The 57,671-nt window shown below is 40.3% G+C and carries 54 protein-coding genes and 1 other RNA gene (1 of these 55 running past the window's edge); 31 read left to right on the top strand and 24 right to left on the bottom strand.

Annotated elements, in window-relative coordinates:
• The 15 genes from KO525_RS12980 to lldD all read left to right on the top strand — a co-directional run.
• Positions 1–344, top strand: partial view of a sodium/sugar symporter gene (locus KO525_RS12980; RefSeq protein WP_215964253.1) — the final stretch only. Its footprint begins 1,219 nt before the window's first position; only the last 344 of its 1,563 coding nucleotides appear in the window; the start codon falls outside the window, past its left edge; its stop codon occupies positions 342–344.
• Positions 345–477: 133 nt separating this feature from the next.
• Complete coding sequence (locus KO525_RS12975; protein ID WP_215964252.1) at positions 478–1,503, top strand: family 43 glycosylhydrolase; 1,026 nt, start codon at positions 478–480, stop codon at positions 1,501–1,503.
• Between the two features lie 529 nt (positions 1,504–2,032).
• Positions 2,033–4,303 carry a dockerin type I domain-containing protein gene (locus tag KO525_RS12970; RefSeq protein ID WP_215964251.1) on the top strand — a complete coding sequence of 757 codons (2,271 nt, stop codon included), beginning with the start codon at positions 2,033–2,035 and terminating at the stop codon, positions 4,301–4,303.
• A gap of 70 nt (positions 4,304–4,373) precedes the next feature.
• Entirely contained in the window at positions 4,374–4,931 is a 558-nt protein-coding gene (locus tag KO525_RS12965) for a hypothetical protein (protein WP_215964250.1), read from the top strand.
• A gap of 157 nt (positions 4,932–5,088) precedes the next feature.
• On the top strand, positions 5,089–6,768 hold the full coding sequence (locus KO525_RS12960; protein WP_215964249.1) for a glycoside hydrolase family 172 protein: 1,680 nt from the start codon (positions 5,089–5,091) through the stop codon (positions 6,766–6,768).
• A 227-nt stretch (positions 6,769–6,995) separates the two neighbouring features.
• Positions 6,996–8,252, top strand: coding sequence for a leucine-rich repeat-containing protein kinase family protein (locus KO525_RS12955; RefSeq protein WP_215964248.1), 1,257 nt, complete (start codon positions 6,996–6,998; stop codon positions 8,250–8,252).
• Between the two features lie 662 nt (positions 8,253–8,914).
• Positions 8,915–9,220, top strand: a complete 306-nt coding sequence (locus KO525_RS12950) for a UxaA family hydrolase (RefSeq protein WP_215964247.1) — start codon at positions 8,915–8,917, stop codon at positions 9,218–9,220.
• On the top strand, positions 9,217–10,410 hold the full coding sequence (locus KO525_RS12945; RefSeq protein WP_215964246.1) for a UxaA family hydrolase: 1,194 nt from the start codon (positions 9,217–9,219) through the stop codon (positions 10,408–10,410). Before KO525_RS12950 ends, KO525_RS12945 begins: the two co-directional genes overlap by 4 nt.
• Before the next feature lie 15 nt (positions 10,411–10,425).
• Positions 10,426–11,463, top strand: coding sequence for an aldo/keto reductase (locus tag KO525_RS12940; RefSeq protein ID WP_215964245.1), 1,038 nt, complete (start codon positions 10,426–10,428; stop codon positions 11,461–11,463).
• Positions 11,463–12,320, top strand: a complete 858-nt coding sequence (locus KO525_RS12935; RefSeq protein ID WP_215964244.1) for an amidohydrolase — start codon at positions 11,463–11,465, stop codon at positions 12,318–12,320. Before KO525_RS12940 ends, KO525_RS12935 begins: the two co-directional genes overlap by 1 nt.
• Positions 12,321–12,354: 34 nt before the next feature.
• Positions 12,355–13,125, top strand: coding sequence for an SDR family NAD(P)-dependent oxidoreductase (locus tag KO525_RS12930; protein ID WP_215964243.1), 771 nt, complete (start codon positions 12,355–12,357; stop codon positions 13,123–13,125).
• A gap of 47 nt (positions 13,126–13,172) precedes the next feature.
• On the top strand, positions 13,173–14,543 hold the full coding sequence (gene fucP, locus KO525_RS12925; protein WP_215964242.1) for an L-fucose:H+ symporter permease: 1,371 nt from the start codon (positions 13,173–13,175) through the stop codon (positions 14,541–14,543).
• Positions 14,544–14,891 (top strand): L-rhamnose mutarotase, encoded by a 348-nt coding sequence (locus KO525_RS12920; protein WP_215964241.1) that lies wholly within the window; start codon positions 14,544–14,546, stop codon positions 14,889–14,891.
• Between the two features lie 26 nt (positions 14,892–14,917).
• Positions 14,918–15,766, top strand: coding sequence for a fumarylacetoacetate hydrolase family protein (locus KO525_RS12915; RefSeq protein ID WP_215964240.1), 849 nt, complete (start codon positions 14,918–14,920; stop codon positions 15,764–15,766).
• A gap of 21 nt (positions 15,767–15,787) precedes the next feature.
• Positions 15,788–16,930, top strand: coding sequence for an FMN-dependent L-lactate dehydrogenase LldD (lldD, locus tag KO525_RS12910; RefSeq protein WP_215964239.1), 1,143 nt, complete (start codon positions 15,788–15,790; stop codon positions 16,928–16,930).
• A 139-nt stretch (positions 16,931–17,069) separates the two neighbouring features.
• Here lldD and KO525_RS12905 read toward each other — a convergent pair whose 3' ends face one another.
• On the bottom strand, positions 17,070–18,020 hold the full coding sequence (locus KO525_RS12905; RefSeq protein WP_252736725.1) for a GntR family transcriptional regulator: 951 nt from the start codon (positions 18,018–18,020) through the stop codon (positions 17,070–17,072).
• A gap of 469 nt (positions 18,021–18,489) precedes the next feature.
• Positions 18,490–18,879, bottom strand: coding sequence for an MAPEG family protein (locus KO525_RS12900; RefSeq protein ID WP_215964238.1), 390 nt, complete (start codon positions 18,877–18,879; stop codon positions 18,490–18,492).
• Between the two features lie 359 nt (positions 18,880–19,238).
• Between KO525_RS12900 and KO525_RS12895 the strand changes: the two genes are divergently transcribed.
• Positions 19,239–21,038: a sodium:proton antiporter gene (locus KO525_RS12895; RefSeq protein ID WP_215964237.1), complete on the top strand. Its 1,800-nt coding sequence runs from the start codon at positions 19,239–19,241 to the stop codon at positions 21,036–21,038.
• Positions 21,039–21,129: 91 nt separating this feature from the next.
• On the top strand, positions 21,130–21,657 hold the full coding sequence (locus tag KO525_RS12890) for a DUF3750 domain-containing protein (protein WP_215964236.1): 528 nt from the start codon (positions 21,130–21,132) through the stop codon (positions 21,655–21,657).
• 127 nt (positions 21,658–21,784) lie between these two features.
• On the opposite strand, the gene soxR is transcribed toward KO525_RS12890, so the two are convergent.
• The gene (gene soxR / locus KO525_RS12885; RefSeq protein WP_215964235.1) at positions 21,785–22,228 is read right to left on the bottom strand and encodes a redox-sensitive transcriptional activator SoxR; all 444 of its coding nucleotides are present in this window, start codon (positions 22,226–22,228) and stop codon (positions 21,785–21,787) included.
• Positions 22,229–22,342: 114 nt separating this feature from the next.
• On the opposite strand from soxR, the gene KO525_RS12880 reads away from it, so the two are divergent.
• The 5 genes from KO525_RS12880 (at position 22,343) to KO525_RS12860 (ending at position 24,796) form a co-directional block, all read left to right on the top strand.
• Positions 22,343–22,498, top strand: a complete 156-nt coding sequence (locus tag KO525_RS12880; RefSeq protein ID WP_215964234.1) for a hypothetical protein — start codon at positions 22,343–22,345, stop codon at positions 22,496–22,498.
• Positions 22,499–22,509: 11 nt separating this feature from the next.
• Positions 22,510–22,926 carry a VOC family protein gene (locus KO525_RS12875; protein WP_215964233.1) on the top strand — a complete coding sequence of 139 codons (417 nt, stop codon included), beginning with the start codon at positions 22,510–22,512 and terminating at the stop codon, positions 22,924–22,926.
• Complete coding sequence (locus KO525_RS12870) at positions 22,919–23,428, top strand: flavodoxin family protein (RefSeq protein WP_215964232.1); 510 nt, start codon at positions 22,919–22,921, stop codon at positions 23,426–23,428. Before KO525_RS12875 ends, KO525_RS12870 begins: the two co-directional genes overlap by 8 nt.
• A gap of 97 nt (positions 23,429–23,525) precedes the next feature.
• A complete protein-coding gene (locus KO525_RS12865) occupies positions 23,526–23,699 on the top strand; it encodes an oxidoreductase-like domain-containing protein (RefSeq protein ID WP_215964231.1) in 174 nt (57 codons plus the stop codon).
• A 134-nt stretch (positions 23,700–23,833) separates the two neighbouring features.
• On the top strand, positions 23,834–24,796 hold the full coding sequence (locus KO525_RS12860) for a zinc transporter ZntB (protein ID WP_215964230.1): 963 nt from the start codon (positions 23,834–23,836) through the stop codon (positions 24,794–24,796).
• A gap of 54 nt (positions 24,797–24,850) precedes the next feature.
• Here KO525_RS12860 and KO525_RS12855 read toward each other — a convergent pair whose 3' ends face one another.
• Positions 24,851–25,699 (bottom strand): LysR family transcriptional regulator, encoded by an 849-nt coding sequence (locus tag KO525_RS12855; protein ID WP_215964229.1) that lies wholly within the window; start codon positions 25,697–25,699, stop codon positions 24,851–24,853.
• Between the two features lie 148 nt (positions 25,700–25,847).
• Between KO525_RS12855 and rimK the strand changes: the two genes are divergently transcribed.
• Genes rimK through KO525_RS12835 form a run of 4 tightly spaced genes read left to right on the top strand, consistent with a single transcriptional unit; the run spans position 25,848 to position 29,152 of the window.
• The gene (gene rimK, locus KO525_RS12850; RefSeq protein ID WP_215964228.1) at positions 25,848–26,753 is read left to right on the top strand and encodes a 30S ribosomal protein S6--L-glutamate ligase; all 906 of its coding nucleotides are present in this window, start codon (positions 25,848–25,850) and stop codon (positions 26,751–26,753) included.
• A gap of 26 nt (positions 26,754–26,779) precedes the next feature.
• Positions 26,780–27,805, top strand: a complete 1,026-nt coding sequence (locus KO525_RS12845; RefSeq protein WP_215964275.1) for a succinylglutamate desuccinylase/aspartoacylase family protein — start codon at positions 26,780–26,782, stop codon at positions 27,803–27,805.
• Between the two features lie 15 nt (positions 27,806–27,820).
• Positions 27,821–28,270 carry a RimK/LysX family protein gene (locus KO525_RS12840; protein ID WP_215964227.1) on the top strand — a complete coding sequence of 150 codons (450 nt, stop codon included), beginning with the start codon at positions 27,821–27,823 and terminating at the stop codon, positions 28,268–28,270.
• Positions 28,271–28,273: 3 nt separating this feature from the next.
• The gene (locus tag KO525_RS12835) at positions 28,274–29,152 is read left to right on the top strand and encodes a mechanosensitive ion channel family protein (RefSeq protein ID WP_215964226.1); all 879 of its coding nucleotides are present in this window, start codon (positions 28,274–28,276) and stop codon (positions 29,150–29,152) included.
• A 105-nt stretch (positions 29,153–29,257) separates the two neighbouring features.
• On the opposite strand, the gene KO525_RS12830 is transcribed toward KO525_RS12835, so the two are convergent.
• The 14 genes from KO525_RS12830 to KO525_RS12765 all read right to left on the bottom strand — a co-directional run bounded on the left by KO525_RS12830 (position 29,258) and on the right by KO525_RS12765 (position 43,570).
• The gene (locus KO525_RS12830; protein WP_215964225.1) at positions 29,258–30,451 is read right to left on the bottom strand and encodes an OprO/OprP family phosphate-selective porin; all 1,194 of its coding nucleotides are present in this window, start codon (positions 30,449–30,451) and stop codon (positions 29,258–29,260) included.
• Between the two features lie 11 nt (positions 30,452–30,462).
• Entirely contained in the window at positions 30,463–31,059 is a 597-nt protein-coding gene (locus tag KO525_RS12825) for a DUF4956 domain-containing protein (protein WP_215964224.1), read from the bottom strand.
• Positions 31,043–31,804: a polyphosphate polymerase domain-containing protein gene (locus KO525_RS12820; RefSeq protein WP_215964223.1), complete on the bottom strand. Its 762-nt coding sequence runs from the start codon at positions 31,802–31,804 to the stop codon at positions 31,043–31,045. The genes KO525_RS12825 and KO525_RS12820 overlap by 17 nt, the downstream gene beginning before the upstream one ends.
• Positions 31,805–31,835: 31 nt before the next feature.
• Positions 31,836–34,652, bottom strand: coding sequence for a CotH kinase family protein (locus KO525_RS12815; protein WP_215964222.1), 2,817 nt, complete (start codon positions 34,650–34,652; stop codon positions 31,836–31,838).
• A gap of 195 nt (positions 34,653–34,847) precedes the next feature.
• Positions 34,848–36,077, bottom strand: a complete 1,230-nt coding sequence (locus KO525_RS12810) for a cyclopropane-fatty-acyl-phospholipid synthase family protein (RefSeq protein WP_215964221.1) — start codon at positions 36,075–36,077, stop codon at positions 34,848–34,850.
• A gap of 7 nt (positions 36,078–36,084) precedes the next feature.
• A complete protein-coding gene (locus KO525_RS12805; RefSeq protein ID WP_215964220.1) occupies positions 36,085–36,825 on the bottom strand; it encodes a DUF1365 domain-containing protein in 741 nt (246 codons plus the stop codon).
• Positions 36,822–38,078 carry an NAD(P)/FAD-dependent oxidoreductase gene (locus KO525_RS12800; RefSeq protein WP_215964219.1) on the bottom strand — a complete coding sequence of 419 codons (1,257 nt, stop codon included), beginning with the start codon at positions 38,076–38,078 and terminating at the stop codon, positions 36,822–36,824. The genes KO525_RS12805 and KO525_RS12800 overlap by 4 nt, the downstream gene beginning before the upstream one ends.
• Positions 38,079–38,804 carry an SDR family NAD(P)-dependent oxidoreductase gene (locus KO525_RS12795; protein ID WP_215964218.1) on the bottom strand — a complete coding sequence of 242 codons (726 nt, stop codon included), beginning with the start codon at positions 38,802–38,804 and terminating at the stop codon, positions 38,079–38,081. It lies immediately after the preceding gene.
• Positions 38,801–39,244 carry a nuclear transport factor 2 family protein gene (locus tag KO525_RS12790; RefSeq protein WP_215964217.1) on the bottom strand — a complete coding sequence of 148 codons (444 nt, stop codon included), beginning with the start codon at positions 39,242–39,244 and terminating at the stop codon, positions 38,801–38,803. The genes KO525_RS12795 and KO525_RS12790 overlap by 4 nt, the downstream gene beginning before the upstream one ends.
• Positions 39,244–40,620: a deoxyribodipyrimidine photo-lyase gene (locus tag KO525_RS12785; RefSeq protein ID WP_215964216.1), complete on the bottom strand. Its 1,377-nt coding sequence runs from the start codon at positions 40,618–40,620 to the stop codon at positions 39,244–39,246. The genes KO525_RS12790 and KO525_RS12785 overlap by 1 nt, the downstream gene beginning before the upstream one ends.
• A gap of 6 nt (positions 40,621–40,626) precedes the next feature.
• Positions 40,627–41,574, bottom strand: a complete 948-nt coding sequence (locus KO525_RS12780) for a DUF523 and DUF1722 domain-containing protein (RefSeq protein ID WP_215964215.1) — start codon at positions 41,572–41,574, stop codon at positions 40,627–40,629.
• A gap of 20 nt (positions 41,575–41,594) precedes the next feature.
• Entirely contained in the window at positions 41,595–42,284 is a 690-nt protein-coding gene (locus KO525_RS12775; protein WP_215964214.1) for a ChrR family anti-sigma-E factor, read from the bottom strand.
• Positions 42,277–42,894: a sigma-70 family RNA polymerase sigma factor gene (locus tag KO525_RS12770; protein WP_215964213.1), complete on the bottom strand. Its 618-nt coding sequence runs from the start codon at positions 42,892–42,894 to the stop codon at positions 42,277–42,279. Before KO525_RS12770 ends, KO525_RS12775 begins: the two co-directional genes overlap by 8 nt.
• Before the next feature lie 76 nt (positions 42,895–42,970).
• On the bottom strand, positions 42,971–43,570 hold the full coding sequence (locus KO525_RS12765) for an LON peptidase substrate-binding domain-containing protein (RefSeq protein WP_272182572.1): 600 nt from the start codon (positions 43,568–43,570) through the stop codon (positions 42,971–42,973).
• Between the two features lie 217 nt (positions 43,571–43,787).
• Between KO525_RS12765 and prsT the strand changes: the two genes are divergently transcribed.
• The 3 genes from prsT (at position 43,788) to KO525_RS12750 (ending at position 48,357) form a co-directional block, all read left to right on the top strand.
• On the top strand, positions 43,788–46,565 hold the full coding sequence (prsT, locus tag KO525_RS12760) for an XrtA/PEP-CTERM system TPR-repeat protein PrsT (RefSeq protein ID WP_215964212.1): 2,778 nt from the start codon (positions 43,788–43,790) through the stop codon (positions 46,563–46,565).
• A 249-nt stretch (positions 46,566–46,814) separates the two neighbouring features.
• The gene (locus KO525_RS12755) at positions 46,815–47,090 is read left to right on the top strand and encodes an HU family DNA-binding protein (protein WP_215964211.1); all 276 of its coding nucleotides are present in this window, start codon (positions 46,815–46,817) and stop codon (positions 47,088–47,090) included.
• A 382-nt stretch (positions 47,091–47,472) separates the two neighbouring features.
• The gene (locus KO525_RS12750; RefSeq protein ID WP_215964210.1) at positions 47,473–48,357 is read left to right on the top strand and encodes a choice-of-anchor A family protein; all 885 of its coding nucleotides are present in this window, start codon (positions 47,473–47,475) and stop codon (positions 48,355–48,357) included.
• Positions 48,358–48,422: 65 nt separating this feature from the next.
• On the opposite strand, the gene KO525_RS12745 is transcribed toward KO525_RS12750, so the two are convergent.
• From KO525_RS12745 to KO525_RS12725, 5 genes are read right to left on the bottom strand one after another with little or no spacing between them, the layout of a single operon-like run.
• Complete coding sequence (locus tag KO525_RS12745; protein ID WP_215964209.1) at positions 48,423–49,586, bottom strand: retroviral-like aspartic protease family protein; 1,164 nt, start codon at positions 49,584–49,586, stop codon at positions 48,423–48,425.
• 54 nt (positions 49,587–49,640) lie between these two features.
• On the bottom strand, positions 49,641–50,198 hold the full coding sequence (dolP, locus tag KO525_RS12740; protein ID WP_215964208.1) for a division/outer membrane stress-associated lipid-binding lipoprotein: 558 nt from the start codon (positions 50,196–50,198) through the stop codon (positions 49,641–49,643).
• Between the two features lie 23 nt (positions 50,199–50,221).
• A complete protein-coding gene (locus tag KO525_RS12735; RefSeq protein ID WP_215964207.1) occupies positions 50,222–50,809 on the bottom strand; it encodes an SIS domain-containing protein in 588 nt (195 codons plus the stop codon).
• On the bottom strand, positions 50,806–51,168 hold the full coding sequence (locus KO525_RS12730) for a YraN family protein (protein WP_215964206.1): 363 nt from the start codon (positions 51,166–51,168) through the stop codon (positions 50,806–50,808). The genes KO525_RS12735 and KO525_RS12730 overlap by 4 nt, the downstream gene beginning before the upstream one ends.
• Entirely contained in the window at positions 51,143–53,026 is a 1,884-nt protein-coding gene (locus tag KO525_RS12725) for a penicillin-binding protein activator (protein ID WP_215964205.1), read from the bottom strand. The genes KO525_RS12730 and KO525_RS12725 overlap by 26 nt, the downstream gene beginning before the upstream one ends.
• A gap of 128 nt (positions 53,027–53,154) precedes the next feature.
• Between KO525_RS12725 and rsmI the strand changes: the two genes are divergently transcribed.
• Positions 53,155–53,997, top strand: a complete 843-nt coding sequence (rsmI, locus tag KO525_RS12720; RefSeq protein ID WP_215964204.1) for a 16S rRNA (cytidine(1402)-2'-O)-methyltransferase — start codon at positions 53,155–53,157, stop codon at positions 53,995–53,997.
• A 49-nt stretch (positions 53,998–54,046) separates the two neighbouring features.
• An RNA gene (rnpB, locus tag KO525_RS12715) (RNase P RNA component class A) lies at positions 54,047–54,447 on the top strand.
• 645 nt (positions 54,448–55,092) lie between these two features.
• Here rnpB and KO525_RS12710 read toward each other — a convergent pair.
• Positions 55,093–57,297 carry a S46 family peptidase gene (locus KO525_RS12710; protein WP_215964203.1) on the bottom strand — a complete coding sequence of 735 codons (2,205 nt, stop codon included), beginning with the start codon at positions 57,295–57,297 and terminating at the stop codon, positions 55,093–55,095.
• Positions 57,298–57,671: the final 374 nt, after the last annotated feature.

Genomic DNA, 57,671 nt, shown 5'->3' with positions numbered 1-57,671 from the left:
AATTCACGGGCTTCTTTACGCCGGGTATTGTTGTGATATTTGTTATGGGTATGTTCTGGTCTAAAGCGACATCTGCCGGTGCATTAGCTGCTGCATTAGGTTCAGCCGGGTTCTCATTACTACTTAAAGTTTACTGGCCTGAACTGCCGTTTATGGACCGTGTAGGCGTTGTCTTCTTATTATGTTTGGCATTATGCGTCATCGTTTCGCTTGCAGGTAAAGCTGAATCAAGTAATGAAAGTGTTGATTTAAGTGAAGTCAGTTTTGAAACGACCAAAGGATTTAATATTGCTACGGTTGTTGTTGTAATCATTCTAATCGCCCTTTACACCACATGGTGGTAGTCAAAGTCTAGTACCTTTATAGAGCAGTATTTTTATTGCAAGGTACTTTTAGAATAATACTGAAAAAGGCTGCTAATGAATATTAGCAGCCTTTTTTAATTTAGATTTTCCGAATTAACATGAGCGTACTTAGATGGATCAAAAACGAATTAAGGTTATGGCAACATTAACAATGGCTCTGGTAATGAGTTTACTCGTTGCGTGCAATACATCCCCTATTAAAACAGACAATACAGAAAAGGCTGAGGTGTTACCTTCTAACCCTATCTTAAAAAAAGGCGAAGCGGGTTTTTTGTATGTAGCTGACCCTGCCGCTGAAGTATTTGACGGCAAAGTCTATGTTTACGCATCTCATGACCAACCTGATGCAAAAAGTTTTAATAGCATGCAAGATTATTTAGTTTTGGAATCATCGGACTTAAAAACCTGGATAAATCACGGCGTAGTGCTCAAACCTAGGCAGTATAGCTGGGCATCGGGCCAAATGAATGCACCTGATGTTGCCTATAAAGATGGTTGGTATTATTTCTACTTTCCATATGAAAAAACACATGTTGGCGTCGCTAAAAGCCGAACGCCCATCGGACCTTGGGAAGAAGCTGTCACTGACAAGATAACCTCTATTTTTGACCCAACCGTATTTGTTGATGACGACGGCCAAGCCTATATTTATGGCAATGATCATAAAGTGGATATCGGTGCTCCCGGTTGGCATGTCATGGGCGCGAAACTCAAATCGAACATGACAGAGTTAGATGGACCATGGGTCAGACTATCGAAAGAGCAGGTAAACGAAGCTGTGACAGTGTTTAAACGAGAAGGTAAGTACTACTTTTTAGCGCGCCGCGGAGCTAGAACTGAATATTTTATGTCAGATTCGCCACTGCCTTCATCATATGCAACTCACATGGGGCCAATGACACCGGATCAAACAGATTCTCCAGCGCATACTTCTGCAATTGAATTCGAGAACCAATGGTACTTATTTTACCATCGGAGTGATGTTAATGACGGGACCTTTTTCCGACGCTCTGCAAGTTTTGAGCGTATGGATTTTAATGAAGATGGCAGCATTAAAATGGTTCAATTTTCTCCTGAAATTAGCGCATCCAAAGTTCCTGGCTCCCGCAAATTAAAACCACCAAAAGCAGTAAATTAGCATGACCTACTTTATTATCGAGTAATAATAGAGCGCAATTAATGACACTTTAATCGTAATTCGAGGGCGCTGAACACAAAATATGTGCGCTCTTATTTACAAACTATGAACGTATTAATGACCTTCGTGCTCTTTTTGTCATGTTTGCAATCAGCATATTTTCCTAAATTATTACCTTATCTACCTGAAATTTAGTTCCATTTCACCACGTCTCGACATTGTTTTATATCCGCCAACCTCACAACAATATTCGAAATATTAACGAATATTTACGGTTTTCGTATTTTCTATTGTTTAAATTTTAGGCCGGAGTAAGGGCATGCGGTTTTACCACCTATGGTTGAAATTGATTTCGTTAATTCGTTGGTATTTTGCGAGTGACGATCGTCGTTTATTTAGGAAGGTTGAATGTTCACGTATTAACCGAGGTGTATTAACAATAAAGATGAAAGAAACGGTAGTGGAATGAATTTACTGCCAAAAGTCGACAGGTAATTTGAAAAATATAATAAAAATAAAAGGTATTACTATGAGTAATCATCAACAAATTAAAAACGGAATAAATCAGTACCGAGGAAAGCGGAAGATTCGTGTTTCTAAAGCACAAGTCTCATACGCGTCGTATTTCAAATCATTACATCTCATGCTTGTTATGTGTCTAGGCCTATTTGCTGGCGCTTCCCAAGCAGCGGAAACCATTCCACCTGGTGCTAACTGGAGTTTATGTTCTAGCGCGTTAGAAACCTGCGAATTTGACGGAAGCAAAGAAGTTGCTTTTGGGGTCAATGGCGCTTTTGCTTATCAATATCATACTGATGGCGTGTATTGCGCGCCTTCGGTTTTTGGCGACCCTTTGCCAGGAAAAAGAAAGTACTGTTGGACACGTAAAGATACATCACATTTAACACCGCCAGAGGGGGCCGGCTGGATTTTTTGCATAGGTGAACGTAATACCTGTCCATTTGAAGGCACATATGAAGTCGCTTTTGGTCGTGATGGGTTATTTGCATTTCAAACCCATGAAGATGGCGCGAGCTGTACAAATGCGGTATTCGGTGACGCTGCACCGGGTAAATACAAGCACTGCTGGATTAGACAACCGGTTACTGAAGAACCAGTTGCGCCAGAGGGCGAAGAATGGACATATTGCGGTTCAGAAGGTGATACATGTTACTTAACTGACTATCATGAAGTCGCTTATGGCAGAGAAGGCGCTTTCTTTTATAAAACGGTATATGAAGATGTCTCTTGCTCAAATAGCGTATTTGGTGACCCAGCGTCAGGTAGAAGTAAATTTTGTTGGTCGCGCCCGGTTGAAGTTGAAAACAGTATTACGATTGACTTAACTGATCCTCAACAAGAAATTACCTTGATGGGCTCAGATATGGAGCGCTCGCAATTCTTCCTAAATAATGCCAGTAATTCGCAACAAATTTCAGATTGGGTATTCAAAGACATTAAATTCGACTATTCACGAGTGTCTTACGACCGTAAGCAAGAATTAGTTGAAGGTGCACCAAATTTGGCTTTTTACAATAGAGCCGTTTTATCAATGAAAATGGCGAGACAATCTAATCCAAACCTTAAGTTTTGGGCGACATTAAAATCTGATTATGACGGGTATGGCACAACCAATAATCTACCAGACTGGATTTATACCGGCGGTGGACACAATGGCGGTAGTTACGAACCAAGCAAACTTAACATTCAAAAGTACGCACGATTTTTAGCTGATTATCTCAAGTACATGAGTGATAACGACGTTGCAATTAGTGTAATGAGCGTGGTTAAAGAGTGGTCTCAGGTGGTTTCAGCAACAAACGAAGTTGCCGTGATACAAGAAATTAAACGTCTATTAACAACAAGTGACTACGCTGGCGTGCCTGAACCAGAGTTTTCAGGACCATCAACTTGGGGCACTAAGCAAGCGATCTCTATTTTAAACAGCTACAAAAATCAAAATGCGCTTGGTTTGTTTAAAGGAATTTCAACTCATAGTTATGACAACGCGACGGAAGCAACATGGACCACTCTTATTAATAACGCCAATGAATTGGGTTTGTCTGTTTGGCACACTGAGACGGGTCTAGGAACTGGCCCTACTTATGGTGTCGAGTTGGACATGGATTTTCCAATTGGTCGAATGTCTAGCCGAGCTATGTTTTATCGTTCAGGTATGGAAGGTGAATTGTTTTTTGAACCGTGGTCACGCGGTATCGGGCGTGAAACACGCGCTATTTATTTCGCGAACAAAGGTGAAGGTGAGCGTATGCGTGCTTACTACATCATGAAAATGTTTGGTAACCATGCCCCAGCTGGTGCGCATTATATTCCAACCCAAAAAACAGGTTTAGCCAATGTTGAAACCATGGCGTTTCGCGATGGCAATAAATTAATCCTTTGGGTTATGAATAGCAATGAAGCTGAGCACTTAGATACAACGCTTAATATTAATGGCGAAGAACTTGGTGATGCGACTATTGAACGTGTTGCTTGGTTTGAAGGGACATCGGCAGAAGGTGAGCAGATGTCACTTACTAAAATGACTGAAACAAGTGCAGAAACCGAGATAAATGCAAAATCGGTTGTTGCTTATGTCATCACGTTCCCAGAACCACAAATTGCTGGTGATATTAACAACGATGGCGAAATTAACCGCGGTGACATTACGGCATTTATGGCTGTCTATGGTTTAAGAAGTAGCGACGAGGGTTATTTGCCCGCTGCTGACTTCGATAACGATGGTGTCATTTCACGCTTAGATTATGGTCAGCTTTACGCTATTTACCGTCAACAATAATCAATCAACTTGCCGCCACTAACTCTTTATGTGGCGGCATTTTAAAACAATAATAAATAGGTAACTTTTAATGAAAACACTAATATCACTAAAAAACTCGATGAAGACATGTTTGGTCTCACTCTTTTTGATTTTATCTACAAGTGCACAAGCTGGCATTATCTATGAAATTTCATCTACAGATATCAAAGTAGGTGATGATTTTACTATCGACGTTGTATTTGATAATGCAACGCAGCAAACGTTAGAAGGTTTCGCTTTTGATATTAATGATGAAGCATTACAAACTGTCGATTATTTAGGTGACAGTCTATTTAATTTAGACTTTATGTCATTTCCTGGCGGCGCAGATATCGATCAGTTTGTCGTTTCTTTTGACCCAATTAACAGTGCTCAAGTGACATTAGCAACGCTTAATTTTACTGCTCATACAGCCGGTTCAGATACCCTAACGTTATTGGGTAACGATGGCATGTTTACAGGCATATTCTTGGCTAATTTTGGGTATGAAGCCGTTGATAGCAGCGTTACATTTAGTGTAACTGACGTACCTGAGCCTTCAGCATTTGCATTTCTAATCTGCTCGCTTGTGTTATTGGTCGGTAAACGTCGCGCTTCTAGTAAGTAATCTAAGTAGAAGCTTTGAATCACTGACGTTTATTCAGTTGGCCTAGCTTCTACAAATTTAAAAATAGTCATTTATCAGCTTCAAAATCAGATTGTTTCTACCCGTGCAATGTTCGGTTTTTAGTAGAAAATAAGCGGTAACTCATAAGGTAAATATAATGCCAAAGTTAAGATATTTCGTAATTGTCGTTTTATTAGGGGTTCTTGCCCTTAGTGTTATTAATTTAACCCACAATTCGGAGTCAGGAAAAACCAGCAGCGGTGAGGACAGGGGCGCAAGACTTATTTCGGTAAAGTCGCTTTTAACAGAAATGATTGACCGGGATTTGATTACGCATTATCCAGACGCAGAATTTAGGCTAAAGCAAGAGTCTAGTTACAACAGGGCGTCTGACGATCCACAAAATCCAGAAACATGGTTTTTAAATCATGATTTTAACAGTAATAAAAAAGATAAAAACTTTATTAGAATTGAAGAAACAGCAAATGGTAATGAATGGGTCTTAATGGATGCAAAAGGTCCGGGGGCTTTAGTGCGTACTTGGATGCCGTGGAAAAATGATAAAAAAGCAACGACCAATTCGATCATTCGCTTTTATATAGATGGCGCAAAAGAGCCTGTGCTAGAAGGCAACATGTTTGAGTTGTTAAATGGTAAAGGCGCCATACCCTTCCCACTTGCGCATGAATCGCTTCGTTCTGCGGTTTCATTCTATCCAATTCCATATGCCAAAGGTCTAAAAATTACCGTTTCGGAACGCCCGTTCTTTTACCAAATGACTTATCGTGAATATAACAAAACAGCTAAAGTTGAAAGTTATTCTGCGGCAGAGTTTACAGCAGCAATACCTTTGATGGAAAAAGTCGCAAAACAACTTAATGCACCATACAAAGCAGTAGAAGGTCAGGTTAATGCAATCGCTGGGACGTTAAACAACGGTGAGGAGAAATCGTTAGATATCGATACCGGTTCGTCGGCGATTAACGAATTGTCATTAAAACTGAATGATTATAGTGATAAAAACATCACACGTTCAGTTGTTTTAAAAATAGAATTTGATGGGCAACAAACGGTCTATACACCAATTAGTGAATTTTTTGGCACTGGCGTTGGCTTAAACCCGTTTGAAGGTTGGTATCGAACGGTCACCAAAGCCGGTAAGTTAACGACTCGTTGGGTTATGCCATTCCAAAAAACAGCTAAAGTGTCGATTTTAAATATGTCCAATAAGCCTGTCGATTTTACACTTCAGGTTAAAGTCACTGATCGTAAATGGGATGACAGCTCACTTTATTTTCATGCGAGCTGGCGTGGCGAATATCCTGTTGCCACTCGTCCGTTCTCAGACTGGAATTACGTTAAATTAAGTGGCCGCGGGGTTTATGTGGGTGATACGTTGACCATTTGGAATCCGATTGCCCGCTGGTGGGGTGAAGGCGATGAAAAAATCTATGTTGACGGCGAAACATTCCCATCAATTTTTGGAACGGGTACCGAAGACTATTATGGGTATTCGTGGGGCGGTATAAGTACCGACTTTTACCAACACCCATTCCATGCTCAACCGGCGAGTAACGTTTATAATCAGTTAAATCGCAAAGAGACAAATGAACGAAATACGCAGGGTTATAGTGTTGAAACACGTACTCGCTCACTTGATACTATGCCATTTTCTAAGTCACTTACTTTAGATATGGAAGTGTGGCACTGGAAAGACGTTGAAATGGGATATGCGGTTGGCGCTTATTGGTATGGTGATTTAGCCACTAAAAATAATGGCGAGACAAATGTTACCAATGCGCCCAAATTAACTGAGTTGGAATCAAAACTAGACTAAATTCAGATGCGGGTTTGTGTGGCGATGAAGCCTAATTGTTCATCGTTCCACCTACTCGATATTACCCTGAGCCATTGGTAAATGCTTATCACAGAGACTTAAAATGGCCAAGCGGCAACATCAATTTGAGATGGCGTTCCACAATTAGTCGGTAACGCCATCTGATTTTTTCGGCAAAACCTTGTAGACTACGCGCGATTTGTTTTTCAACATTTGGACGTTTTGTTTTGCATACTCTATCTCAACTTCAATCTGGTGAACTCGTTGGCGCACAGCACCTAAAAATCCAACAAGATTTAACTTCATTTCCAATGGAAATTTTGACCCTAGCGGATAGTTTAGAGATATTAGATTTGTCGGGAAACCGCCTAAGCAGTTTACCGCCAGAGTTTAGCCAATTGCACAAGCTAAAAATTGTATTTGCTTCTAATAACTTATTTACCAGTTTGCCGGTGGTGTTAGGTCAATGCAAAAACCTTGAAATGATCGGCTTTAAAGCGAACCAAATCAAACACGTTCCAGAACAGGCTTTACCAGAACAGTTGCGTTGGTTGATTTTGACCGATAACGAAATAGAGTTATTACCGGAGTCGTTAGGTTATCGCCCACGATTGCAAAAGTTGGCACTATCTGGGAACCAGCTTAAAGCTTTGCCACAAAGCATGCGCCATTTACACAACCTCGAACTTATCAGGATATCAGCTAATCAACTTACCGAATGCCCTGAGCAATTATTAGGTTTGCCTAAATTGGCATGGTTGGCATTTTCTGGTAATCCTTTTTGCCAAGTTAACATTAAAATACAAGATGTGCCTACGGTTCGTTTCGATAGTTTTGAACTGCAACAAGTGCTTGGGCAAGGAGCCTCGGGAGTGATCTCAAAAGCTAAATGGCGTAAACCACAAAATCAGTTTCCAGAAAATCAGTTTCCAGAAGACGTAGCAGTTAAAGTATTTAAAGGTGAAGTGACCAGCGATGGTTATCCTCAAGACGAACTGCAAGCGTGTTTAAAAGTAGGTAATCATCCTAATCTTATTCAGTCATTAGCCCAAGTTAATGAAGCTGGCTATTTAGCGCTAATCATGGAATTAATCCCAGATAATTTTTATAACCTAGGCTTGCCACCGTGTTTTGATTCGTGCACTCGTGACAATTTTGCCCCCGGTCTGAGTTTGCCAATTTCAAAGATAAATAAAATGGTAGAACAGATGACAGAGGTCTTTGAACACTTACATCAAAACCAAGTTTGCCATGGTGATCTCTATGCTCACAATTCGTTATTTGATGACGAGGCTAATATTATTGTTGGTGATTTTGGCGCTGCGACCATGTATCACATGTTGACGGGAACTCAGCAAGCTCTTGTTAAACAAATAGAATACCGCGCACTTATGCACTTTATCGATGACTTACTTAGCATCTGTGATGTTAAGGATAAATCGTCGGCATCCTTTCAAAAGCTCAGTGAAATGGTTAACGCTTAGTTTAGCTGTTACTTAGCGGCATAAGCCAAACCACAAAAGACGGAACCTGACCTTCGGTGGAAAAATTATTCACCGGAGGTAATAGCATAGGGTTAGGGAAGCACAACTTAATGCTAGTTTACATGGTCGCAAGTCCTACACTCTTTTATATTCACCTTTTCACAACGCGTCTTGGTATACCCCACCGGTGCGACTGTTTTTCCTATAACCTCACAATCACCATATAACAGCAATAAAATTTACCTTATTGATGGTTTATAAAGTGATGGGCTCGCTCACATCTTGACGTCCCAAACTTGGCTTTTAAATCGCCTGCCATTTAGTCATTTTTACGTTTTTTAAGGTGTTCTTTTGTTATCAAAGTATCAGCTATTTTGAAATTTCGAAATTGGCCATTTTGAAACGCTTTTAAGCCGGTAATAAAAGGCTATCTGAAACCTTATTTGGTCGTATTGATTATGATGTTTGACTATTTTTATACATAAAATGTGTAGAGTTAAATATAAAAATACACAAATTTATTGACGAAGAGCTTGAATGTTGTTTAAATTCACGATATCCGGAAATAGCTTTTCGATGCGCATAAAAATTAGGTTTAGCTGCGAGTGTCATAGTTGTTCCTCGGCGAATGCTTGGCTTAATGATCTCAATAGGATGTAAAAATGATAAACAAACATTTTGTATTGCTGCACCAAGCTGACAATGTTTTTGTATGTTGCAAGCAGTTGGCTGCTGGCAGTTTAACGACCTTAGAAACAGTCGAAGTTGCTATGACAACCGATATCACTGTCGGCCACAAAATCGCAAGAACAGAGATAAGCAAAGGCGACAAAATTATTAAATACGGCGTATCAATTGGATCCGCTACACAGGATATTGTATTTGGCGAACACATCCATATGCACAATATGAAAAGTGACTATATTGCTAGCCACACACGCCAGAGTCGAACAGGGGAAGAGTCATGAAAGGTTATCTAAGAGCGGATGGCCGCAAAGGTATTCGTAACGTCATATTAGTCACTTACCTAGTGGAATGCGCGCACCATGTTGCTCGTTCTGTCGTTGCTGACTCAACTGATGATGAGGTACAACTCATTGGCTTTCCTGGATGTTACCCAAATGAATATTCGTTAAAAATAATGGAAGGTTTGTGCAGTCATCCGAACGTAGGTGGTGTCCTTATTGTTTCTTTAGGTTGTGAAGGCTTTAACCGCGAGCAATTAGCCAAAACTGTCGAAGCAAGCGGCAGACCAGTAGAAACACTTGTTATCCAGCAATCAGGTGGCACAAGGAAAACCATTGAAGCTGGGTTATCAAGTGTTAGCCGACTTCGTGAAATCGCGGATCAAACTGAGTTAGTGCCTATGGCCATGAATGAACTTGTTGTCGGGACTATTTGTGGTGGCTCTGACGGAACAAGTGGTATAGGTGCAAATCCTGCGGTTGGTCGTTGCTTTGACAAGCTTATCGAAGATGATGCTATTTGTATGTTTGAAGAAACTGGTGAATTAATCGGTTGTGAACAGATCATGGCTGAACGAGCCATAACGCCAGAGCTTGGTGTTGAAATTATAAAATCCGTCGAGAAAGCAGAAGATTACTATACCCGCATGGGCTACGGCAGTTTTGCACCAGGCAATGCTGAAGGTGGCCTTTCTACTCAAGAAGAAAAATCGATGGGGGCGTACGCTAAATCGGGCAGCTCTAAAATACATGGTTTGATTAAGCCAGGTGATATTCCAACCCAAGGTGGTTTGTATTTAATGGACGTTGTACCTGACGGCGACCCGATGTTTGGTTTTCCAAACATTGTCGATAGTGCAGAAATTGTCGAAATGATCGCATCTGGATCCCATATCATTTTATTTACAACAGGCCGAGGCTCTGTTGTCGGTTCTGCAATTTCTCCTGTTATTAAAGTTTGTGCTAATCCAGAAACCTATGAAAATTTGTCCGAGGATATGGATATTAACGCTGGTAAAGTCATCAACGGTGAAGCAACCGTTGACCAAGTTGGTGAAGAAATTTACCAATTGGTGAAAGAAGTAGCGCAAGGCAAACAATCTAAATCTGAAGAGTTAGGGCACCAAGAATTTGTGTTAACGTACAAAAAGTTTGAAGGAATTGGTCCTTCTTGCTTGCCTACCATTAGATAGTGGAGTCGAAAATCGATGTTTAAAAACAGACAAATTGGTGACACAGGTCTTGAAGTTTCAGAACTTGGTTTTGGAGCGGCATCGCTTGGAAATTTATACAAGGCTATTTCTGATAATGAAGCTCAAGAAACCCTTGATGCAGCAAAAGCATCGGGGATTAACCTTTATGATACTGCACCGAGATATGGACTGGGTTTAAGCGAAAGAAGACTAGGTGATGCGCTTAGAACATTACCTAAATCTGACTATGTAATTTCCACCAAAGTTGGCCGAATTTTAACTCCTGATCACAAAGCAAATGTAAAAGAACTTAGGTACGGTTTTGACACCCCAATGCCTTTTGACTCGCACTACGACTATACCTACGACGGCATAATGCGTTCGTTTGAAGATAGTTTACAGCGTTTAGGCTTGGCTCAAATTGATATTTTATTAGTACATGATATTGGCGTAGATACTCACGGTGAGCAAGACCCTTATTATTACCAACAACTAGCTTCTAGCGGTTATAAAGCGCTGGATGAACTTCGTTCCCAAGGTGTAATTAAAGCCGTTGGCCTAGGTGTAAATGAAACCGAAATTTGCGAACGGGTTATGGGAATTGGTCAATTTGATTGTTTCTTATTAGCCGGTCGGTATTCATTACTTGAGCAAGACGCGTTAGACACTTTTTTACCTCAATGTGAGCAACACGGAGCATCCATTATATTAGGTGGTCCCTATAACTCGGGGATTTTAGCGACAGGTGTTAAAAATAGTAAGATTACACCTTACTACAACTATGAACCTGCGCCGGCTGAAGTGGTGGCGAAAGTTAATAAAATTGAAGACATCTGCGCGCAGTTTCAAGTACCACTTGCCGCCGCGGCGTTACAATTTCCACTAGGACATTCTGCGGTCTCGACAGTTATACCTGGTTTGGGCAGTGCCAAACGAGTCGATCAAGCCATAGAGTTGTTTAACTACGATATTCCAAAGGCGTTTTGGACTCAGCTTAAAGATGATGGGCTGTTGCGACAAGATGCGCCATTACCAACTAGAGACGCTTACTAATGACAGATGCCCGCGCTGAAATTATAGATAGCCATCAGCATTTTTGGCAGTTGAGTCGTGGCGACTATAGCTGGTTGACGCCTGAGTTATCGAATTTGTATAGCGATTTTTTACCGACGGATTATATTCAAGTTGCAGGAAAAAATTTACCTAGCAATACGGTTTTAGTGCAGGCGGCTGATAGTGATGAAGAGACGGACTTTCTTTTGCAATTGGCCTCTGAAAATGAGCTGGTGTCTGGTGTCGTTGGCTGGGTTCAATTTGATGGAATAAGTCAAATTGTTGTCGAACGTTTAAAGCAGCTTTCAGTTAATCCTTTTTTTAAAGGTGTACGGCCAATGTTGCAAGACATTGAAGATGTCGAATGGATTTTAAATCCAGCCTTTAATCCGACGTTTGAATGTTTAGTGAACCTAGATTTGAGCTTTGATGCATTAGTTAAAACAGAACATTTGAAAACAATTTATACCCTTGCGAATCGTCACCCAAAACTCAAAATTGTGATCGACCATTGTGCGAAACCCAATATCACTGAAAATGAGTTCCAATTATGGGCAGATGAATTAGCGGTGTTTAAACCGCTAACCAATGTTTATATCAAAGTATCAGGATTAACTACCGAAGCGAATGCTGATCAACAAAGCAGCGCTCATTTCCAACATTATTTTGATCATGTCTATCAGACATTTGGTGCAAGCCGAATGATGTGGGGCAGTGATTGGCCAGTGGTGAATTTAAAAAGCAATTACTCTGACTGGCTGACTCTTTCACAAACATTAGTGAGTGACTTATCAGAACAGGAAAAAGAACGGTTTTGGTACGGTACAGCAAACGAATTTTACCAACTGAATCGTTAACAAAAACGATTAAATAGAAATCATGGGATTTAAGATGAATACGCAAAAAGTTTCAATTGTAACGGGCGGTGGCAGCGGCATCGGTCACGCTATCTCTATCGCATTAGCATCTGCGGAGCAGTACATCATTGTGGTTGACCTATCGTTAGAATCCGCGCAGACAACCGTGGATGAGATCAAATCTCTAGGTGGTAATGCCGAGGCAGTTGCGCTGGACGTGTCTAATCATCAACTGACAAAAGAGACTTTTGATAATATTGCCGACAAACACGGCCGTATTGACGTTTTAGTTAATAATGCCGGAATTGGCTCTGTTGGTACATTAGAACAAACGCCAGAAGATGAGCTTGATAAAGTCTACCGTGTCAATGTTAAAGGGGTTTACAACTGTGCTCAAGCGGTTGTTGGCCATATGAAAAAGCAGCAATCAGGTGTTATCGTTAACATGGCATCAATCGCCTCTAGTGTTGGTATCCCTGACCGTTTTGCTTATTCAATGAGTAAAGGGGCGGTGTTGACCATGACTTATTCTATCGCTAAAGATTACGTTAATGACGGTATTCGCTGTAACAGCGTTGCACCAGCCCGAGTACATACACCGTTTGTCGACAGCTACTTAGAAAAAAATTACCCAGACCAAGTCGATGAAATGTTTGAAACATTATCAAAAACACAACCGATTGGTCGAATGGGCACACCAAAGGAAATCGGCGCATTAGTAAAATACTTATGTTCAGATGAAGCTTCCTTCATCACCGGCAGTAATTTCCCAATTGATGGTGGTTTTGTAACGATCAATAACTAAACGTTTTATAAATTTGTACTAATAAAAATAATAAAATAAGGCCAATTATGAATACGACAGATACCGCAAACAGCGCTGCTGACCTTCAACAGGGTGGTGAAAGATCTTCAAAAGAAGTCGTGCCAAAGGTATACCTTGTTAGTTTTATCCTTGTCACTTTGTGTTTTCCTTTGTGGGGATTTGCAAATGATATAACGAACCCTTTGGTAAAAGCTTTTTCAAAAGTATTGCAGATGAGTACAACTCAAAGTACCTGGGTGCAAGTGGCGTTTTACGGTGGTTATGGCGTAATGGCCATTCCCGCTGCTATCTTTATAAAAAAATTCTCCTATAAAGCAGGTTTGCTTATGGGATTAGGGTTTTATGCGTTGGGTGCGTTGTTGTTTATACCGGCAGCTGGTGCCCAGGCATTTGCGCCGTTTTTATTGGCCTTTTTTGTAATGACTTGTGGGCTTTCGTTTTTGGAAACGAGTGCAAATCCATATATTTTATCAATGGGACCAAAAGAAACGGCAACTCAACGACTCAATTTGGCCCAGGCGTTTAATCCTGTTGGTTCATTACTCGGTATGTTTGTCGCCACCCAGTTTATCATTCAAAAACTAAACCCAGCTTCAGATGCAGAACGTCAGGCCCTCGCGGCAGACGGTTCAGCTGCTGCGCTGGATAAGCTATCTGCGATTACGGCCAATGACTTAGAGGTAATTCGTAATCCGTATTTGGCGATTGGTGTAGTCGTATTGTTGGTCCTTTTTGTTATCGCCATTAAAAAAATGCCGCGTACTGAAACTGTGTCAGAAGGGCTTGATTTAAAAGGTACTTTTAAACGCCTGTTGGCAAACCGAAATTATCGTGAAGGTGTTATCGCACAAATGTTTTATGTGGGTGCGCAAATCATGTGTTGGACTTTCATTATTCACTACGGCACAGAAGTGTTTGTCCAGCTAGGAATGACAGAACAAGCTGCTGAAGCAAAATCGCAAATGATGAATATTTACGCGATGATCATATTTTGTCTCAGCCGCTTTATTTGTACTTTTTTATTAAAGTACATTAACCCAAGTAAGTTGTTGATGTTACTGGCTGCCGGCGGCATGTTCTTTACCGTATTAACTATATTCTTAGATGGCGTTGCAGGGGTTTATGCCCTTGTTGGAATATCCGCCTGTATGTCACTGATGTTTCCAACTATATACGGTATCGCGTTAACAGACACTGGCGATGATGCCAAATTGGGTGCCGCTGGACTAATTATGGCTATTGTCGGCGGGACTTTCTTGCCAATGGCACAGGCATCAATCATTGATATGAACACAATATTTGACAGTTTCTCGGCGACTAAAGCGTCATTTGTGCTGCCGTTATTGTGCTTTGTTGTTATTGCTATTTATGGCAAACGTTCGCAACAGGTGAACTAAATGGCTAGTAAGTATTGTTTTGCCCTAGATTTAAAAAATGACAATAAGCTAATCGAAGAATACAAAAAATACCACGAAAGTGGTGCCGTTTGGCCTGAAATTGTTGAAAGTATTAGGTCAGTAGGCATTACGGGAATGGAGATTTTTTTGGTTGGAAACCGCTTATTTATGATCATGAATGTCGACGAGACATTCAGTTTTGAGAACAAAACAAGAGTCGACCAACAAAGCGAAAAAGTACAAGAATGGGAAGCGTTAATGAGCACTTTTCAACAAAAGTTACCCTGGGCGAATGAAGGCCAAAGCTGGGAACTGATGGATAAAATTTTTGATTTAAATGAACAATAATGTAAAAAATTGAAGCAGAGGTAATTATGAAATTAGTAAGATTTGGCGACTTAGGTCAAGAGAAACCTGGAATTTTAGACAGCCAAGGTGAGCTTCGCGATGCGTCTAGTCATTTTGATGATTACGACAAAGCTTTTTTTAACGATAACGGTCTGGCTAAATTACAAAAATTAGATATTTCAAGCCTACCAGTGGTCGACCGCAATGTACGTATTGCAGAGCCTGTAGCTGAAGTAGGGAAAATGATCTGTGTTGGTTTGAACTATGCGGATCATGCGGCTGAGTCTGGTATGGATGTACCGCCAGAGCCGGTTTTATTCTTCAAAGCAACATCTTCTATTATCGGTCCAAACGACAACGTTGTATTGCCACCTAAATCAGAAAAAAGTGATTGGGAAGTCGAGCTAGGTGTCGTTATTGGCAAAGAAGCTAAATATGTATCAGAAGAAGATGCAATGGATTACGTTGCTGGTTTCTGTGTCGTTAACGACTTGTCAGAACGCGAATATCAAATAGAGCGCGCTGGTCAATGGTGTAAAGGTAAGGGATGTGACACTTTTGGTCCTGTTGGTCCTTATTTAGTGACACCGGACGAAGTTGAAGATTTTGATAACCTGAACATTTGGTTAGAACTTAACGGCAAAAAAGTGCAAAACGGTTCGACCAATACCATGGTTTATAAAGTGCCACACTTAGTACATTACATAAGCCAATTCATGAGCTTACAACCTGGCGATATTATCAGTACAGGTACACCTCCAGGCGTTGGTCTTGGAATGAAACCACCATTATATCTAAAAGAAGGTGATGTAATGCGTTTAGGCATCGATGGGTTAGGGGTTCAGCAACAAACTGTTGAACGTTACAAAGCCTAAATCAAACTAAAGGGATAGGTTATGATAATTTCAGCTCCTACGGATTTTCGTGCAGCGGCTAAAAAGCGCCTACCGCCATTTTTATTTCATTATATTGATGGAGGTTCATACCGAGAGGACACACTGCGTCGTAATGTTGATGACTTAGCGGACATCGGGCTAAAGCAACGCGTATTGAACAATATGTCTGAGCTTGATTTAAGCACCGAAATATTTGGTGAAAAATTAGATTTACCTATCGCTTTAGCGCCTGTTGGTCTTACTGGTATGTACGCAAACCGTGGTGAAGTTCAAGCGGCTAAGGCGGCTGAAAAGAAAGGCATTCCTTTTATCATGTCCACGGTTTCCGTTTGCCCAATTGAAGAGGTGACACCTGCGATTGAGAGACCAATGTGGTTTCAATTGTATGTTTTAAAAGACCGTGAATTCATGAAAAATGTGCTGCAACGAGCTAAGGCAGCAGGTGTAACAACTTTAGTATTTACTGTTGATATGCCAGTCCCCGGCGCACGTTATCGCGATATGCATTCGGGAATGAGTGGCCCATTTGCGGCATCTCGTCGAATTTTACAAGCGATGACTCACCCTCATTGGGCATTTGATGTTGGTCTGTTTGGTAAACCTCACGACTTGGGTAATATCTCAGCGTATCGTGGCGAACCAACAAAACTTGAAGACTATATTGGTTGGTTAGGGAATAACTTTGATCCATCGATTTGCTGGAAAGACCTTGAGTGGATAAGAGAATTCTGGGATGGCCCTATGGTCATTAAAGGCATTCTTGATGTTGAAGACGCAAAAGCTGCAGTAAAATTTGGGGCCGACGGCATTGTTGTTTCAAATCATGGTGGTCGTCAACTTGATGGTGTTTTGTCATCAGCCCGCGCGTTGCCTGCGATTGCTGATGCAGTTAAAGGTGAGACTAAAATATTTGTCGACTCAGGAATACGTTCTGGTTTAGATGTTGTTCGTATGTTGGCGTTGGGCGCCGATTGCACCTTATTAGGTCGATCATATATCTATGCCTTAGCGGCGCAAGGACAAAAGGGTGTAGAGCAATTGTTAGACTTGTACGATAAAGAAATGCGAGTAGCGATGACATTAACAGGCGCACATTCTATACATGATTTGTCCACCGAGTCGTTAGTCAACTTACCAAGTTAACAACCCCAATTGGCTACTTTTAACAAAAGTTAGCTGATAAATCTTTAATAGCAAAAAAGCTCAAATTTTTTATATTTGAGCTTTTTTATTTTCAATTGACGATTTTAGACTTTTATTAAAGTCGCTAGACTTAATTTTTTTACTGTTCTAAACCATGAACACAACGCAAGAGCGTACTTTCGGCACTTCGTAGATGCTTTTCCATACTCATAATTGAGCCTGCGTTATTGTGTGTTAATAGATTATTCATCAGGTCGATATGTTCATCAATTGCGACTGTAAAACGTTCTAATTCACCGGTTTTATCCCACTGATAGTGGTAGTGACAGACAAATGAAACAATGTCGAAGAACTGTTGAGTAAATCTGTTCTGAGAACTTTTCTGAATGATTAAATGCAATTCTCTATCAAGATCTGGGAACTCCAAGTACCGATTTTCTAAATCCGCTCTTACTTCTTGATGTTTTTCTAAAAGAACTTTTAACGATTGCCAAACTTCATGTGATTTTGGGAATTTAAGTAGTTCTGTCAGCGCGCGCATTTCTACCATTTCTCTAAATGCGATTAATTCTCGGGCAAAGCTATCGTCAAACTTAACCATTTTCCAACGTCCACGTGGAATTTTTTCTATTAAGCCATTATTCGAAAATTTAATTAGAAACTCACGTACGGTAACCGTAGTGCAACCGGAGTTTTTAGCTAAACTTAACTCTGAAAATCGATCACCAGGCAATAACTGACTCGTATTAATTAGATTCAAAAAGTACTTTTCAATTTGGACTTCTTTAGTCGAATTTTGCTCGTCGATTTCGTAATAATCTTCCTTGGTCGGTGGTCGCAAAACGATTTTATTAAAACCATCACGTTTGATAACGCCAGTCTTAATAAGTTCTTCAACACACGTTCTTACAGTAGTACGACTGATGCTTAGCAGTTTGGTTAATTCGATATCATTAGGCATTTTTGTTTGACCAGCTTCAAGATTCGAAATTAGGTCAAGCATTTGATTGATCGAATTTTTAAACAGGTAAGTCTTGTTGCTCAATTCAGTTCCCTCGTCATTATCATTACGTAATATGTTGTTGCGCATTAGGTGCGATTCAACCTGATACTATACGCTTATTGTAGTGTAAGTGTATTATTTTGGTAAAAAATACATTTAAGAGAAATTTAGTCGTCTACATTTTAATATATGGCGCTTAGGTTAAACCGCAAGTATATTCAAAATTAACACTATTTTTGCTATTAACATGCAATGATTAGGTTAATTACAAGACGTTCGATAAATTCTGTTTATGGTAATTACTGCCAGTGTTTACCTGTGGTATTTATTCAAATAATTACGAATGTGTATTTTGTCGGTTTTAAGTACATTTATGATTGCAACTATTTGTCATAATGAATAAATACACATTGAGGAAAGCGCGTCACCATAACGAAGTGCTTTTTGTCACTTTTAGGTAGTAACACTCACCTCCAATTGATTAAACAATATATTTACGCAGGCGTCAGGTAACGCGAGAAAAACCGAGTGACATATCACCCGGCTATTTACCTTTTTATTTGTACAATAGTTGGCCAACGATAAAACCTGCAGTAATTAACACGAGTGCCATATTGCTGAAAAAAGTTAGTGCGAAACCGATTGTGCGTTTTGATGGATCGTTAACATAAGCCATCGCATAAAGTTGGCGACCAATAATAAATATAACACCCGGAATAAACGCCCATTTCGCGCTAACATAATAGGTAAACGCTAATAACGATGGGATATAGATGATAAGTTGCTCTAACGTATTTTGTTGCACTCGAAAGAGCCTTTCCCATGTTTTTTCACCGCTAATATTAGGTGCAGTGACTTCGAATTTTGGTCTTGAAATACCCACTTTTAAAGTGAACCAACTGTATTGCAACAGCGCGACCATTATAATTAAAACTGATAATTCCATGATTTTACCTTTTTATAGTTGTTTGTAATTTTTAGCCCGCACTAAATTAATACAGGGGTAATGTTTAAAAGATTAACAGCCTTAAGTAAATTTGCTAATCGTTGTTTTCAATCAGTCCTTCTATCCATCTTAGTGATCACGCGGTATTTTTATTTAAGAGAATCCATTAAAGAAATAAAAGTTAACGGAATACTAAAAGTATTTTTATAAAGTTCGTTTTACAAGCTATAACATTAAGTGTGTTACACACTGGGTATTTGCAGTCCAGTAGAGGACCAAATTAGCATTAGAATTAGTTTGGTATCTACTCGTTTTTCAATTACTCTTTTTCTTCACTGGATAATTGAGAACTTTACTTCATGGATTTCGAACCTATTTCGTTACTTGTTTTGATAGGCATCCTGTCTATTTCTTGCCAATTGTTTGCTCATAAACTAAAAATTCCGGCGATTTTACCGCTATTGCTTATTGGCCTTATGGTTGGCCCCGTCTTTGGGCAACTTAATAGTGAGCAGTTATTTGGTGATTTATTGTTTCCAATGGTCTCGCTTTCAGTGGCAATCATTCTTTTTGAAGGTGCATTGTCGCTCAACTTTTCTGAGTTGGGATCACAGGGTAAAGTCGTGCGAAATCTTTGCACAATAGGCACCTTAGTTAACTGGCTGGTTGTCGCGCCCGTCGCCCATTTTGTATTAGGCATATCATGGCAAATTGCGTTTTTGTTTAGTGCGATTGTTACGGTTACCGGACCTACGGTCATCGTACCTATGTTAAGAACGGTTCGGCCCAGTAAAAATGTGGCACAAATTCTTAAATGGGAAGGGATCATCATCGATCCAATAGGTGCAATCCTCGCCGTACTAACCTTTGAATACATAATATCAACTCAAAATGCGATACAACATACACTCGTGGCATTTGGCAAAACAGTGTCTGTAGGCGTTATCTGTGGTGCCTTATTTGGGCATTTGTTAAGTGTTACCTTAAAGCGTGGGTTGATCCCTGAATACCTTATCAACACAGCGGTATTTACCTTTGTCCTTGGTGCCTTTCAACTGTCTAATGTTGCGGCGCATGAAAGTGGCCTGTTAACGGTCACGATAATGGGGATTTGGTTAGCAAATAAAAAAGACGTATCGATTAATAGCATTATCGAATTTAAAGAAACGTTAAGTGTATTGCTTATTTCAGGGTTATTTATCATCTTGGCGGCTCGGGTTGATTTGGCTCAATTAGCCGATATCAGCGTGAACTCAACGGTGCTTTTATTGTGTATGATTTTTGTTGCAAGGCCAATTGGTGTTTACTTATCGACGATGTCGTCATCACTGCGTTGGCAAGAAAAAGCACTTATTAGCTGGATCGCACCGCGAGGCATAGTTGCCGCTGCAGTCTCTGCATTATTCTCTATAAAACTCGAACAAAACGGCATGGATGAAGCAAGTATTTTGGCGTCCTTGGTATTTTTTGTGATTATATTTACCGTCGTATTGCAAAGTTTAACCGCCAAACCGATTGCCAAAATGTTAGGTGAGCGTGAACCAGCACCACTTGGATTCTTAATTTTTGGCGGGAATCATTTTGCCCGGTTGTTGGCTAAAGAGCTGATGCAAACTGGCCTGCAGGTAAAGATTGCTGATACTAACTGGGAAGCTATTTCTGCGGCTCGAATGGAAGGCATCCCAACTTACTTTGGTAACCCAAGTTCTGAACATGCACAACGTACAATGGATCTCACTGGTATTGGAAATCTATTAGTGTTGTCACCTCATAAACAAATGAATTCTCTAGTGACCCAGTACTATCAATTTTTGTTTGGTGAAGAACATGTGGCAGGTCTAGGTGCAACGGATAAAAAAGAATTTGAAGGGCATTTGCCAACTGAAAAATACATGAAGAGCTTAGGTTTGTTTAATAACGTGAGTTACTCGAAGTTAGCGAGTATGTCATCACAAGGCGCAAGCCTTAAAAAGACGTCGATCACAGCTGAGTTTTCATGGGAAGACTATAAAAAGAAATATGAAAATAGGTATACCCCTTTGTTTATGTTTGACGAAAAAAATCACGTTAAATTGGTAACCAAAGAAACAACCTATAGTGAAGATAAAATAAAAGGCATAGTCAGTTTAATAAAGCCAGAAACGCCTGTATCTGAATAAATATTGCTGAATGTTAAATTTCTGAATTGAAATCACCAAGCAAGGCTTTATGCTTTGTAGGAGTTAAGTAAATAAACAGTTTGGGTTTGTCATGAAAGCGCTATTAGTTTTGGTTTTAGTAATGTTTGTCACCAGTTGTGCAAATTCCAACTGGCGAACGGCCAGTCGAGAACCTGCTGGTATTTCACCTAAACCTTGGGTCGAAGAAGCGGCGGTTATTGAGTTTTACGCAGCAGATGCGTTTAGTTGGCGCGGATGGTTTGCCGTGCATACGTGGGTTGCTATAAAACCTGAAAAGGCCGTAGAGTACACTGTATATGAAGTGGTCGGGTGGCGTGTTCGCAGTGGACTGCCAGCACTTAAAGAATATAAAACCATAACACCTGATACATACTGGTATGGCGCTAAGCCAGAAAAAGTATTGTCAATTAAAGGTGCAAAAGCCGAAAAACTCATTCCTAAAATCGTTGCCGCAGTTGCAAGGTATCCGTGGGCTGATGAATACACATTATTCCCTGGCCCTAATAGCAATACATTTCCTGCTTGGTTAGGAGTGCAAATACCAGAACTGGAACTCGATATGCCGTTCAGAGCGATTGGCAGCGGTTACGCAGATTAAAAATAATTTTCTAATCATGATGTAAATTTTTTAGCAAAAGACATAAATTTGGCTAATTATCAGAGCTCTGAGGAGACTTTGAACGAACTTGTGCGTTATGTGGATTGTTATCATATCTTCACGGCTATTATTTTGAATCTAAAATAACGGGTCCTGGTCCTTGACTGGAAAGCTCATCGTCGGGATTGTAAATTGGACACGAATTCAGGGACAAACAACCACAACCAATACATCCGGTCAGTGAGTCACGGAGGTTCTCCAATTGGTGAATTTTACGATTAAGGGCGTCATGCCATAATTGACTTAAATGTTGCCAATCTTCTTTAGTTGGCGTTCTATTGTTTGGTAATGTCGAAAAGGCATGTTTTATTTCATCTAAACTCACCCCCATTTTTTGCGCCGCTTTAATGACAGATATACGACGTAATACTTCTGGTTTATAACGCCGTTGATTACCTTGATTGCGCCAACTTCTAATCAATCCTTTTTCTTCATAAAAGTGCAACGTTGATACTTTTACGCCGCACCGTTTTGCCACTCGTCCGACGGCCCATGTAGGTTCTTGTTCCATTTTTTTTCACTTTTTTCAAAATAACACTTTACCTCAGGTTAACTTGAGGTTTTAGGATGTGCAACAGCTTAATCGAGCTAATTATTAAAAAATGAAATGCATTAGGAGAATCAAATGAAAAATACAAAGCAACATGATCAGGCACCTAGAAAATTAACTTCAGCTTGCGCCGAGAACAACATTAGACAGTCCAAAACCGAACGAATGAACGACAAACAACTGGGTTACCGCTTTTGCAGTTTATTTAATGCCGTTATGAATTTGAAATAAGGAGAACAAAAATGAAACTGGAACATTTAAATTTAGTGGTTGTCAGTCTTGAAAAATCGTTAGCATTTTATCAAGCCGCATTTCCGCATTGGGTTATTCGTGGGGAAGGGCAGTCGACTTGGTATGGCACACCAAGAAACTGGCTACATTTTGGTGATGATTACAATTATTTAACATTTAATGACGGCGGTTCCGGTGAAAACCGTGACTTGAAGTCTAACTCTGTTGGTATGGCGCACTTTGCATTTGTAACCACTAACTTACAAGATGTCATCGACAGATTAAGGTTAGTTGGGTTTGAACTAGCCAAATATTCAGATGCCGATGAATACCGAAAGAATGCGTATTTTATTGACCCTGACGGATATGAAGTCGAATTTGTTGAATACCTATCGGACATTCCAGCGCAGAGGAATTTGTATGTCTGAGTCAACGGTAATTATTTTAGGTTCTAGCCGAAGTGACGGTAATACAAGCGCACTCGTTCATGATTACGCGACAATCATAAATGCGACCGTAGTGGATCTTAACGATTATGAGATAAGCCCCTTTGATTATAATGCAGACTATAACGATGACTTTATTTCCCTCATGGTAGGCTTACTTAAATACGACAGAATAATTCTAGCGACGCCAATGTATTGGTACAGTGCCAGTGCACAAATGAAGACATTTATTGACCGTTGGTCTGATCTATTAAAAACGGATAAAGCCAAAGGCAGGCAGTTACGGGGTAAACAAGTGGTTGTTTTAGCAACCGGCAGCGACAAGATCCCGCCGAACTGTTTTGAACAGATGTTTCAACTGACCTTCAGATACTTAGGCATGGATTATCGCGGCATGCTGTATTGCCAATGTGAGTCGCAATATCTTGTAGAACATCATCACGAAGTTATTGCCAAGTTTGTAATACAGATGGATCGTAACTAATTAACAGCCCTTAGTTTTCACTGTCAAAATCTTTTGTATACTCACTAAGTGACGAATAATTAGGTGGAATGGTATAAGTTTACCGCGCGGTATTTGTATGGAAAAACCAGAAAAACCCGGCTTGAGTGAATGTTGTGGCGGCGGTAGTTGTTGTCCATGTGTCTGGGATGTGTATTTTGCTGAGCTGGAGAAATGGCAAATTGAGCAAAAAAATAAACAACCAGATACAGAGGTTAACCACGACGTGGGAAAAACACCAAATGAGCCTTAGTCGCCCGAGTTAATTGCGAAACGCGGCATAAAATAAACGCTGTTTTAGGAATAAATTGATGTGCGACTTCGGTTTATTTGTGTATGTTTAGCGGTAATTCTACAGGTAACAAACTTATAAGGTTTGAACAATTTATGTCAAATTCAGATTTTATTTATGGCTTTTACTTTAATGCGGAAGGGCCAGCAGATCCCATTCCGTCATTAAATGAGTTAGATAATAACCGTCCAAGCTGGTTGCACTTTGACTACACAGAAGAGACAACCCAGACCTATTTAAGGGAAGTCAGTGGACTTAATCCCGTCGTTGCTGATGCATTATTGTGTGATGAAACGCGTCCCCGCGCGACGACGCTAGACGATGGTTTACTCATCTCATTGCGTGGTGTTAATTTAGCGCCCAATAGTGATCCAGAAGATATGGTGTCAATTCGCCTGTGGGTAACCAAAAACCGCGTGATCAGTACCAGACGTCGGAGATTATTATCGGCTAACGATATTGCTGTAAGTATGGAAAATGGTACGGGACCAAAGTCTGCCACTGATCTTGTGGTGCAACTGACCGATCTATTGATCTCTAGAATGACCAACACCATTGAAGATATTGAAGATAAGGTTTCAGTTATCGAAGAGAGTATTTTAACGAACAATAGCTATGCTCTGCGTAACGAAATATCAGATGTGCGACGCCAAATTATTTCACTTCGACGTTATTTGTCCCCACAAAAAGAAGCGATGAATCAGCTGATAAGTGAAAAGATTGCATTTTTTACCGCTTCAGAAAAAATTCAATTGCGTGAAACCACTGATCATCTCACCCGTTTAGTCGAAGACTTAGATTCTGTCCGCGACCGAGCTGCAGTGACACAAGAAGAGTTAAGTAATGGTCTTGCCGAGCAAATGAACAGCAGAATGTATGTGTTGTCGATTGTGGCCGCAATATTTTTACCGCTGGGTTTTTTAACAGGATTGTGGGGAGTCAACGTTGGGGGTATCCCAGGTGCCGAAAGCTCGACCGCGTTTAGTGTTTTTGTAGCAAGCTTAGTGGCTATAATTTCTGTACAAATTTGGTTATTTAAAAAGAATAAGTGGTTTTAACAGAACTTAACATTTGCAAATGCGCTTACAGTTACGAAGCGCATTTTTTATGCCCTAAAATTTTATGTGGGGAAATAAATTCAAAACCTGCTCGATAATTTCTACTTTTTGGCTTTTAGCTAAATATGCGGCGTACACGTCCCGGGAATAAACCGGTGCGCTTTCAATTAGATGTAACCGTTGTGACGCAATATGCTCAAACGTCATCTGACGGGGAAGATAAGCACTGCCTCCGGCATCTAATATAAAATTGAGTGCAATTCTAGGTTGGCTCATCATATGTTTTGGCGGTGGCGCTGCACTAAACTCCCTTAAATGCTGTGCATTAATGGCCTCGCCGTAATCAACCATGACATAATTATCCATATTTATTGCTGAATTTAGTGGCATTGGTTCTGATGAAACTAGCGTTAAAGGAACTGTAGCGACTTTTTCAGTCATTAGTTCTTCTACATAAGGGGGCTCAAACAAAAACGCGATATCAATTAGGCGACTAAGAAGATTTTTCCGCAATTCAAAAGGGCTATAGTTTGTTGTCATCAAACTTAAGTCATCTAAATTTCGATGAATTTTTTGTAACCAACTCTGCAAAATAATATCCCAAATAGACATCATTGACCCAATGACCAGTTGCGACGAAATATGTTCAGAGACGCCAACATCTTGTTTGGTCTTCTGCCACATTAATAACAGCTCGTTGGCGTGTTTTATTAATCGATTGCCTTCCGGTGTTAATTTGAGGTGTTTTTGACTGCGGTCAAATAACATGACCCCTAAATCGTCTTCGAGCAGTTTAATTCGTGCACTCACGGCGGATTGAGTTATATAGAGCGATTCTGCCGCAAGTCGAAAATGCAGCGTACGGCTTACTTCCAAGAATGTTTTAAGTAATTCAATTTTCATGGCTTTTTCTTTCTTACCAGTCTAATCAAAAAAATTGATTAAACCGACCAAAATATTGCGTTTTGTTGTTTGATAAATGCAGTCTACACTCTTTAAACATTAACCCGTTAGTGAAACGGAAACAAACTTAAAAGTTGGACAAAATATTATGAAAATCGCAATTTTATCTCGCAACGCAAACTTATACTCAACTCGTCGCTTAAAAGAAGCTGGCGAAGCAATGGGTCACGAAGTGGATATTATCGACACTCTTCATTGCTACATGGACATCACGAGTAGTCGTCCAACGGTTCGTTACCATGGTAAAGAACTGCCAATGTATGATGCGATTATTCCGCGAATTGGTGCGTCGGTAACGTTTTACGGTACTGCGGTTGCGCGTCAGTTTGAGATGATGGGAACGTTTAACGTTAACGAATCGGTTGCTATCAGTCGTTCTCGTGACAAATTACGCTCTTTACAATTGTTATCTCGTAGGGGCATTGGTCTACCGCGCACTGGTTTCGCGAGCAAGCCAGACAACATTAAAGACTTAATTAAAAATGTTGGTGGCGCACCCGTTGTTATCAAATTACTTGAAGGTACACAGGGAATTGGTGTTGTATTAGCCGATACGGCAAAAGCTGCTGAAGCGATTATTGAAGCGTTCATGGGCTTAAAAGCAAACATATTGGTTCAAGAATTTATTAAAGAAGCTGGTGGTGCCGATATTCGCTGTTTGGTGGTTGGCGGTAAAGTGGTTGCCGCGATGAAACGTCAAGGTGCTGAAGGTGAATTCCGTTCTAACTTACACCGTGGCGGATCTGCTGAAGTGATCAAGTTAACGAAACAAGAGCGTGAGACTGCGGTAAACGCAGCAAAAATAATGGGTTTGAATGTATGTGGGGTCGATTTACTGCGTTCACAAAACGGACCTATGGTTATGGAAGTTAACTCTTCTCCAGGTCTTGAAGGTATTGAAAATGCGACGGGTAAAGACGTAGCCGGAATGGTTATCGAATTTATTGAAAAAAATGCAAAACTACATGCGACAAAAACGCGCGGTAAAGGTTAGTAGGTAAAGATATGAAAGGAATGACGATGGCGCCATTAAAAATTGGCGAATTTACAATTATGCCAGGTGAGCAACGTAAAATTGAATTACCCGTTGCTAAATTGTATACCGATGCTGATGTATCTTTACCTGTGCATATTTTTCGCTCTAAAAAACCAGGGCCAACAATATTTATAAGTGCAGCTGTGCATGGTGATGAGTTGAATGGGATTGAAATTATCCGCCGTCTTATCACCCAGAAGAACTTTAAAATTATTCGTGGAACTGTAATTGCTGTGCCTATGGTTAACGTATATGGCGTTGTAAATCAAAGCCGTTATATGCCTGACCGACGTGACCTAAACCGTTGTTTTCCGGGGTCAAGTAAAGGTTCATTGGCTGGTCGTGTTGCGTTTAAATTTTTGAATGAAATAGTCAAGCAGTGTGACTACGGTATTGATTTGCACACAGGTGCGATTCATCGTTCTAATTTGCCACAAATTCGTGCCGATTTAACCGATGATGCTACTAAAGAGTTAGCCCAAGTATTTGGGGTTCCTGTTGTATTGCATTCAAACGTATTAGACGGTTCTTTGCGTCAAGCGGCAGTAGAAAATGATACTAAGGTATTGTTGTACGAAGCCGGTGAAGCTTTACGATTTGACGAGTTTTCAATCCGAGCTGGAATGAAAGGTATATTAAATGTTTTACAGTTTTTAGGCATGATGCGAAGAAGCTCGGGCAAAAAACGGAAACCATTAGAACCTTTTATTGCTAATAGCAGTGGCTGGATGCGGGCAAATGCGAGTGGCATTGTTCACAATAAAGTTGATTTAGGTGACCAAATCGAGAAAAACGATATCTTAGCTGAAATCGGTAGTCCATTTGGTGAAGTCATCGATGTTGTAAAAGCAACACGCAGCGGTATTTTGATTGGCAAACAAAATATTCCGTTAGTGCAGGAAGGTGAAGCTATGTTCCACATTGCTGACTTTGAAGAAGATAGCCAGGACATTGTAGAGCAAATTGAAACTGTTCAGGGCCAATTATTACCTGATGGTATGCAAATTTAAATTTAGGACTCAGTGATGAATAACAAAAAAATCATAGGGCGTTTAGAATCGATAGCATTGCCAGATTTGGCGATAGGTGATTTACAAGTACGAGTGGATACTGGCGCTAAAACGTCATCGTTACATGTTGATAATATTCAAAAAGTAGTTAAAAAAGGCAAGCCTTTAGTCAAGTTTGATATTCATCCTGATGTCCATAATGTTGACAAGGTCGTCAGTTGTATTGCACCTATTTGTGATATTCGCAAAGTGAAATCATCAAACGGTGAAGCAGAGCAACGTTACGTCATTGAAACTTTATGTGAGTTAGGTGACGAGCAGTGGATGATTGAAATATCGTTGACTGACCGCTCTGACATGAACTACTTAATGTTGTTTGGCCGTGAAGCAATAGGTAAGCGATTTTTGGTGGACCCATCAAAAGTGTTTATTAATTCTCAAACTAACGACGAAATAAAAGTGTAAGTTATGGATTTTCAGCAAACATTTAGTTCGATTAGAGATGTATTAGGGACAACAATATTTACTGTGTCGGAGCAACCCATCACCTTTGGTGGGCTGCTTATGATACCGATATTGATTGTTTTGGGTCTAAAGCTAACTAAGATGTTAGTTCGACGTGTTAGTCAAAATTTGGCGTCAAAACACACCGACCCTAATGTCATTCACTTGATGCAACGATTGTTTTATGTTGTTGCGATAGCGATTTTGGTTATCACCATTTTAGACATTTTAAATGTGCCGATAACTGCGTTTGCATTTCTTTCGGGTGCCATTGCCATCGGTTTTGGTTTTGGAGCCCAAAACATCATTAACAACTTCATCAGTGGTTGGATTTTGATGTGGGAAAAGCCAATAAGAATAGGCGACTTTTTAGAAGTTGAAGAAGTTAAAGGTGTGGTTGAAGAGATCAATACGCGGTCAACTCGTATACGACGAGTGGACGGGGTTCATATGCTAATACCAAACAGTAAACTGCTGGAAAATACCGTGGTTAACTGGACGTTAGTAGACCGGTTAGTCCGTTCTACTGTACGAATTGGGGTAGCCTATGGCTCAGATCCAAAACAAGTTGCGGCGTTAATTCAACAGGCGACAGATGAGCAGCAGGAAGTATTGCAAGATCCAAAACCGATTGTTACGTTTGAGGATTTTGGCGATAACGCGCTAATATTTGACGTTAATTTTTGGATTAACTCAAGTGTTGAAGGTGGACTGAGAATGGCTCGAAGTCGCATCAGGTTCAGGATAAGCGAGTTATTTGAAGAAAAGAACATTGTTATTGCGTTTCCACAACGTGACGTCCATATTGACGGTGCGGTTACCATTACTCGGGCACCAAAATAATTAACAATTTTCAATACGGTTGATGACGTTAGTACGTTATGCCATCAATAAAAAACGGTCACCAAAGGTGACCGTTTTTTATTATACAGGGTAAGGAACCTTTATTTAAAATGAATACTGTAACCTCAAAGAGGTCGCGGAACCATGATTAATGAGCAAAGCGTTTTTACCTGATATATCGGCTTGTTGATAACCAAGCTGGGCTCTAAGATGTTTGCTATAGGTGTAGTTTAAACCGTAATAAAGCGATGTCGCTTCCGTACCATCGTAATTATCCCGCGCATTTAGCTCACCATATCGAACCACTAAACTTAAAGCACCATAATCCGATTCTGGTTTTATGCCTCCGAGTTTGCCATTTTTGTAGTCCATTTCTTCACCGGTTAAGGTGTAGGTCATTTGTGTGTAGAAACCATCGTATTGACTGTTTAAGTCTGACGAGTCTGGGGCGGCAGTGACTTTTTGGTTAAAATATTCGCCTTGCAAAACAACTCTTTCAGCTATAAACGCAAATTCAAGTCCGGTGGTAGATTGGTCAGTCGCGTCGATTTTTTCACTTTCTATAATTGAATTAGATCCATAAAGCTCTAAGTCTTCGTTAATTCGAATTGAGTCATCTGGATCTTGATTGCGGCTGGTGGCAGAAAGACCAAGATGCAATCTGAACTTATTGGTTTGACTGAATGGCAAAAGAAACTTTTTGTTATATGTCGCCCGAGCGGTTATCGCTGTTTGTTTAAAATCAATGTCTTCGGAGTTATTAAATACACCGACAGCCCACGTATAGCGCTTTTGGTTATCGCTAAGCATGATCCCGGCATTGCGTTTAGGAGCAAAAGTATTGGTTGCCATCGACCGTTCCATGGCCCCAACTTTTGTTGAGCTTGTTAGATATTCTAAACCCATAGGCTCTTTAAATTGACCTACCGTAACGTTAAAGGCAGAAAAATATTTGCTTTTAATACTGGCGTCTTTGACTTCTATTTTCTCTTCTATTTGGTCGTAGGCGACTTGGAGTTCGGCACTCCAAAGTTCAGAAAATGTATATTCAGCGGTTAAGTCTAAGCGCCGCAGTAATGCATCTTCAAAATCATCGTCGAGAAACAAATCATCTGCTTGACGAACATCAACCATAACCTTGCCTGATATCTCTAAAGCCGGTTTTTGTTCGGCCTCGTTTTCAACAATTGATTCGGCGGCTGTTGCAGCGGGTAATGTAAAGAGCGTCAATACCGATAAAGCAAATGCAGCTTGGGCAGTATTGTTAACGATTGATAAATCAAAAGGTTTATAAAACATATATCATCACTTTATTCTATGGGGTTCACGGGACGACGATAAAACACTTTTAATAAGGCACTGTCCCTTAAAAAATCGACATCACCGATTTCAACGTTGGTCACTTCCACGCCAAGTCGTTGCTCTAAATCAGCATAAAGTTGCTGACTTTCGCTAGGCTTAATTAACGCAATATTTTCATAACGAACCAGTTTGTGTTCGATGGTTTTAGTAAATAAAGACGTTTCACTAAATCGTGTAATGATACATAGAGCCGCATTGACCCCAGTAAGTTCCATCATACTTAGCGAACTTACCGAAGAAAGTAATGAAATTGCGATTAAAACAAAAAGGTAGGTCATATCACGCACTGACAATGTTTCGGTTCGATAGCGTAACATTGAGAAAACGGCAAATAGACCAAAAGCGAATCCCATGGACATCTCGACATCGTGAAGCAGGGCGGTGACAAAAAATACCCCATTACCAAAGACTAAAAAGCCCGAACTAGATTCACTTTGAGCATCGTTTCGATAATAAATGCCTCGTAATAAAACGATTAGACTAACAAAATTAATTGCGAATCGTGTTAAAAAATCGGTATTAAGAAGTTCAAACGTTAGGTTCATTAATAACTCCGTGGCGGCGTTTTAACGCCAAAAGGGTAGGTTTAAATAAATTAGATTTAATCTCATTTGGTCGCAGTAATGCCGTCCCCAAACAATATTTGCTAAACGAGCTGGGTCGCAACCCGTTGTGTTTTAAGACTCGATAAAGTGGTGAGCTTAGGTTTAATTTTTGTTGCTTTAATTCGACAATACAAACCCGGTCAAGGGTGATTGTGTTGTTGGTTTGTAAGTCTGTAAACTCAGTATTTAAGTCTATTGTCACCCGCTCACCAAGCTGTTCGTTTGCCAAACTTAACCGTTGGTAATTGCAATTTTGAACATCGATTAATGCCCCAAATTTCTGCAAGCACTGCTGCGTCGTAAAGGTTGTAAACTGCTTAGCTTCATTGTCGGCGACAATTTTAATTCTGGTTTTTTCGGTGCGTGATTTATTAGATTTAATTTTAAGTTCAAAAAAAGCTAAATCATGATCGGCATAACAGCGTCGTCGAACTTTAACGCGATTAAGTTTACCGTTGTGGTGCTGATGATAAAAATCAAATTCTGGCGTGTCGTAATAGACGTTTTCATATTGAGCAAGTAAGTTGCCATTTATATTTAACAAGCTGCAATGGGGCTTTAAGTCTTTTAACAATAAAGGCAATTGGGCCATAGGTAACAAAAACTTACTGTCGACCCGATTCATTAATTTTGCATTTTTAAGATCATCTAACCCATGCTGGTTAAACGAATTTAATATATTCAAATCGAGAGAAAAACTACGAGCTCCCACAGGCTTATGGCTCTACAAATACGGCTTCTACACTCGTATTTGAACTAAGGGTAATCTGCACTTTAGCGCCTTCCATTTTTTGTCCGTTAACTAACCAATGAGAAAAGACTACGCTATCTTGTGGCTTAGCTTCAAATTGAATAGGTATGGAAGAGAAATATCGACCTTGCCATGAAGGGGCATTTAACTCGATTGAATTCAATTGAATCATGGCCTTGTTCGGCAAATTATTGTCTATGGTGAGTGCATAGTCTTGATTTAGTGCAAAATAGTTTTTTATATGTGTGCGCATATATCCCGGGCGAAGCATGGCAAATTCTTGCATTATTGCAACCTCGCTGTGCCACGGTTGCGTGCTACTACTGCCTGTCCAACGTTGAAATTGCGCCGGAATTTCAGACTCAATATGGGCAGCTAAATTGGCGATATGTTGAGAAACCGCGTTGGGTTCAAATCGACTATTTAAGTCATCTGAAAATTGATTAATAAAACGATGTTTAAAGCTTTCATTGGTCAATAGCGAACGCAGTAGTAATGTGGACCAAGGTGGATTTGGCCAATCAGGACCATATTCGGTAGTGGCAAAACTTAACGAATCAAATGAGTTTTGCTCATGCCAACTGGGGAAGTTATTAAACGAAAAATCTGTGTCATATAAAATCCAATGCCACTTGCCGTTTTTGGGACGCCACATTTTAATATTATTTCCAGGCCAATCGTGGTTGTCGAAATAAATTTGTGCAATTTGATAACGCATAAAATTGTCGATATCAATTTTACTGTCTACATATGCGTAATTGTCGTCATTGTTTAAGTTATTCGAAGCCACAAATGCCATTAAGTTTTTAAAGTCTCTATTGTCGCCATGAACCAGTACGCCGTTGGCTTCAACAATATCGATTTGGTCGGGGTTTAGGTCATGTTTGCTCGCCAAAAAGTGTTCGTTCACTTTTTCCCGTAAGTTGTATAGTCCCCAGAAAGCTCCGTTTAGATAAACAAGGCTGGGTTGAGCGGCTTGAACATCGATACCTGAGCCTACCATTAGCCGAGTTGTCGCAATGTCCTTAAACATGGTTTTTAGCCAATCCTGGCCCGAATTTCGAAGGACTAAACTTTGAAATTTATCGTAGGGTAGATCATCAAAAAACGTACCTTCAATTTCTTTTTCACCATAACGCCCGCGAGCAAAGAGTGAAAATGAACGTTGTTCGTTCGCGCGACTCCAGCCTCCAAATATTTTGGCTCCTAAATCAATTTCAACCAATAAATTGTTATCACGACCGTACATGGAAAAATGCATAGGTTTTTCCCAGTCTTGCCAAAAATTTGAATTGAAAAATGGCAAGATACTATTGGCATTGGGACCTGAAACATACATTCCGTTATGGTGATCCCATAAATTTTTATCTTCAGTGACCAAGGAAATTATAGGTAAAACATGATCTTTATTAGGTAAAAATACGCGTGTCGAAGTGGGTGAAGGGATTGCATTGGGTGCAAATATAGCTGCTCGAACTACCGTGTCGGCGTCGATATTTATTGGCCCGGTATAGAGTGGCGAGGTTTCTGTCGGCACGCTGTGATCCGTCGTATATCGAATTTCTTGCCCAGTCTCAGCGCCACTAATAATTAAACTGAGGTCATCAACAAGTCCGCCTTGATGTGAATAAATTGGTTCATTGATTACGGCCCCTAAAAACGAGGTGCTCGAATTTTCTTGTTCCGGTGTAGCCTCTTTAAAATAAACTGACTCACCCTCGTCATTTATTCCTACTGAGCCATTAAGTGAGTGCCGACCCACTAATAGTGAATGAACTAACTCCCCAGTGTCGTCAATTAAATACAAGGTTTCAGGGTCGGTACTTGATAGTTTAAAATTACTATGCAGTTCATTATCTGTCAGCTTTAATAGCGCAGGTGGCGTTACACCACTTGTAAAAGGCAATTCGCCGTTGTTGATATGACCCGTTAAATACGGACGCATTGACAAATCACTCGACGATTCTCCGTGGTTATGGACTTGAATTGCTAACACATTGTCGCCGATTATCAGTTCATCAATGAATGCGCTTACATCAAATCTTTCAGGGGAACCGCCAGAGTAGATAACAGCTTCATGTGAAGCGGTTGCGGGGGTATTGTAGCTTGGCAACAATCCGCCAATATTATTACGAGCGATTTCTTTGCCGTTTAAGTACGCAACAAATGCGTCGTCATAATCTATGTCTAAAAATAATTGTTCAATTGCTGTGGTGTTATCGAGGTTAAAGGTAAAGCGAGCGAATATCGAGCGCACTCCAGCTTCTACTATAGTTGTGTCGTCATTATCGCCATAACCAAGACCTGATTTTCCCGGTGACCAACCTGCAGTGTCAAAGTTAAGTTCTGGCCAATCACTTGCAACAGCCGATTTTGGCGTGAGGTAGGTAACATCGTGTTCAGTGGTTACAAATGTTCGGTATTGCCCAGAAAATTGGCGATCTTTGTCAGACGCCCAAACCAATAGATAGCTTTTGGGAGAAATAGCCATTGCTGGAAATGACCATTTTGATGGCTCGTCAACATCGTCTGTAAGTGACCAATTAGCGAGTGATACCGTTTCATCTGAGCCATTATATAACTCGATCCAATCAGGGGAATCGCCGTCTGCATCGTCGTATAAAGAGTTTTGGGAAGCGGCTTCGTTGATAACAATTTGAGAAATTTCACCGTCTGTAATGTCTGGTGTGGTATCAACCTGTTTTTTACTTTCGCCATCGCTGCCACCGCTGCAAGCAGACAGGAGCAAGCAAGTTAAGATCACGCTAATTTGAATGTTCATTTTATTATTATTAGTCTGTTATTTCATGCCAATGCGTAAAATTTAGACTAAAGCAATTTTTTCTATTTGTCAGTATAAGTTTTTGCCCTATACGTTATGAAAAATACCTTTAAATGCAGTTATTTGTTAGGAACAACATGGAGAATGGGGCTATCGGATAATTTAAGTTGAACCAATAGCCGTCATTATTTTCGACTAAACGGATTTTTGTGCGACGAGATGGACAGTGCTTACTCGACGCTCTAAAAAAGCGCCCTCGCAATAACACAGGTAATAATCCCAAAGGCGTTTAAACTTCTCGTCGTAACCAAGTTCATTTATATGTGACCAATTGCTTTGGAAACGTTCTCGCCAATGGTTTAGCGTTTTTGCGTAATCGATACCAATATCAGCCAGAGTAATAGGCACCATTTCGGTATATTTTGTAAGGTGCTGGTTCATCACAGTAACAGAAGGCAAACAACCACCAGGGAATATGTATTTTTGAATAAAATCAACATTGTTTGCGTAATATTCAAATCGCTGATCGGCAATGGTAATGGCTTGAAGCAGTAACTTCCCGTCTGGTTTCAATAAAGAATTAAGCTTTTTGAAATACGTTGCAAAATACTCTTTGCCCACAGCTTCAATCATTTCAATTGAAACGACCTTGTCATACGTTCCAGTAAGTAAGCGATAATCTTCTTTCAGTAAAGTGATCTTGCTACTAAGGCCAAGCTCGTTAACTCGGTTATTGGCGTAATCAAATTGCTGCTCAGAAATGGTTGTTGTTGTGACATGAACGCCATAGTGTTGAGCGGCGTATATCGCTAGGCCTCCCCAACCTGTACCGATTTCAAGTAGGGATTCGCCAGGCTTTAGGTCGAGCCTTTGGCAAATGAGTTCAAACTTGTTTATTTGCGCTTGTTCCAAAGATTGGTCTGGGTCGCTGAATATAGCCGACGAATACACCATATTGTCATCTAAAAATTGCTCGTATAAATCGTTACCAAGATCATAATGGGCCATGATATTTTTTTTGGCTTGGAACATTGAGTTTCGATTACTGCGATGCATGAGCCAATCTGCGATTTTCGACAATACAGACTTACTGTTCTCAAGTTTATCCAATATTGCTTGGAATCGAGCAAATACGCGGATTAAGGTGACTAGATTATTGCTTGACCACTTGCCATCTAAATAGGCTTCAGCGGCGCCGATACTACCGCCCTTAACCATGTCAACAAATGTGCTACTGTCGTGGATAATGATCTGGCTTTGCAGTTCGGAGTTTAAATCGCCAAAATACTGTTCGTTAGAGCCTTCTTTTATCGTTAGACCGGCGTCTGTCAGTTTTTCAAACTGCTTAAAAACAAGCTGGCGACAACGCTTCTCAAACCACGAATGTTTTATTTCATTATCCGACTGGATTCTAATGTTTTCCATAGTTTCCTCAAGGTTTTGGGTTTGCGATAAACGGTATACGTTTCGCAAATAATTTAGCCGCTTGCCAATAAATCCCTAATACGATTTTGAATGTCATTAAGGGATGCTTAAACAGCACTTTTAACAGATTTCGGCGGTTTAACACTGTCTTTTTAAGGGTCAATGTTGCGTCGAATACTTTGTCAGTTTTGTGGTTTTCAATATGCACAAGTAACTTGCTTTTTGGAGGGCTCACCCGCCAGTGATAAGTCATGTCTATTGGCATAAATGGTGACACATGGAAGTCCTTTTTATTGGTACTCCCACCAACCACGTCTAAGTTAACTAAATAATAGTGAGTCTGATTCCAAGGTGTATTAGAAACCTCAGCTATCATCACCACGCACTTATTTTGGCTATAGCAAAAATAAAAATTTACTGGGCTGAAATACAAACCAAAACAACGACATTGAGCAACAAGTATTATTTTGTCAATTTCTCGGCTTTCGCCTAATTCCAGCGCTTTGTCTTTAATACGTTTTTTTAAATCAGTTGGATCACTTTTATTTTTCATGTAATCCGATTGCTTAAATCTTAGTGGTGACCACCAGTTTGTGCCAAATAATCGAGACTGTTGCGTTAATTGTGGGATTTCATCAACATCAATGGCAACCATGAACAGGCCATAACTGAATTCATGTTGTTTAGGGCTAAAACGGCGGTGTCTTATTTGTCCAACATATAAGCCGCTGTTGAGCTGTTTGCTCATAGGTAGAGACCAAACCTTGCGGTTACATCAAGTGCACTTTTAACGCCGTCTTCATGAAATCCGTTGTACCAATAAGCACCCGCAAAGTGAATGTTATTGGTTCCACATATTTCTTCTCGGCGTTTTTGTGCTTTAAAACTTTTGTTGTTAAAGATGGGGTGATGGTAAATAAATTTCTTTAATACTTTGTCAGGTTGAATGTTTTGAGATTGATTTAAGGTGACACAAAACGTGTGTGGTGTGTTTTTCAATCCCATTAAAATATTCATATTGTAGGTCACCGCAGCGGGTTGATCTCGATTGTCGTCGAGTTGATAATTCCAGCTGGCCCAAGCGAGTTTGTGTTTGGGTAATAAATTGGTATCAGTATGTAGTATGACTTCATTTTGTGAATATTCGATATCACCTAATATATCTTGTTGCTGCGCCGTTGGATTATCTAATAGGGCAAGTGCTTGATCTGAGTGACAGGCTAAAATGACTTCATCAAATTGTTGTTGGTCACCGTTTGAAAACTCGATGATCGGGCCTGTCTCATCTTGAATAACTTTGGCGATGTCTGAGTTTAAAATGATGTTGTCGGCAAAGGGTTTTATTAAATTAGGAATATAATTTTTTGAGCCACCCGGAATGACATACCACTGGGGCCGATCACTAATATTAAGTAAGCCGTGATTGTAGAAAAACTGAATAAAAAACTGCAACGGGAAGTCCCGCATTTGAGTTAGGCTGGTGGACCAAATCGCTGCGCCCATTGGCAAAATGTAATGTTGAGCAAAAAAATCATTAAACCTCTGATCTTTTAAAAACTGTCCAAGTGTTAGGTTTGGGTCAATTGCCCCTTCCGTATATAAGGATTTGCATGTTTTGTTAAAACGTACAATCGAACGTAGCAAACGCCAAAAGGTCAGGCTAAAAATATTTTTGCGCTGGGCAAATAGGGAATTTAAATTGTGCCCATTATATTCCAAACCTGTAAGGGTATTTAATACACTAAAACTCATCTCAGTTTCTTGTTCGTCTATGCTTATTTGACCAAGTAGTTTTTGAAAGTTTGGGTAAGTACGGTCATTAAATACGATAAACCCAGTGTCAATATCATAGGATTTGCCGTCTAAATTCACTTCAACGGTAGCAGTATGCCCGCCAATGTAGTCATTTTTTTCGAAGACAGTGACATTGTGACGTTTAGATAAAAGGTGAGCACTAACTAAGCCAGATACGCCAGTACCGATTACTGCGATGTTTTTCATTTAAACGTCCTTTACAGTTAACAATGTCTGCCACTTAACAGGCAAAAGGGAAAGAAATTTGAGGGTCAAAATAAGCATAAGTGGAAAGCGTATTCGATTTTTCTTTTTCGAAATTCCTTTAACAATGGCGTCACTGGCTTCCTTGGCGGTCATTAAAAATGGCATGTCAAAAGTGTTTTTATCGGTCAAAGGGGTTTTGACAAAACCGGGTTCGACCAATGTAACGGTATAACCTTTTGGCGCTAGAGATTGTCTCATTGAATTGGCTAAATAATTGATACCCGCCTTTGAAGCGCCGTAGGCTTCTGCTTTGGCGAAGGGAAAATAGGTGACACTCGAGCCGATAAAAACAATGTGACCGCCAGGTTTCAATCTGGGGAGCCAAAGGTTGAGACAATATCCAATGGAAATTAAATTGGTTTTAATGATCCGTTCAAACAATTTGTCATCAAAGTTGATGGTGTCGTCGATGTATTCGCAGTCGCCTGCGTTTAGGACAATTAAATCTAAATCAAAAATTGCCTTTGAGGCCTCTTCGATCTCTGGCTTGTTGGTGACGTCAAACTGCAGCGGGTAGATATTTTTACTCGATTTAGTCAGAGTATTTAGTCTATCTACATTCCGGCCGCAACCATACACTTGATAAGAGTTTGCGAGGTTTTTGGCAATTTCTGCACCTATGCCAGAAGTAGCTCCGGTTACCAGAGCAAATTTAGCCTCACTCATGACGATAACTTATTTTTGAGTTTTTTTATGACGAGGCCAATTAAAGGCACATGTTCATACACCATTTGGCCTAAATCGAGATAGTCTTTGTGGTGAGTGACTCTGTCTTTTTCGCCAACAAGCTTACTGTGACCAGTTACGGTTATTGGCTTGTGGCTGTTAAGACGTCTGTGACGATAGGTCATTGTCCAATATACAGCGGCGTTTTTATCTTGAAAAAACACTTCGTCTATAACGAAAGTGCATTCCGTAACATTGCTATAAAGTTGATCAAAATATTTAAGCAGTTGCGACATACCCGAAAGTTGATGTGCAGGGTCACTAAATTTAATATCTTCGTGGTAGACATCAATTATATGATGGACGTTTTCAACCGAAAGTTGTGAATAAACTTCGATGAATTGGCTTAACCATAGCGGTTTATCTGGCTGCTTAGACATTATTTCATACCATAAAATTCTATTGCGTTTACGCGACTCGATTTTAAGTCGACAATTTCAGGCCAGTAATTATCCGCTTGACCCTGTTGGATAAGATATTCAAAAGGGGCATGGATGTATTTGTCTGGCACATCTCTTAACTCTGGTAGATATGTACGTATGAACTTGCCAGACGGATCAAACTTTTTACTTTGAGACTGCGGATTAAAAACTCGAAAATACGGTTGAGCGTCACAACCAGTGCCGGCAGACCATTGCCAACCACCGTTATTTGCCGCAAAGTCGCCATCGATTAATTGCTGCATAAAATAAGCTTCACCTAATCTCCAATTTACGAGTAAGTTTTTGGTAAGAAAACTCGCTACAATCATTCTTAGACGATTGTGCATCCAACCGGTTTGTTGCAGTTGTCGCATCGCAGCGTCGATTATAGGGAAGCCTGTTTTAGCATCTCGCCATAATTGGAAATAGGTTTCGGTAGGTGGCCACTGAAGCTGATCGTATTTGGCATTAAAACTCCGGCCCTTAATTAAGTCTGGAAAATGGAACAGTAGATGGCGATAAAAATCTCGCCAAATCAACTCATTTAACCAACTAAATTCGGCACTGTCGGGTGAGTACAAAATGTCTGGGTGTTTATACATTAATCGTTTTAAAACGCTACGGGCACTTATCGCACCGATGGCTAAATAAGGCGATAGTCCAGATGTCCCTTTTACACCAGGGATGTCTCTGTCCACCTTGTAATTTGCTAATTTAGTTTGAAAGAACGTGGGTAAAACCGTTTGTTCAACTTCGTTTGCAAGTGGCCATTTGCTTGAGAGCTGATTTTGGTCGGAAGCGTCGTTAACTTGAGTGAGATGATTCTCAAGGGGAAAGTGAGAAAACCCAGTCATTTGAACTTGTTCTAACCAAATGCGCCGGTAAGCTGAAAAAACTCGATACATCTCACCTTGTTTATTTTTGATGGTCCCTTTGGGAACTATCGTATCGGCTTCAGTAAGGTGTAAGTTAATGCCACTTTTGATTATCTTGTTGTCGCGAACTTGCTCATTGAGTTCTAACTCAGAGTTCGCGTATACCGTGGTGATATCGTGTTGTTCACACAATTTCGCAAGGCTAGTGTGTTGTTCATTAAAATCGGTGGTATCGATAACAAGGAGTTCGATACCTAACTGCGCTAACTGTGCTTTTAATAACTGAACGTGGCGATGAATAAAGTTAATTTTAACTTCCGCCATCTGGTGTTTTCGCCACTGTGGTTCGCAATTAAAAAACAGCGCCAATTTAGTATTGGCGCTTAATGCGTTTTGGAGGGCGGGATTATCATCTACACGTAAGTCATTGCGGAACCAAATAATTGAATGATTATTCATCGGTGTTTAGTACCCGTATCGCAGACGTAATTGCAAAGGGTAAGGTGAAAAATAACTTTGCTTCGATAGATAGTCGTTAGGGTATTCTTTTAAATAGTGGCTAAACAAAGTTAATGGCGCAAACAAAGGAACAAGTCCTTTACTGTAACCATCTATGTTTTCTAGCATTTCTTGCTTTTGACTCGCTGTTAAGAACTTTTTGAAGTAACCCAATAGGTGCATCAATGTATTACAGTGTCCTTTACGCGTTGCATTTTTACTTAATGCGGCCATTAAGTCTGCGATGTACTGCTCTGCTAGTTCTTCAAGCGGCAAGGTGCTAGTGCCCAATTTGTTCCCCAACTTTTTATAGGTCGCTATGTGATGAGTCATGAGCAGATATTTATGCTTTGCATGAAATTCGGTTAGGGCGTGTTTAGTTACTTTTGCCGCCTTGAGTTCCTGCCATTGACGATATACAAAGACGCGCATGACAAAGTTTTCACGTAATGCCGCGTCATTAAGGCGACCGTTTTCTTCACACGGTAAATTAGGATTATTGAGCATGATTTGTTTTGCAAACATACCAATACCAGATGAGTCTGAACCTTTACCGTCTGCTGAATAAACTTTTACCCGTTCCATACCGCAACTCGGGCTTTTGGCGCAAAAGATAAAGCCTGAAAGATGGTCGGTTTGTTCGGCAACTTTTTTTCCATACTCAGTTAACGCATCCGTTACATCCATAGTGCCATCTGGTCGACTGACTTTGATCATGTCTTCGTGGCGGATCTGCCTAATGGTTGGGCGAGGTACCGGTAATCCAACGGCGACTTCTGGGCAAAATGCCTGATATTCTACAAACTCAGATAGTGCGTCCATGCAAAATGTAGAACGTTTATGGCTTTTGTCGAACCGAACTTCCTGTCCAGTTAAACATGCGCTTATGCCAATTTTAATTTTGTCTGTCGACATCAATTCTCTCCTAACTGAGCTTAATAGATTAATCTGCCAATGGGATTCAGCAGTCGGCTCACGCCATGACTAAAGTGCAATGAATCACTGACAACTGTGTAACATAAACAGCCTTCGACTGTTTCAGGTTGATGCTTATGCTCGCCATTGAGCCACATAAAATCTCCGACGCCGTAACTTCCCATTTCGTCGGTAAAGCTGCCGTCTAAAATTAACGTTATTTCAAAACCATTATGGGTATGGTGTGGTACTTCACCACCGGCCCCTATGTACAACATGCTGCTGCGTAGATTCCCGTCTGGTATCTCCATTCTGCTGCGACTAAGCTTGCCAAGGTTTAACCAATCACCAAAATTGATGTTTGATAATGCTCTTGGTATTGGTAGTGTTTTATTACCGGCTTCAAAAAATTTCTGAGCAGTAGGTTCCATACGTGCAAGTGAGTCATCCTGAGTAATTGCATTGAGCATATTTTCTAAATCAAGTTCAGGTTCTGTTCCAGATGGCATTTGGGTTTCAAATTCACCATCGGTGACATTGTCTTGAGTCGCTAATTCTACATCTGCGACCTCAGCTGTTTTTGCGTCTACAATCGCTTTACAAGTGGCACACATATCAACGTGCAATGAAACCGCAACAGTAATAGATGCGGGTAATTCCGCTTTGACATAAGACTGTAAAATATCGAGTGAAGGGTGATGATTAATCATTTTGTTCTCCAAACTCTTGTTTTAAACGTGAAAGGGCGAGTCGAAGTCTCGATTTAACTGTGCCAAGCGGAATGTCCAAATGCCGGGCAAGTTGCTCTTGTGAAAACTCTTGAAAAAAGACACCTTGTACAATTTGCTTTTGTTTCTCAGGCAAACTTTCTAATTTTTGAAGGAGTTTTTTATCGAACAAATGATCAGTAAATACATCACTTTCGACCACGACCTCTTCGTGAATAGGCCATAAATCGTCAGAGATATTTTGTTCACATTGAGTTTGCTTTTTCCGTAAGTGGTCAAAGCACAAATTTCTCGCAATAGTATAAACCCAAGTTGTCACTGCACCTTTGTCAGCATGATACAAATGGGCTTTTCGCCAGATTTGAGTCATAGCCTCTTGCATTATTTCCGCCGCTAAGGCGTCATTATGCACTTGGCGACTGGCCATGCGTTGCACCTTGCCACTGAACCAATAAAATAGGTTAGCAAAACTTTGCTTACAACGTTTGTCGGCAACTGCCAGCATCCAGCCTTGTAATTGCGATGTGTCGTCTTTATCCATAATCGCCCTGTTCTGGCCGATTAAAGCTGACTGTTCTTGATGTCGGTTCATTGTGTTCACAATAGTTACTCAACGATTTTCGATTAGTCAGTTGTACGGCGGTTAAAATGATTTGGATCACAATAGCTCATATTTTTATGGTAGGCGAATTTTGTAACCCTAAGACCATGGTTTGTATAAAGTTTTGAGCGACGTCAAAAGTTGATGATTGAATAAACTTGGCACGGTGTTGATAAGAAATTGGTAAAATTTCGAGCCAACGTTGATTCACCCAAACGGGATTGTGCCATTGTGGCGCTGCGTCAAATAACGCATTTTGGTAAAGCGAGCCATATTGTTTATTTTGCGTCATAAGTTGTTGTAATTGCGCCGCGAGGCGTTGACTATATTGATCCTCATCTCGTTCGGGCCAATGCTCCAAAACACTGATTGTTGCGCACCGCAAACCATCATGTTCGAGTTCCATGTTGGTCAGTTCTACTAAGTTGTTTGCTTTAATTACAATGCCAAGTAAGCCATCCGGTAACATCTCAAAGTCAACGATGCTGACATGTACACCCCATGGCGAGCTTTCGTGGACTAAATCTGGTTTATACAGACTGAGAACAAATCCACTTTGCATCGATTCTTTAACCATGCGTATGTAACGTTGTTCAAATATTTTCAACTTAGTAATGCCACCGGGTAAAAGATAAACCGAAAGTGGGAATACGGCGCAGCGTAGAATATTAATGTTGATCTCCAGAATACGTAAAACTAAAACATTCTTTTATTACGTAAACGATAGGTGTTGGGATCAAGTATAGAAGTAAAATTTAAATTTGATTAAAAACAAAATATTTAAGTTTATTTAACAATTGATAATAGTTTTTCGTCTAAACAGTTCCAAGCTGTGGCAATGCCTGATATTTTAGTTACTTGTCTAAATTAAAGGAAGTCATAACATGTTTAGAAAAAGAACAATTGCAATGGTTTTTTGTTCGGTATTAGCAATCCAAGGATGTGGCGAAAAATCGGCGACAGAATATATGCAGGAAGCGCAAACTGCACTTTCTGAGGGTAGTACCGAAACCGCTATGATTCAGCTAAAGAACGTTTTGCGAATTGAACCGCAAAATGCAGAAGCGCGATTTTTATTGGGTAAGCTGTATCTCGAACGTGGTGATTGGGCTTTTGCACAGAAAGAACTCGAACGAGCTCTTGAATTAAGTTATTCCGCAGATGAAGTCGTGCCATTGGTTGCAGAGGCCTACCGTAAAATGGGGGCAGACTCACAACTGTTAAAGCTTGACCTAAAATCTAAAGGCATTAAAAAAAGTGACTTAGTTAAAATTAGATACTATCAAGCAAAAGCTTATATCCAAGGGCAACAAGAAGAAAAAGCCCAAAGTATCATTAATGAAATCAAGCAGATTAAAACGAACTCTGAATATAAATCACTGACTTCTTATTTGGAATATAAGTTAAAAAAACAAGATGATGCTGCGTTAATTCAATTAAAAGCCGTCTTAGACAAATCACCAGAACATCCAGAAGCCCTATTATTAACCGCATTAGAATCGTTAAAACAAGGTGATGCTGAAGCTGGTATCGAGTTCCTCGCTAAATATCGTGACGTTGCTCCGCTTGAATACGAATATCACTTTTTACTTGCGCAACTTTATGTTGATTACAAAAAGTATGAAAAAGCAGAAGAAGTAGTTGATGAATTACTGACTATCAATGCAAATCAGCCTTACCTTAACCAAATAAAAGCACTTGTTCGATTCCATCAAAAAGATTTTGAACAAGCATTACATTTTGCCAACATATCCATTATGTCTTCTCCTGAAGACATACCAACACGACTTGTTGCCGGTGCAGCTGCATTTGAACTTAGAAAGTTTGAAGAGGTTTATCAACACTTAAATCTTATCGCAAGTGCCTTACCGGAAAATCACCAAGCGTTAAGGTTATTAGCTAAGTCACAGTTAGAATTAGGCTATGCACTTGAGGCCAACGATACGGTTAAACGCTTTGTTGAATTGGACGAACGTGATGCAATTTTATTGTCGTCAATTGCTGGAGCTTTGAGTCAATCGGGTGAAAAAAAGAAAGCTAGCCAGCTTATTATGCGTAACGAAGAGAATAAATTGGAAGGGGAAACCTTAACTCAATTTGGTCTGGTGAAATTGTCGCTAAATGATGTGTCGGGGATTCTAGATTTAGAAAATTCACTGCCTAATTTAACGAATGATGAGAATCAAAAAGTCATTGTTCAACAGGTATTATCAAATAGTTATTTACGGTCTGGGAAATTTGAGGAAGCAAGCAAAATTGCACAGGAATGGTTGCAGCAAGACGCCATGAAGTTTGATGGACATATGTTAATGGCGGCGATTGCAGTAAGTAAAAATGAGAAAGAACAAGCTACCGCAAGTTATCTTCAAGCTCAAAAAATAAGACCAACGGAACCGTCACCACAATTGGCTGTCATTAATCTCATGCCTACAACGAGCCAGGATGAGCAGTTTGCTGTGTTGGTTGAAGTTGACAAGATGATTGCTAAATTTCCTAACTTTATCCCTGCTGTTTTAAAACGCTATGTGTTAGCTAAAGTTCTTAAACAGCCAATTAAAATGATTTCGCATTTAGAGAGTTTACGGATTAAAAATAATAATGCGCCTCAAATCATCAATGTGTTGGGCAAAATGTATTTGCTTGAAGGCGAAAATGACAAAGCTATCGCATTATTTGAGTCGATAAAAACGGATACCCCAGCGGATTATTGGCAGTCGCTTGCTAACGCTTATGTGAAAAATGATAACTTTGAAAAGGCCGTGGAAATATATCGTAAGTGGTTTGAAAAGGAACCAAATAATTCAGTTGCGATCTTTGGAATGGCACGAGTTCTTCAAATGCGAGGTGATCACAAAAAAGCACTTGAATTAACAACTCGTTTTAAAAATGAGCTGGGTGGTGAAGACATCAAAATTGACCTTTTTCATATTCAGTTGTTAATAACAAACGAAGATTATGACGAAGCCGCAGCTGCTTATGACTTATTACCTAAAAGCGAGCTTCAAAGACCTTATACCAAAGGGCTATTAGGCCAGCTACAGTTTGTGGACAAAAAGTATAAAGATGCCAAAACGAACTTAGAAATTGCGTACAAAGCACGACCAACCTCCGAAAACGCAACGCTAATGATGAAAGCGATTATGAATACCACCGACAAGTCTGCTGCAATCGATTTTTTAACGGCTCATGTTGAAGCGGTACCTAAGGATCAGATTAATTTAATGATACTGGCAGGTTTACAATTATCTGTTTCGCAATCGAGCGCGATTCCTACCTATAAAAAGGCGGTAGCATTAAACGACAGCAACTTTGTTGCCTTAAATAACCTAGCCTACTTGGTACTGCAGCAAGGTGACTTGAAGCTCGCAGAAGAATACGCAACTAAAGCGTTAGAGATCCAACCTACTAATGCCAGTGTAATGGACACTTTGGCGTCGGTCGCTGTTAAGAAAAAAGAGTTCGATCGAGCGGAGGAGTTACTTGCCAATGCAATGGAAGCGATGAAGAACAACATAGACGAAACTATTTTTGTTAATTACATCGAAATTTTGTTGCTAAATGACAAAAAGACGTTGGCGAATCGTCAAATTAAAAGATACGAATTGAGTTCGAATAAAGAAAAACAAAGGTTGCAAAGTTTAATGACTCAATACAATATTTAACATTCGTTGTTGACTGGGATAGGTTTGTGACAATTTTCAAGACTTTTGACTTTGCTACTAGCAAAACTTTTAAAAGTAGGTTAATTTTCCTCGGCAGGCCCCAAATAATGGTGAATTGGTCGTTTTATAACAAGTTTTTGTTGTTTATTTAGCGATGCTGTGACATTTTCGTTAATTAGGGGATGAAAGTGTTGAATTTTATTTTTTAAGTCCCTAGGATACTGAAAGTCTTAACAATAGGATAAAATAATGAACAAAAGTGAATTGATCGAAAAAATGGCACAAAGTGCAGATATGACTAAAGCTGATGCGGAACGTGCGCTAAATAGCTTTATTTCTACAGTAACTGGTGAACTTGCTGACGGCGGTGATGTATCTCTAGTTGGTTTCGGTACTTTTAAAGTAAATGAGCGTGCAGCTCGTAGCGGTCGTAACCCTCAAACTGGCGAAACTATTCAAATCGCTGCTGCTAAAGTTCCTGCTTTCAAAGCCGGTAAAGCGATCAAAGACGCTGTAAACGCATAATTTAGCGTTTATTGGTAATTGTCGCGGACCGAATCTTGGGCCGCGATAATTTATTTTTAACTTCCTCCACCCTTCTTTCTCATTCGCGATACCTTACAACCCCCTAAATATAGTTAACTAAATCTTATTTACACTTCTATCGAATTCGATGCACTCAAACACGCATACATCGAACTGCAATAACGCATACTTTCTGATGTAATTAGTTACTCGACCAAAAACCAATTTCCACAAATTTGAATTACTACTGAGTCCTATCTCTCCCGCTGTAGGGATAATCCCTATTTATTTAGACAGCGCTGTCATTTATTATTTAGTTACATTATTATCCACCATGAAAATTGGTATCAGTGTTAACTTTAAATAGGAAGATGGTCGTCAAATGAAAGTTTTAGTGATTGTTATAGGTTTATTATTTTCCCACATTGCAAGTGCTGGGATGATTGACCTGGGTGCCGCTGAAGAGTACACCGTTTTTATTAAAGAGACGTATGAGTACTCAACTGGTGATGTTCAGGGACATAGCGCAATTGGCGGCGAAATCACGAATACGAGTGGCCAACAAAATTATTTTGGTCAGATGTTAGATGAACTTAATATCCCAACGCCACCTGCGCTGCTAACAACGGCTGCGCAATTTGGTGATGCATTTGAGCATCTAATTGATTTGTCTACAGCCCTAACAGAGAACTCTGCTACTGGTACGGTAAATAAACCCTGGTCTAGTAAGTTGGAATTAACCGCAGCGGCCGGCACTGGCAACAACGACATTCACTATTTTTCATTTGATGCTGCCGATTTACTTAATGTCACTGAAATAGCGATAAGTGGTATTTTCAGTGGTCAGGTTGTACTTAATATTACTGGCTCTGACGCTGATATTAGCTGGGGCGGACAATACATTAATGGTGTTCATCTTAATTATAGTGATTCGAGTTTAGATGGGCGTTCAGATGTTGATGTTCTATATAACTTTGTTGATGCTACATACATAAAAATGGATGGCACCGTATATGCCTCTATATTAGCGCCACAGGCAAATGTAATTGGTACTGGCTCAGTAACGCAATGGGGGCAGCTAATCGCTAACAGCTGGCGTACAGAGTCTGCTAGTCAATTTAATTACGATCCTTTGTCTCCAGCGGATAGTTCGATTACCGATGTTGCAGAGCCGAGTTCTTTTATATTGCTTGTATTAGTACTAATGGCAATATTCTGGCGTTTTAGCGGTTTCTCAAAAACAACTAAAATTAAAATAGAAGAGTAGGCTAAGTTTGCAAAGGCATTAAGTACGTAGCAGTATTATTATTCTGTTGCGTACTGCGTTCGGTATTAACGATGTTGCAGGATAAGTTGATTGTCTTGCTGGTCAATTTGAAATACAAAATGTTGTAAAAAGTTCATTCCTAATAAACCTGAGCCTCTCGAAAATTCTGGCATGTTTATCACTGCAAACTCTATGTCATTGACGGTAAACCCACCAATACTGAATCTATCGAACCGATATATTGGTGCGTCGACCAGACCACCTGCGGTATTAAATTCCGAGGTTCGGACGTAAGTCGGATATTGCCAATTCACTAAGTTATCAAAATGTTGTTGGGTTAAGACCGACATACTCGCTCCCGTATCGATCATTAATGCGACTGAGCTTTGCGGCCCAAACTGGCCGGTAACTAAATAATGACTGCCCGCCTGTTGTAGGGGAATTGCCTGCTGACCAATTTCCAATTTTTCAATTTGTTCCAGCAGTTCGTTAGCCGAAATTTCGTATTCTTGCTGCTCAATAATGTCATCAAGCAACACTTTGGCTCGTTCATATTGGCCTAGTTTTACTAAGGTTTGAGCAAGACTGAGCTGAAAAGAAAGGTGTTCTGGTTCTTCGTAAATGGCCCGTTCTAGTAGGGTGATTATTTCCTGCCATTGTTGTTCGTTAGATAACAATGTTTGATACTGCTGAATGGTCGCATGTAATAAAACCGTTAGTCGGATTTGTTCTGCGGGATCGAATGTATCGCTCAAAATCAAATAATACAGATCTATTGCTTCGATGAAGTTGCCATTGAGTTCCTGTCGGTAAGCTTCTAATTCTAAGAAATCTGTGGCAAAAGGCTGGTAATGCAATATTGTCTGTAGAAATTGCTTGGCGAGTATTAGTTCATTATTATCTAGCCAGTACTTTATTTTCAATCGCCATTTATGTCTCAATTGAAGTGCTGACTGTTCTTCTAATTTAATCAGGTCGTCATATTTTTCAATGGCGAGTGCAAAATCATGTTCAGAAAATGCTCTAATTGCAGCATCAAGGTCACTGTTATCTTGCTCAGTGAGTTTGGGCTCTATGGCTATATTAGTCGCCGTTGTGTTATTTGGCGTTAAAGGTGATGGTTGTTCGTCGTTTGTATTCGGTGAGTGTAGTGTTTTAAATAGATAGAAATTCACACCAACTGAAATCGATAATAGTACAACTAACAATACACAAATCTGCTTGTACATATTAATCCTATTATCTTATTTGCTTATCACGTTACTGCGACATAATTGCACTGGCTAAAAAACTTTAACTACGCGTTCTACGCCGTAAATCTCGGCGGCAATTTGTGCGGCTCTAGTAGCCTCTTCTGGTTTAACTAAGCCCATTAGAAAGACTTCTTTGTTTTCAGTGATCACTTTGATTTTATGACCTTCTAACTGCTCGTCGGTAAGCAACTCAGATTTTACTTTCGTAGTGATCCACGCATCTTTAGCTTTTGCAGAGAGATCCGCAGGTGTGCCAAGTTTTATTTGGTTATGGACCTTCTTAACACCATCGAGTTCGTTGAGAATCGCAATGGCTTTATCTATTAGAAATTTGTTTGGTGACTGACCCACAGCCAAAACAATGCCATCATATGAAATCACATTGATATTAGTATGTTTTCTTAGGCCTTCATCCTGCGCCATGTTGTACATTGCTTTGACTTCAATCGTGCTGTCGTCAATTTGCTTGCCAACCGTTCTAGGATCGTTCACTGCGCTAACGGCTGTTATCGCACCAGCCACAATGGCGGTTTCAACACAGGCCTGTAAAAATAATGTCGAAAGGATGACAAAAACAATTTTTTTCATAATGTGCAATAACCTAAATTCAATTACATAGAGAAGATAACTTCATCTATCAACTCGCTTAATACATGGATTGTAAACAGTTGTATTTCAAGGGTTCGACTTGGTTTATTGGTTGGAAGGCGGATTTCGATGTCGTTCTCTCCTAACAAACCGGCGATCTCACCACCGTCATCCGATGTAAACGCAACTACTTTAATATCTCGGGTTAATGCAGCTTCGATTGCAGATTTGATCATTGGTTCCCGATTATTTAAAGAAAATATAACCAAGATGTCTTGTTCGTTGCCTATGGCTCTAATTTGGCGCGCGTAAATTTCTAATAAATCGGCGTGTTCGTTATAAGAAATTGCACAATGCTGAACGGTGTCATTTAGTGCGATTGCGGGTAAACAAGGACGTTCAATTTCAAAATAGTTAACCAAAATACCGGCAAAGTGTTGCGCGATCATTTTACTTGCGGAATCGCCGCAGGTTAAGACCTTGTTACCCGACAGCAAGGTTTGTGAAACTAAGGCCGCAGATAACGCTAAGTTATCGGCATTTTGCTCACCGGATGCAATAAAGTTTTGTATATTTGAAGTGTATAACTGCTTGATTTTATTGTCGTTCATGAAAATGCACTTTGGATCCAATTTAGCTGTTGTTGTTCAATTGCGATGACATCAAATCTGACTCGGGTATCTAGTTTACGTGTTGCGAGGTAAAAAAGCGCGGCTTTTTTAATTTTTGCTTGTTTGCTTTTTGTGACTGAACCTGCGGCGCCACCATATTTGTCGGTATTTCGATACCGAACTTCAACCATGACTAAGGTTTCGTTTACAGGGTCAAAACAAATAATGTCGATTTCACCAAATCGACAAGCATAATTTAGAGTGACAATGGTTAATCCATGAGCCTCTAAATAGGCTTTTGCGCGATGCTCTTTTTCATCACCAATCTTTCGCTTATTGGTCCGTTTTAGCCACTGCAATTATTCTTCCTTGTTGATAACGAGACCACTCCAGATCCCGTTTTATACGGTTGTTTTTGGTAATAGCAAGTTGACCTGTTAACCCATCAAACGATTGGTCTGTTAGCGTTTCGAGTTGTTTAAGGGCAAAGATGAGACGTTGCGCGTCAAAGCCAAACGCAAATAGCTTTTTGAGTTGTGTTTGTTGTTCGCCTACTTTGGCATAAAGATTGTGCAATGAGCGCGCTTTGTTTCTAATTAACCAAGGCATTTCGGTAAATGTTAGGTCGTTTAAATCACGTTTTTGCGATTTACTTTCATCTACAAGGTAACTTCTGCTTGAGCCAAAAATAGGCAGTTTTTCGCCAAATACACTGACATTAACATCAAAAAACGGTTTTATTAGCCGTGTTTGTTGAGAATTGGCAATTATGTAAACGGCATCAATATCGGTGCGAGACCTAGAGGCTGTTTCTAAAGCCGTACCAAATAAACGTTTCATTTCTGCAATTCGCTTTTTACTTAAATTTACGTCGAGTAATTCTTCGACGGCTTCACCCAACTTAGATTTGTTTTTAAATGCTATCGACTCTGCTTCGCGCTCAGTGGCTTGCAGCCACAATTGATTAAAGTGCAAAGCCAATCGACGGCCTAAAGAGTTGTCGGCATAGATAAGTGTTGGGTGTTTAATTTTGTTCGCTAAAAAGAACTCTATTGCTTGCTCAATTTCGTCTTCCGGGGCTAGGGCAAAATAATAGGCATTGGTTCTTTGCGGTAACAGCGGCGTAAAGTCAGGTGCATTTAGATGTAAGCTCGGAATGTGCGCAAGCAACTCACTATGCATAATTGTTTCGACATCTTCTTTTACCAAAGGGCCAACAATGAAGTCGACATTAGCAGTTAAGATTTTTTGCTCAATTTCTGCCAATTCATACTTATCCGTATCAATAATCGTCAAAGCGGTATTTGCATTTAAATCCATTGCGGCGATAAATCCATTTCGAATACTTTCAGCTTGGCGCTGTAACTTTCCTGAAAGCGGCAGTAATAAAGCAATATGATTTGGCGTAAATGGTGAAATGGTTAACAACGTTTTGATATCAGTTGGCAAATAGTTAGAAGTGGCATGTTGTGGAAACATACGTTGCCAAATTGCTAATTGTCTGGGAAGTTCGTATGCGTCGGACAAATATTGTTTAATAATTTTAGCAAGGCTTATCCAACCACCAGAGGATTGCCCAAAATCATTTTGAAATTGCGTTAAAGTTTCACCGGATACATGCAGTAAATGACGCCATAGTAGGTCATTCAGTAGGATGTTGTCTTGTTCAGTTAATTGATTTTGGTGCAGGTCTTCAATACGGAAAACGGTTTTAACCACTTGAATGTGTTGTTTTTGATTCGACTCCAACTGTGCTTTTAAGATCCACAATGCGACTTGATGTTTACGGTGTACGTTGCCTTGATTTAAGCGGTTCATGACAACTTCTGCGTCTTGATTTAGCGTTTCGTCATAACGGGCTGCAAACAATAAGCCATTTGCCAATGTAATGTCTAAGGCTACTGAGTTGTATTTTGTGCTGTCGATCCGCTCAATTATTGCAAGTAAATATTCTTCACTTCGTTGCTCTGCAATCGCATATTTTAAGGCTGTAATGTACATTGCACGCATCTGTTCATCATTGCCAGTGGACGCATCGGCCTTTTGTATAAAGTCTTGGCTACTGCGCTTATCCTGAGTGCTAATGTCACTATCTACTGTAGCTTCTTGCAAAGTTTCTCGCTTGGCTTCGGACGTAGGCGAGGAGCCACAGCCGTTTAAAAATAAGACGACTAAAAATACAAAAGTGATGAATTTCATTGCGGTGCTAACTGTCATTTTTATCCCAACCAAGATGAAACAAGCTTTTATCCTATATCGACCAAAATCAAAGGTATTAGAAACTTGTATGAAGGGGTATCATACAAGCCACAAGTCTCATTAACAATGATCATAAAGTACAGAAAATGACAGAAACCGGCACTTTATTTATCGTCGCAACGCCAATCGGTAATCTTAGCGACATTACGCAACGCGCATTAGACACTTTAAATGAAGTGGACTTGATTGCAGCGGAAGATACGCGACACAGTGGCAAGTTGTTATCCCACTTTGGGGTGAAAACAAAAATGTTTCCGCTACATGATCATAATGAAAAGCAAAAGTCGCAGTTGTTAGTGAACAAAATTAAAGAAGGGCAAAACATCGCTTTGATCAGTGATGCCGGAACGCCTCTTATTTCTGACCCTGGTTACAACTTAGTCAATGTTGCCCGTGAACAAGGTGTTGCTGTCGTGCCAATTCCAGGGCCGAGTGCCGTTATCACCGCTTTATCCGCCGCGGGATTGCCGACTGATAAATTTATGTTTTGTGGTTTTTTACCTGTTAAGCAACAAGCGAAGATCACAGAAATCGAAGCTCATAAACAAGCCATTTATACTTCAGTGTTTTATGAAAGCCCGCGTCGTATTCTCGATACACTCGCTACAATTCAAGCAACCTTGGGTGACGAGCGCGAAGTGGTGTTGGCTAAAGAATTAACCAAACACTATGAAGCCTTTAGTAAAGGGTCATGTCAGTCAATCATTGAGTGGCTCAATGAAGACACTGACCGTTTGCAAGGTGAGATGGTGGTGATGATATCGCCAAATAAGGAAGAACAAGGACTGTCGGCAGAAGCAGATGCTCTGCTGCGTCGACTTATGCAGGATCTGCCGCTTAAAAAGGCGGCTGGTATTACGGCGGAATTACATGGCCTTAAAAAGAATGACCTGTATAAACTGGCATTGAGTTGGCAGGACAAAGAATAAACGCGTAATTTCTCGCATTATCCATCCAGATCCCCTATAATCCGCGCCGCGAGATGGCTAGACAATCGCCGCTTTATCGTTGTATCTCAACCTTCGGGTTTTGGTAGACGGATGAAGGGGAGGAAAGTCCGGGCTCCATAGGGCAGAGTGCCAGATAACGTCTGGGGGGCGCGAGCCTACGACCAGTGCAACAGAGAGCAAACCGCCGATGACTGCTTAGGCAGAACAGGTAAGGGTGAAAGGGTGCGGTAAGAGCGCACCGCGCGGCTAGTAATAGTTCGTGGCACGGTAAACTCCACTCGGAGCAATTTCAAATAGGGTTCCACTACTCTTAGAAGTTAATGCGCGGCCCGCGTTGGAACCGGGTAGAAAGCTTGAGCCTTAGAGCAATCTAAGGCCTAGACGAATGATTGTTCACGACAGAACCCGGCTTATCGGCCATCTCGCACCTTTTTAAAATTAAAATTAAAATTAAAATTAAAATTAAAATTAAAATAAATTTAGCCGAAGACAATCATTGTCCACTCCGCGACATTAGAGCACGGCTTATCGGCCATCTCGCACCTCATTCCCCAAAATAAAAGTAAAGATGAAGAACAAATGATTGTTCACTCCGCGACATAAAAGCACGGCTTATCGGCCATCTCGCACCTCATTCCCCAAAATAAAAGTAAAGATGAAGAACAAATGATTGTCCACTCCGCCGACATAAAAGCACGGCTAATCGGCCATCTCGCACCTCATTCCCCAAAATAAAAGTAAAGATGAGGAACAAATGATTGTTCACTCCGCGACATAAAAGCACGGCTTATCGGCCATCTCGCCCCTTTTTTTTAGCACAAATGATTGTTCACTCCGCGACATAAGAGCACGGCTTATCGGCCATCTCGCACCTCATTCTTTTTGATAAGAAATCAGAAATCAGAAATTTATTTCAAAGAACAAATGATTGTTTACTCGCGACATAAGAGCACGGCTAAATAGCGCAATTGGCAAATAAAAAAACCGAGATGGTTTTACCCATTCTCGGTTTTATTCAATTTAGCTGGTTTGCAATTAACAAATATTAATTACACTGATCAAACTAAGCTATGCTTATTTAGCAATACTCATTTCATCAACTAAGTGTTTCGCGTCGTCGACGTATTCCATTACCCATAACATATAGCGCGAATCAACGTGAATCGTGCGAGTTGTTCTCGGATCAAAATCCCAGTCAGAGTTTACACTTTCAAATGTGCCATCAAACAACAAGCCAATTAACTCACCTTTTGAGTTCAAGGTTGCAGAACCTGAGTTACCGCCAGTTGAGTCTAAATCAGTTAAGAAGTTTACTGGCACTGTGCCTAGACTTTTTAGAGCGTAATCACCGTATTGTTTGTCGTTGATAAGCTCTAGTTGCTTCTTAGGTGAATTAAATGGTTCTTCTCCAGTATCTTTTTCAACAATACCTTCTAAGCGCGTGAACGGTTCGTAAATCAAACCATCTTTAGGTGAACCACCTAATACTTTGCCATAGGTAACACGTAGCGTTGAATTTGCATCAGGGTACGCTAGTTTGCCCATAGAAGCTTGCCAATCAATGATGGCCTTCATATATTGAGGACGCAAGTTTGCGCGTTTTCCGGCGTGTTCTTTTTCTTCGTTTTCAACTTTCAAACCATGCGCATAAGTTGCGATAGCCAACTTGATGAATGGGTCATTACTTGCTTCAAGCTCCTTTTGAGTTGCGTTCATTAGGGCTATGCGTTTTTCAACATCGCTCAACACTGTTTTTTTGTAGAAAGAAGCCAGTTTTTTCGCAATTCTTTGTTTGTCATTTTTATTGAATTTAGACCCTTTTAAACCAATAACTTTGTCGAACTCCGCAACGCGTTGTGATGGGTCTTGTTTGGCGTATTTTTCAATAAACATTAACCAAAGAGCCTGTTCTACTGTCGCATCAAATCGACGGTCTATACGTTGTAAACCTTGCTTGAACTGATCCATGTCACGTTCTTGGTAGCCTTGTTCACGTTCAGCATCAGGTTTTTGTTTTTCAATAGCGAGTCGATATAAACGTTTAGCTGTGCCTAACAATTGTGAACGGCTGGCATTACCATATAAAAATTGTGCTTTGCCATGGTCACTAATTTCAGTTTCTAATTTGTCCAATTCGACGATGGCTTTTTTGTATTGTTGACGCTCCGGCACGTTGCCAATCCAAGCTAACAACTCTGCTTCTCGTTCTGCTCGGCGCTCGACTAAACCAACACGTTTTGCGCCTTTGATTTGGCCCTTTGTGTTTTTCATGAAATTGTTAAGACCTGACAATAGCGACTCGTATTTAACACGCGCATCACTGCCTTCTGGTGCTGTTTTTTCAATCATAGCAATCCAGTCTTCAATTAGAGTGATCCATGTCGGGTAAGACCAACTAAATACGTGTTCAACTCTAACTAAACGCTGATAACGTTGAGTCGAACCTGGGTAGCCCGCTGCCATGGCAAAATCACCTTCTTCTAATCCTGCGGCAGAGACTTTCAGGGTATGAGCTGGCTGGTATGGCACGTTGTCTTTAGAGAAATCGGCTGGTTTACCATCTTTACCCACATAAGCGCGATAAAAGGCGAAATCGCCGGTATGACGCGGCCACATCCAATTGTCAATATCACCGCCATATTTGCCAATCGCATCTGCCGGAGAATAGGCAATACGGACATCTTTAATCTCAAGTTGCTTAATTAGTTTATATTCTAAACCCTGGTGGAAAGATGGAACCGAACAACGATGACCTTCGTCTTTTTCACATTCAGCGATAATCGCTTTTTTGTTCTTAGTGATCGCCTCATAGCGGTCACGACCGGTTAACTTAGGGTTGAGTGAACCAACCACATCAGCGGTAACATCTTTAAAATCAACGGTAACGTAGATACGAGAACCCGGAGCTGCGGGTAATTCTTCTGCATACGACTTAGCAACAAAGCCATTCTCTAGGAAGTTGTTTTCAGCGGTACTATTAAATTGCACTGAGCCACGAGCACAATGATGATTAGTGACGACTAAGCCTTTAGGGGACACAAATGAGGCAGAACAGCCGCCTAAAGAAACAATTGCGCCCATAGGAAACTCAGTTAATGAAGATAATGATTCAGGTGGTAATTCTAAGCCTGTGGCGACTAAATCATTTTTTATTAGTGGTAATTGTTCAGGGGTAAACATCCCTTCTTTTGCGAAACTTGAAGCTGAAACTGAAAGCCCCAATACTGCGAGTTTACAAAGCAATAGCCTAGTTGCCTTGCTTGATTTCCATTTTGCCATTGTTGTTATATTCCTATGGTTATTTAACGCTGGCACTATGTCATAGTTGAACAGAAATCTGAACGCTATTGCTTGATTTGATTCAGGAAAGTTGTAACTAAGAGTTTCCAGGCCAAATTGGGGAGCCGGTTTTCTGTTTGGAAATTATGATTCGATTAAAACGAATAATGAGATTCCTCTGCATGCTACCCGTCATCTCAAAATCGCGAAGCGATATTTGAGATCTCCTTCAAAGCACTGAGGACGTTTTTTGTTCTGAAATTTTGAGTTATTGCACTTAAAGTTCAGACTGCATATTACTTCGTCTAAATCCCCCTTAGTTGAGATTTATATCTCGAAGTGAACGGCAGGGACGCCGTTGCAAGGGATGTGTT

It is taken from the genome of Psychrosphaera sp. B3R10, from assembly GCF_018861025.1.
In the GTDB taxonomy this organism is placed as follows: domain Bacteria; phylum Pseudomonadota; class Gammaproteobacteria; order Enterobacterales; family Alteromonadaceae; genus Psychrosphaera; species Psychrosphaera algicola.
This window is presented reverse-complemented; position numbering and strand designations above follow the sequence as displayed.

Bases quoted from the DNA above. Each gene is read 5' to 3' on its own strand.
- KO525_RS12975 (WP_215964252.1), top strand. From the start codon at position 478: ATGGATCAAAAACGAATTAAGGTTATGGCAACATTAACAATGGCTCTG.
- KO525_RS12970 (WP_215964251.1), top strand. From the start codon at position 2,033: ATGAGTAATCATCAACAAATTAAAAACGGAATAAATCAGTACCGAGGA.
- KO525_RS12965 (WP_215964250.1), top strand. From the start codon at position 4,374: ATGAAAACACTAATATCACTAAAAAACTCGATGAAGACATGTTTGGTC.
- KO525_RS12960 (WP_215964249.1), top strand. From the start codon at position 5,089: ATGCCAAAGTTAAGATATTTCGTAATTGTCGTTTTATTAGGGGTTCTT.
- KO525_RS12950 (WP_215964247.1), top strand. From the start codon at position 8,915: ATGATAAACAAACATTTTGTATTGCTGCACCAAGCTGACAATGTTTTT.
- KO525_RS12945 (WP_215964246.1), top strand. From the start codon at position 9,217: ATGAAAGGTTATCTAAGAGCGGATGGCCGCAAAGGTATTCGTAACGTC.
- KO525_RS12940 (WP_215964245.1), top strand. From the start codon at position 10,426: ATGTTTAAAAACAGACAAATTGGTGACACAGGTCTTGAAGTTTCAGAA.
- KO525_RS12935 (WP_215964244.1), top strand. From the start codon at position 11,463: ATGACAGATGCCCGCGCTGAAATTATAGATAGCCATCAGCATTTTTGG.
- KO525_RS12930 (WP_215964243.1), top strand. From the start codon at position 12,355: ATGAATACGCAAAAAGTTTCAATTGTAACGGGCGGTGGCAGCGGCATC.
- fucP (WP_215964242.1), top strand. From the start codon at position 13,173: ATGAATACGACAGATACCGCAAACAGCGCTGCTGACCTTCAACAGGGT.
- KO525_RS12920 (WP_215964241.1), top strand. From the start codon at position 14,544: ATGGCTAGTAAGTATTGTTTTGCCCTAGATTTAAAAAATGACAATAAG.
- KO525_RS12915 (WP_215964240.1), top strand. From the start codon at position 14,918: ATGAAATTAGTAAGATTTGGCGACTTAGGTCAAGAGAAACCTGGAATT.
- lldD (WP_215964239.1), top strand. From the start codon at position 15,788: ATGATAATTTCAGCTCCTACGGATTTTCGTGCAGCGGCTAAAAAGCGC.
- KO525_RS12905 (WP_252736725.1), bottom strand. From the start codon at position 18,020: ATGCGCAACAACATATTACGTAATGATAATGACGAGGGAACTGAATTG.
- KO525_RS12900 (WP_215964238.1), bottom strand. From the start codon at position 18,879: ATGGAATTATCAGTTTTAATTATAATGGTCGCGCTGTTGCAATACAGT.
- KO525_RS12895 (WP_215964237.1), top strand. From the start codon at position 19,239: ATGGATTTCGAACCTATTTCGTTACTTGTTTTGATAGGCATCCTGTCT.
- KO525_RS12890 (WP_215964236.1), top strand. From the start codon at position 21,130: ATGAAAGCGCTATTAGTTTTGGTTTTAGTAATGTTTGTCACCAGTTGT.
- soxR (WP_215964235.1), bottom strand. From the start codon at position 22,228: ATGGAACAAGAACCTACATGGGCCGTCGGACGAGTGGCAAAACGGTGC.
- KO525_RS12880 (WP_215964234.1), top strand. From the start codon at position 22,343: ATGAAAAATACAAAGCAACATGATCAGGCACCTAGAAAATTAACTTCA.
- KO525_RS12875 (WP_215964233.1), top strand. From the start codon at position 22,510: ATGAAACTGGAACATTTAAATTTAGTGGTTGTCAGTCTTGAAAAATCG.
- KO525_RS12870 (WP_215964232.1), top strand. From the start codon at position 22,919: ATGTCTGAGTCAACGGTAATTATTTTAGGTTCTAGCCGAAGTGACGGT.
- KO525_RS12865 (WP_215964231.1), top strand. From the start codon at position 23,526: ATGGAAAAACCAGAAAAACCCGGCTTGAGTGAATGTTGTGGCGGCGGT.
- KO525_RS12860 (WP_215964230.1), top strand. From the start codon at position 23,834: ATGTCAAATTCAGATTTTATTTATGGCTTTTACTTTAATGCGGAAGGG.
- KO525_RS12855 (WP_215964229.1), bottom strand. From the start codon at position 25,699: ATGAAAATTGAATTACTTAAAACATTCTTGGAAGTAAGCCGTACGCTG.
- rimK (WP_215964228.1), top strand. From the start codon at position 25,848: ATGAAAATCGCAATTTTATCTCGCAACGCAAACTTATACTCAACTCGT.
- KO525_RS12845 (WP_215964275.1), top strand. From the start codon at position 26,780: ATGGCGCCATTAAAAATTGGCGAATTTACAATTATGCCAGGTGAGCAA.
- KO525_RS12840 (WP_215964227.1), top strand. From the start codon at position 27,821: ATGAATAACAAAAAAATCATAGGGCGTTTAGAATCGATAGCATTGCCA.
- KO525_RS12835 (WP_215964226.1), top strand. From the start codon at position 28,274: ATGGATTTTCAGCAAACATTTAGTTCGATTAGAGATGTATTAGGGACA.
- KO525_RS12830 (WP_215964225.1), bottom strand. From the start codon at position 30,451: ATGTTTTATAAACCTTTTGATTTATCAATCGTTAACAATACTGCCCAA.
- KO525_RS12825 (WP_215964224.1), bottom strand. From the start codon at position 31,059: ATGAACCTAACGTTTGAACTTCTTAATACCGATTTTTTAACACGATTC.
- KO525_RS12815 (WP_215964222.1), bottom strand. From the start codon at position 34,652: ATGAACATTCAAATTAGCGTGATCTTAACTTGCTTGCTCCTGTCTGCT.
- KO525_RS12810 (WP_215964221.1), bottom strand. From the start codon at position 36,077: ATGGAAAACATTAGAATCCAGTCGGATAATGAAATAAAACATTCGTGG.
- KO525_RS12805 (WP_215964220.1), bottom strand. From the start codon at position 36,825: ATGAGCAAACAGCTCAACAGCGGCTTATATGTTGGACAAATAAGACAC.
- KO525_RS12800 (WP_215964219.1), bottom strand. From the start codon at position 38,078: ATGAAAAACATCGCAGTAATCGGTACTGGCGTATCTGGCTTAGTTAGT.
- KO525_RS12795 (WP_215964218.1), bottom strand. From the start codon at position 38,804: ATGAGTGAGGCTAAATTTGCTCTGGTAACCGGAGCTACTTCTGGCATA.
- KO525_RS12790 (WP_215964217.1), bottom strand. From the start codon at position 39,244: ATGTCTAAGCAGCCAGATAAACCGCTATGGTTAAGCCAATTCATCGAA.
- KO525_RS12785 (WP_215964216.1), bottom strand. From the start codon at position 40,620: ATGAATAATCATTCAATTATTTGGTTCCGCAATGACTTACGTGTAGAT.
- KO525_RS12780 (WP_215964215.1), bottom strand. From the start codon at position 41,574: ATGTCGACAGACAAAATTAAAATTGGCATAAGCGCATGTTTAACTGGA.
- KO525_RS12775 (WP_215964214.1), bottom strand. From the start codon at position 42,284: ATGATTAATCATCACCCTTCACTCGATATTTTACAGTCTTATGTCAAA.
- KO525_RS12770 (WP_215964213.1), bottom strand. From the start codon at position 42,894: ATGAACCGACATCAAGAACAGTCAGCTTTAATCGGCCAGAACAGGGCG.
- prsT (WP_215964212.1), top strand. From the start codon at position 43,788: ATGTTTAGAAAAAGAACAATTGCAATGGTTTTTTGTTCGGTATTAGCA.
- KO525_RS12755 (WP_215964211.1), top strand. From the start codon at position 46,815: ATGAACAAAAGTGAATTGATCGAAAAAATGGCACAAAGTGCAGATATG.
- KO525_RS12750 (WP_215964210.1), top strand. From the start codon at position 47,473: ATGAAAGTTTTAGTGATTGTTATAGGTTTATTATTTTCCCACATTGCA.
- KO525_RS12745 (WP_215964209.1), bottom strand. From the start codon at position 49,586: ATGTACAAGCAGATTTGTGTATTGTTAGTTGTACTATTATCGATTTCA.
- dolP (WP_215964208.1), bottom strand. From the start codon at position 50,198: ATGAAAAAAATTGTTTTTGTCATCCTTTCGACATTATTTTTACAGGCC.
- KO525_RS12735 (WP_215964207.1), bottom strand. From the start codon at position 50,809: ATGAACGACAATAAAATCAAGCAGTTATACACTTCAAATATACAAAAC.
- KO525_RS12725 (WP_215964205.1), bottom strand. From the start codon at position 53,026: ATGACAGTTAGCACCGCAATGAAATTCATCACTTTTGTATTTTTAGTC.
- rsmI (WP_215964204.1), top strand. From the start codon at position 53,155: ATGACAGAAACCGGCACTTTATTTATCGTCGCAACGCCAATCGGTAAT.
- KO525_RS12710 (WP_215964203.1), bottom strand. From the start codon at position 57,297: ATGGCAAAATGGAAATCAAGCAAGGCAACTAGGCTATTGCTTTGTAAA.